General features: G+C 71.5%; 54 protein-coding genes, 2 tRNA genes and 1 pseudogene (1 of these 57 running past the window's edge). 20 read left to right on the top strand and 37 right to left on the bottom strand.

What is annotated here, in order from left to right:
- From narJ to QMC84_RS17395, 4 genes are all read right to left on the bottom strand, one after another.
- Nucleotides 1–165, bottom strand: the beginning of a protein-coding gene (gene narJ / locus QMC84_RS17410; protein WP_300376873.1) for a nitrate reductase molybdenum cofactor assembly chaperone. Its footprint begins 546 nt before the window's first position; only the first 165 of its 711 coding nucleotides appear in the window; it begins with the start codon at nt 163–165; its stop codon lies beyond the left edge, outside the window.
- Nucleotides 162–1,907, bottom strand: a complete 1,746-nt coding sequence (narH, locus tag QMC84_RS17405; protein ID WP_300376871.1) for a nitrate reductase subunit beta — start codon at nt 1,905–1,907, stop codon at nt 162–164. Before narH ends, narJ begins: the two co-directional genes overlap by 4 nt.
- 80 nt (nt 1,908–1,987) lie before the next feature.
- Nucleotides 1,988–5,704: a nitrate reductase subunit alpha gene (locus QMC84_RS17400; RefSeq protein ID WP_300377040.1), complete on the bottom strand. Its 3,717-nt coding sequence runs from the start codon at nt 5,702–5,704 to the stop codon at nt 1,988–1,990.
- A 2-nt stretch (nt 5,705–5,706) separates the two neighbouring features.
- On the bottom strand, nt 5,707–6,951 hold the full coding sequence (locus QMC84_RS17395) for an MFS transporter (protein WP_300376869.1): 1,245 nt from the start codon (nt 6,949–6,951) through the stop codon (nt 5,707–5,709).
- Nucleotides 6,952–7,077: 126 nt separating this feature from the next.
- On the opposite strand from QMC84_RS17395, the gene QMC84_RS17390 reads away from it, so the two are divergent.
- Nucleotides 7,078–7,767: a helix-turn-helix domain-containing protein gene (locus QMC84_RS17390; protein ID WP_300376867.1), complete on the top strand. Its 690-nt coding sequence runs from the start codon at nt 7,078–7,080 to the stop codon at nt 7,765–7,767.
- Between the two features lie 108 nt (nt 7,768–7,875).
- Here the strand turns inward: QMC84_RS17390 and QMC84_RS17385 are convergent, their stop codons facing one another.
- From QMC84_RS17385 to QMC84_RS17375, 3 genes are all read right to left on the bottom strand, one after another.
- Nucleotides 7,876–10,878: a S8 family serine peptidase gene (locus tag QMC84_RS17385; RefSeq protein WP_300376865.1), complete on the bottom strand. Its 3,003-nt coding sequence runs from the start codon at nt 10,876–10,878 to the stop codon at nt 7,876–7,878.
- Nucleotides 10,879–11,086: 208 nt separating this feature from the next.
- Nucleotides 11,087–11,548, bottom strand: coding sequence for a hypothetical protein (locus QMC84_RS17380; protein ID WP_300376863.1), 462 nt, complete (start codon nt 11,546–11,548; stop codon nt 11,087–11,089).
- Nucleotides 11,549–11,713: 165 nt separating this feature from the next.
- Nucleotides 11,714–12,661, bottom strand: a complete 948-nt coding sequence (locus QMC84_RS17375; RefSeq protein ID WP_300376861.1) for a pirin family protein — start codon at nt 12,659–12,661, stop codon at nt 11,714–11,716.
- 300 nt (nt 12,662–12,961) lie between these two features.
- Here QMC84_RS17375 and QMC84_RS17370 point away from each other — a divergent pair, with 300 nt between their 5' ends.
- From QMC84_RS17370 to QMC84_RS17350, 5 genes are all read left to right on the top strand, one after another.
- On the top strand, nt 12,962–14,533 hold the full coding sequence (locus QMC84_RS17370; protein WP_300376859.1) for an NAD(P)/FAD-dependent oxidoreductase: 1,572 nt from the start codon (nt 12,962–12,964) through the stop codon (nt 14,531–14,533).
- A 158-nt stretch (nt 14,534–14,691) separates the two neighbouring features.
- Nucleotides 14,692–14,764: transfer RNA gene (locus tag QMC84_RS17365), tRNA-Lys, on the top strand.
- A complete protein-coding gene (locus tag QMC84_RS17360; protein ID WP_300376857.1) occupies nt 14,757–15,077 on the top strand; it encodes a LuxR C-terminal-related transcriptional regulator in 321 nt (106 codons plus the stop codon). Before QMC84_RS17365 ends, QMC84_RS17360 begins: the two co-directional genes overlap by 8 nt.
- A gap of 29 nt (nt 15,078–15,106) precedes the next feature.
- The gene (locus QMC84_RS17355) at nt 15,107–16,231 is read left to right on the top strand and encodes a YihY/virulence factor BrkB family protein (RefSeq protein ID WP_300376855.1); all 1,125 of its coding nucleotides are present in this window, start codon (nt 15,107–15,109) and stop codon (nt 16,229–16,231) included.
- 1 nt (nt 16,232) lies between these two features.
- Nucleotides 16,233–17,738 (top strand): FAD-dependent oxidoreductase, encoded by a 1,506-nt coding sequence (locus tag QMC84_RS17350; protein ID WP_300376853.1) that lies wholly within the window; start codon nt 16,233–16,235, stop codon nt 17,736–17,738.
- Between the two features lie 684 nt (nt 17,739–18,422).
- Here QMC84_RS17350 and QMC84_RS22440 read toward each other — a convergent pair.
- The 8 genes and pseudogenes from QMC84_RS22440 to QMC84_RS17310 form a co-directional block, all read right to left on the bottom strand.
- A pseudogene (locus QMC84_RS22440) lies at nt 18,423–18,470 on the bottom strand (hypothetical protein); the annotation flags it as partial.
- 654 nt (nt 18,471–19,124) lie between these two features.
- On the bottom strand, nt 19,125–21,524 hold the full coding sequence (locus QMC84_RS17340; RefSeq protein ID WP_300376850.1) for a penicillin acylase family protein: 2,400 nt from the start codon (nt 21,522–21,524) through the stop codon (nt 19,125–19,127).
- A 42-nt stretch (nt 21,525–21,566) separates the two neighbouring features.
- Nucleotides 21,567–21,902 carry a co-chaperone GroES gene (locus QMC84_RS17335; protein WP_300376848.1) on the bottom strand — a complete coding sequence of 112 codons (336 nt, stop codon included), beginning with the start codon at nt 21,900–21,902 and terminating at the stop codon, nt 21,567–21,569.
- A 12-nt stretch (nt 21,903–21,914) separates the two neighbouring features.
- Nucleotides 21,915–22,169, bottom strand: coding sequence for a DUF3618 domain-containing protein (locus tag QMC84_RS17330; RefSeq protein ID WP_300376846.1), 255 nt, complete (start codon nt 22,167–22,169; stop codon nt 21,915–21,917).
- Nucleotides 22,166–22,978, bottom strand: a complete 813-nt coding sequence (locus QMC84_RS17325) for an ABC transporter ATP-binding protein (protein WP_300376844.1) — start codon at nt 22,976–22,978, stop codon at nt 22,166–22,168. The genes QMC84_RS17330 and QMC84_RS17325 overlap by 4 nt, the downstream gene beginning before the upstream one ends.
- Nucleotides 22,975–23,673: a cobalt ECF transporter T component CbiQ gene (gene cbiQ / locus QMC84_RS17320; RefSeq protein WP_300376842.1), complete on the bottom strand. Its 699-nt coding sequence runs from the start codon at nt 23,671–23,673 to the stop codon at nt 22,975–22,977. The genes QMC84_RS17325 and cbiQ overlap by 4 nt, the downstream gene beginning before the upstream one ends.
- Nucleotide 23,674: 1 nt before the next feature.
- A complete protein-coding gene (locus tag QMC84_RS17315; RefSeq protein WP_300376840.1) occupies nt 23,675–23,965 on the bottom strand; it encodes a PDGLE domain-containing protein in 291 nt (96 codons plus the stop codon).
- Nucleotides 23,962–24,651 carry an energy-coupling factor ABC transporter permease gene (locus QMC84_RS17310; RefSeq protein ID WP_300376838.1) on the bottom strand — a complete coding sequence of 230 codons (690 nt, stop codon included), beginning with the start codon at nt 24,649–24,651 and terminating at the stop codon, nt 23,962–23,964. Before QMC84_RS17310 ends, QMC84_RS17315 begins: the two co-directional genes overlap by 4 nt.
- Before the next feature lie 94 nt (nt 24,652–24,745).
- Here QMC84_RS17310 and bcp point away from each other — a divergent pair, with 94 nt between their 5' ends.
- Both bcp and QMC84_RS17300 read left to right on the top strand, forming a co-directional pair.
- Nucleotides 24,746–25,237: a thioredoxin-dependent thiol peroxidase gene (bcp, locus tag QMC84_RS17305; protein WP_300376836.1), complete on the top strand. Its 492-nt coding sequence runs from the start codon at nt 24,746–24,748 to the stop codon at nt 25,235–25,237.
- Between the two features lie 148 nt (nt 25,238–25,385).
- A tRNA-Leu gene (locus tag QMC84_RS17300) sits at nt 25,386–25,459 on the top strand.
- Between the two features lie 29 nt (nt 25,460–25,488).
- On the opposite strand, the gene QMC84_RS17295 is transcribed toward QMC84_RS17300, so the two are convergent.
- From QMC84_RS17295 to QMC84_RS17270, 6 genes are read right to left on the bottom strand one after another with little or no spacing between them, the layout of a single operon-like run.
- Entirely contained in the window at nt 25,489–26,064 is a 576-nt protein-coding gene (locus QMC84_RS17295) for a 1-acyl-sn-glycerol-3-phosphate acyltransferase (RefSeq protein ID WP_300376834.1), read from the bottom strand.
- Nucleotides 26,061–26,675: an RdgB/HAM1 family non-canonical purine NTP pyrophosphatase gene (gene rdgB, locus QMC84_RS17290; protein WP_300376832.1), complete on the bottom strand. Its 615-nt coding sequence runs from the start codon at nt 26,673–26,675 to the stop codon at nt 26,061–26,063. Before rdgB ends, QMC84_RS17295 begins: the two co-directional genes overlap by 4 nt.
- Nucleotides 26,672–27,400: a ribonuclease PH gene (gene rph / locus QMC84_RS17285; protein WP_300376831.1), complete on the bottom strand. Its 729-nt coding sequence runs from the start codon at nt 27,398–27,400 to the stop codon at nt 26,672–26,674. Before rph ends, rdgB begins: the two co-directional genes overlap by 4 nt.
- Before the next feature lie 23 nt (nt 27,401–27,423).
- Nucleotides 27,424–28,209, bottom strand: coding sequence for an ABC transporter permease (locus QMC84_RS17280; protein ID WP_300376829.1), 786 nt, complete (start codon nt 28,207–28,209; stop codon nt 27,424–27,426).
- A 1-nt stretch (nt 28,210) separates the two neighbouring features.
- Nucleotides 28,211–29,023: an ABC transporter permease subunit gene (locus QMC84_RS17275; RefSeq protein WP_300376827.1), complete on the bottom strand. Its 813-nt coding sequence runs from the start codon at nt 29,021–29,023 to the stop codon at nt 28,211–28,213.
- Complete coding sequence (locus tag QMC84_RS17270) at nt 29,020–29,922, bottom strand: ATP-binding cassette domain-containing protein (RefSeq protein ID WP_300376825.1); 903 nt, start codon at nt 29,920–29,922, stop codon at nt 29,020–29,022. Before QMC84_RS17270 ends, QMC84_RS17275 begins: the two co-directional genes overlap by 4 nt.
- A 130-nt stretch (nt 29,923–30,052) precedes the next feature.
- On the opposite strand from QMC84_RS17270, the gene QMC84_RS17265 reads away from it, so the two are divergent.
- Both QMC84_RS17265 and QMC84_RS17260 read left to right on the top strand, forming a co-directional pair.
- A complete protein-coding gene (locus tag QMC84_RS17265; protein WP_300376823.1) occupies nt 30,053–31,207 on the top strand; it encodes a histidine kinase in 1,155 nt (384 codons plus the stop codon).
- Nucleotides 31,204–31,881 (top strand): response regulator transcription factor, encoded by a 678-nt coding sequence (locus QMC84_RS17260; protein ID WP_300376821.1) that lies wholly within the window; start codon nt 31,204–31,206, stop codon nt 31,879–31,881. Before QMC84_RS17265 ends, QMC84_RS17260 begins: the two co-directional genes overlap by 4 nt.
- A 53-nt stretch (nt 31,882–31,934) precedes the next feature.
- On the opposite strand, the gene QMC84_RS17255 is transcribed toward QMC84_RS17260, so the two are convergent.
- Both QMC84_RS17255 and murI read right to left on the bottom strand, forming a co-directional pair.
- A complete protein-coding gene (locus QMC84_RS17255; protein ID WP_300376819.1) occupies nt 31,935–32,693 on the bottom strand; it encodes an MBL fold metallo-hydrolase in 759 nt (252 codons plus the stop codon).
- Nucleotides 32,684–33,544, bottom strand: coding sequence for a glutamate racemase (gene murI / locus QMC84_RS17250; protein ID WP_300376817.1), 861 nt, complete (start codon nt 33,542–33,544; stop codon nt 32,684–32,686). Before murI ends, QMC84_RS17255 begins: the two co-directional genes overlap by 10 nt.
- Nucleotides 33,545–33,637: 93 nt before the next feature.
- Here murI and QMC84_RS17245 point away from each other — a divergent pair, with 93 nt between their 5' ends.
- On the top strand, nt 33,638–34,657 hold the full coding sequence (locus QMC84_RS17245; RefSeq protein WP_300376815.1) for an alkaline phosphatase family protein: 1,020 nt from the start codon (nt 33,638–33,640) through the stop codon (nt 34,655–34,657).
- 59 nt (nt 34,658–34,716) lie between these two features.
- Here the strand turns inward: QMC84_RS17245 and QMC84_RS17240 are convergent, their stop codons facing one another.
- Nucleotides 34,717–35,694, bottom strand: coding sequence for a ribose-phosphate diphosphokinase (locus tag QMC84_RS17240; protein ID WP_300376813.1), 978 nt, complete (start codon nt 35,692–35,694; stop codon nt 34,717–34,719).
- Nucleotides 35,695–35,809: 115 nt separating this feature from the next.
- Between QMC84_RS17240 and QMC84_RS17235 the strand changes: the two genes are divergently transcribed.
- The gene (locus tag QMC84_RS17235; protein WP_300376811.1) at nt 35,810–36,538 is read left to right on the top strand and encodes a PAS domain-containing protein; all 729 of its coding nucleotides are present in this window, start codon (nt 35,810–35,812) and stop codon (nt 36,536–36,538) included.
- A 117-nt stretch (nt 36,539–36,655) separates the two neighbouring features.
- On the opposite strand, the gene QMC84_RS17230 is transcribed toward QMC84_RS17235, so the two are convergent.
- Genes QMC84_RS17230 through clpS form a run of 6 tightly spaced genes read right to left on the bottom strand, consistent with a single transcriptional unit; the run spans nt 36,656 to nt 39,807 of the window.
- Nucleotides 36,656–37,618, bottom strand: a complete 963-nt coding sequence (locus QMC84_RS17230; protein ID WP_300376809.1) for a pyridoxal-phosphate dependent enzyme — start codon at nt 37,616–37,618, stop codon at nt 36,656–36,658.
- Nucleotides 37,619–37,640: 22 nt separating this feature from the next.
- On the bottom strand, nt 37,641–37,913 hold the full coding sequence (locus tag QMC84_RS17225; protein WP_300376807.1) for a MoaD family protein: 273 nt from the start codon (nt 37,911–37,913) through the stop codon (nt 37,641–37,643).
- A gap of 2 nt (nt 37,914–37,915) precedes the next feature.
- Nucleotides 37,916–38,374, bottom strand: a complete 459-nt coding sequence (locus QMC84_RS17220) for a M67 family metallopeptidase (protein ID WP_366145762.1) — start codon at nt 38,372–38,374, stop codon at nt 37,916–37,918.
- 17 nt (nt 38,375–38,391) lie between these two features.
- The gene (locus QMC84_RS17215; RefSeq protein WP_300376803.1) at nt 38,392–38,871 is read right to left on the bottom strand and encodes an NUDIX domain-containing protein; all 480 of its coding nucleotides are present in this window, start codon (nt 38,869–38,871) and stop codon (nt 38,392–38,394) included.
- 9 nt (nt 38,872–38,880) lie between these two features.
- A complete protein-coding gene (locus QMC84_RS17210; RefSeq protein ID WP_300376801.1) occupies nt 38,881–39,465 on the bottom strand; it encodes a DUF2017 domain-containing protein in 585 nt (194 codons plus the stop codon).
- 42 nt (nt 39,466–39,507) lie between these two features.
- Nucleotides 39,508–39,807: an ATP-dependent Clp protease adapter ClpS gene (gene clpS / locus QMC84_RS17205; protein ID WP_300376799.1), complete on the bottom strand. Its 300-nt coding sequence runs from the start codon at nt 39,805–39,807 to the stop codon at nt 39,508–39,510.
- An 18-nt stretch (nt 39,808–39,825) separates the two neighbouring features.
- Here clpS and QMC84_RS17200 point away from each other — a divergent pair, with 18 nt between their 5' ends.
- Nucleotides 39,826–41,133 carry a nicotinate phosphoribosyltransferase gene (locus QMC84_RS17200; protein ID WP_300376797.1) on the top strand — a complete coding sequence of 436 codons (1,308 nt, stop codon included), beginning with the start codon at nt 39,826–39,828 and terminating at the stop codon, nt 41,131–41,133.
- 132 nt (nt 41,134–41,265) lie between these two features.
- On the opposite strand, the gene QMC84_RS17195 is transcribed toward QMC84_RS17200, so the two are convergent.
- The 4 genes from QMC84_RS17195 to QMC84_RS17180 all read right to left on the bottom strand — a co-directional run bounded on the left by QMC84_RS17195 (nt 41,266) and on the right by QMC84_RS17180 (nt 45,663).
- Nucleotides 41,266–42,483: an AGE family epimerase/isomerase gene (locus QMC84_RS17195; protein ID WP_300376796.1), complete on the bottom strand. Its 1,218-nt coding sequence runs from the start codon at nt 42,481–42,483 to the stop codon at nt 41,266–41,268.
- A 10-nt stretch (nt 42,484–42,493) separates the two neighbouring features.
- Nucleotides 42,494–43,381: a carbohydrate ABC transporter permease gene (locus QMC84_RS17190; RefSeq protein ID WP_300376794.1), complete on the bottom strand. Its 888-nt coding sequence runs from the start codon at nt 43,379–43,381 to the stop codon at nt 42,494–42,496.
- Nucleotides 43,378–44,277, bottom strand: coding sequence for a sugar ABC transporter permease (locus tag QMC84_RS17185; protein WP_300376792.1), 900 nt, complete (start codon nt 44,275–44,277; stop codon nt 43,378–43,380). The genes QMC84_RS17190 and QMC84_RS17185 overlap by 4 nt, the downstream gene beginning before the upstream one ends.
- An 87-nt stretch (nt 44,278–44,364) precedes the next feature.
- On the bottom strand, nt 44,365–45,663 hold the full coding sequence (locus tag QMC84_RS17180; protein WP_300376790.1) for an ABC transporter substrate-binding protein: 1,299 nt from the start codon (nt 45,661–45,663) through the stop codon (nt 44,365–44,367).
- 201 nt (nt 45,664–45,864) lie between these two features.
- Between QMC84_RS17180 and QMC84_RS17175 the strand changes: the two genes are divergently transcribed.
- Genes QMC84_RS17175 through QMC84_RS17165 form a run of 3 tightly spaced genes read left to right on the top strand, consistent with a single transcriptional unit; the run spans nt 45,865 to nt 48,428 of the window.
- The gene (locus tag QMC84_RS17175) at nt 45,865–47,067 is read left to right on the top strand and encodes an ROK family transcriptional regulator (RefSeq protein ID WP_300376789.1); all 1,203 of its coding nucleotides are present in this window, start codon (nt 45,865–45,867) and stop codon (nt 47,065–47,067) included.
- Nucleotides 47,068–47,080: 13 nt separating this feature from the next.
- A complete protein-coding gene (locus QMC84_RS17170) occupies nt 47,081–47,665 on the top strand; it encodes a nicotinamidase (RefSeq protein ID WP_300376788.1) in 585 nt (194 codons plus the stop codon).
- Nucleotides 47,658–48,428: an enoyl-CoA hydratase-related protein gene (locus tag QMC84_RS17165; protein WP_300376786.1), complete on the top strand. Its 771-nt coding sequence runs from the start codon at nt 47,658–47,660 to the stop codon at nt 48,426–48,428. Before QMC84_RS17170 ends, QMC84_RS17165 begins: the two co-directional genes overlap by 8 nt.
- A 111-nt stretch (nt 48,429–48,539) precedes the next feature.
- On the opposite strand, the gene QMC84_RS17160 is transcribed toward QMC84_RS17165, so the two are convergent.
- Both QMC84_RS17160 and QMC84_RS17155 read right to left on the bottom strand, forming a co-directional pair.
- Nucleotides 48,540–50,387, bottom strand: coding sequence for a 5'-nucleotidase C-terminal domain-containing protein (locus QMC84_RS17160; RefSeq protein WP_300376784.1), 1,848 nt, complete (start codon nt 50,385–50,387; stop codon nt 48,540–48,542).
- Nucleotides 50,388–50,439: 52 nt separating this feature from the next.
- A complete protein-coding gene (locus QMC84_RS17155; RefSeq protein WP_300376782.1) occupies nt 50,440–50,976 on the bottom strand; it encodes a DUF1697 domain-containing protein in 537 nt (178 codons plus the stop codon).
- Nucleotides 50,977–51,036: 60 nt separating this feature from the next.
- Between QMC84_RS17155 and QMC84_RS17150 the strand changes: the two genes are divergently transcribed.
- Nucleotides 51,037–51,471, top strand: coding sequence for a MarR family winged helix-turn-helix transcriptional regulator (locus tag QMC84_RS17150; protein WP_300376780.1), 435 nt, complete (start codon nt 51,037–51,039; stop codon nt 51,469–51,471).
- Entirely contained in the window at nt 51,468–52,688 is a 1,221-nt protein-coding gene (locus QMC84_RS17145; protein WP_300376778.1) for an MFS transporter, read from the top strand. Before QMC84_RS17150 ends, QMC84_RS17145 begins: the two co-directional genes overlap by 4 nt.
- 171 nt (nt 52,689–52,859) lie before the next feature.
- Here the strand turns inward: QMC84_RS17145 and hppD are convergent, their stop codons facing one another.
- Nucleotides 52,860–54,053, bottom strand: a complete 1,194-nt coding sequence (gene hppD, locus QMC84_RS17140) for a 4-hydroxyphenylpyruvate dioxygenase (RefSeq protein WP_300376776.1) — start codon at nt 54,051–54,053, stop codon at nt 52,860–52,862.
- Between the two features lie 82 nt (nt 54,054–54,135).
- Between hppD and QMC84_RS17135 the strand changes: the two genes are divergently transcribed.
- Nucleotides 54,136–54,603, top strand: a complete 468-nt coding sequence (locus QMC84_RS17135) for an Lrp/AsnC family transcriptional regulator (RefSeq protein WP_300376774.1) — start codon at nt 54,136–54,138, stop codon at nt 54,601–54,603.
- 79 nt (nt 54,604–54,682) lie between these two features.
- On the top strand, nt 54,683–55,841 hold a 1,159-nt coding region (locus tag QMC84_RS17130), incomplete at its 3' end, for a methyl-accepting chemotaxis protein (protein ID WP_300376772.1).

The raw sequence follows: 55,841 nt of genomic DNA, 5'->3' as shown, positions 1-55,841 counted from the left end.
CAACGGCTCCCCCACCGTCCCGGGCAGCTCGTGCGAGGCCCGTCGGACCAGCTCGAGCCGGTCGAGCAGGTCCTGGTCGGGGTAGCCGAGCAACAGCGACGCCGACTGCCAGGCGATCGTGAGCTGCTCGGGTGACAGGGCGGTCCTGGTGGAGCGGCGACTCATCGGAAGTCCGCCCCTCCGGTCAGCCCACCCGTGCCGCCCGGACCGGTCTCCCCGTCATGGCTCGTGTCCGGCGTGCTCCCCTCGGCCACCTCACCGGGGCCGTCGGGGCGCGGCGGGAACAGGCCGCTGGGCTTGCCCCGGCCGTCCCAGTTGAGCAGGTTCACCCGCGAGCCCTTGTCGTCGGGGCTGGCGAGGGTATCCGCGGTCTGCCGGTTCTGCAGCATCTGGAAGTTCTCGACCGCGATCGGCGTCGGCACGCCGGAGCCCTCGCCGAACAGGTCCTGCTGACCGCCGCCGTACTCCGAGACCGCGCACTCGGTCCCCAGCTCCTCGAGGGAGTGCGCCTGCTCGGAGTGGGCCGCCGGGATCACGTAGCGCTCGTCGTACTTGGCGATCGCGAGGAGCCGGTACATGTCGTACATCTCCTCCTCGGTCATGCCGACCGCCGCAGGGATCGCCGGGTTCGGCTCACGGCCCATGTTGATGTCGCGCATGTAGGAGCGCATCGCGGCCAGCTGCTTGAGGACCCGGTCCACCGGGGCGACGTCGCCGGCCGTGAAGAGCTCGGCGAGGTACTCGATGGGGATCCGCAGCGCGTCGATCGCCGCGAACAGGTTGCCGGTGTCCTCGGCGTCCTCGCCGGTGTCACGGACCACGTCGATGACCGGTGAGAGCGGCGGGATGTACCAGACCATCGGCATGGTGCGGTACTCCGGGTGCAGCGGCAGCGCGACCTTGAACTTGTTGATCAGGGCGTGGATCGGCGAGCGCTGCGCGGCGTCGATCCAGTCCGCCGGGATGCCGGCGGCCTCGGCGGCCCGGACCACCTCGGGGTCGTCGGGGTCGAGCAGGATCGAGCGCTGGGCCTCGTAGAGGTCGTGCTCGTCGGGCACCGAGGCGGCCTCCAGCACCCGGTCGGCGTCGTAGAGCACCAGGCCGATGTAGCGCAGCCGGCCGACGCAGGTCTCCGCGCAGACCGTCGGCAGACCGACCTCGATGCGCGGGAAGCAGAACGTGCACTTCTCCGCCTTGCCGGTGCGGTGGTTGAAGTAGACCTTCTTGTACGGGCAGCCCGAGACGCACATCCGCCAGCCGCGGCAGCGGTCCTGGTCGACCAGCACGATGCCGTCCTCGGCGCGCTTGTAGATCGCGCCGCTGGGGCAGGACGCCGCGCACGACGGGTTGAGGCAGTGCTCACAGATCCGCGGCAGGTAGAACATGAACGTCTGCTCGAACTCGAACTTCACCTTGTCGGCGATCTTCTTGAGCATCGGGTCGTACTTCGCGGTGGCCGCGGAGCCGCCGAGGTCGTCGTCCCAGTTCGACGACCACTTGATCTTCATGTTCTTGCCGGTGAGCAGGGACTTCGGCCGCGCGACCGGCGTGTGCTCCTGGGCGGGTGCGTCGGTGAGCGTGGCGTAGTCGTAGGTCCACGGCTCGTAGTAGTCCTGGATCGAGGGCAGCTTCGGGTTGGAGAAGATCGTCGCGAGCTTCTTCAGCCGGCCGCCGGCCTTGAGCTTGAGCCGGCCGCGGCTGTTGAGCTCCCATCCCCCCTTCCACTCCTCCTGGTCCTCGTACGTCCGGGGGTAGCCCTGCCCGGGCCGCGTCTCGACGTTGTTGAACCAGACGTACTCGGTCCCGGTCCGGTTGGTCCACGCCTGCTTGCAGGTCACGGAGCAGGTGTGGCACCCGATGCACTTGTCGAGGTTCATCACCATGGCCATCTGGGCCATCACCTTCATCGGTCACAACCTTCCGAGGCGTCGAGGCCCCCGCGGAGTTTCGGAGCGAGGAACGAGCGGAGCACTTCCTGGGGTGCCATTCAGTACTCCACGTCCTGCGACCGGCGACGGATGACCGTCACCTCGTCGCGCTGATTGCCGGTCGGGCCGATGTAGTTGAACGCCCACGACAGCTGGGCGTAGCCGCCGATCAGGTGCGAGGGCTTGACGAGCAGGCGGGTCAGCGAGTTGTGGATCCCGCCGCGCTTCCCCGACGTCTCCGCGAGGGGGACGTCGATCAACCGGTCCTGGGCGTGGTGCATGTAGACGGTGCCCTCGGGCATCCGGTGCGAGACGATCGCCCGGGCGACGACCACACCGTTGCGGTTGACCGCCTCGATCCAGTCGTTGTCCTCCACGCCGACCTTGGCGGCGTCCTTGTCGGACATCCAGATCGTCTGCCCACCGCGCGAGAGCGACAACATGAACAGGTTGTCCTGGTACTCCGAGTGGATCGACCACTTGTTGTGCGGCGTCAGGTAGCGGACCGTCACCCCCTCGACCGCCCCGGTGCCGGGTCCGGCGACGTCGCCGATCGGGGGCTCCGCGAACAGCGCCCCCATGTTGAGCGGCGGCCGGAAGACCGGGAGGCCCTCGCCGAGCTCGAGCATCCAGTCGTGGTCGAGGTAGAAGTGCTGGCGTCCGGTCAACGTGTGCCACGGCTTGAGCCGCTCGACGTTGATCGTGAACGGCGAGTACCGCCGGCCGCCCGACTCGGAGCCGGACCATTCCGGGGAGGTGATCACCGGGACCGGCGCGGACTGGGTGTCGGCGAAGGTCACCTGCTTGCCCTCGTGCTCGGCCGCGAGGTCGTGGAGCTCGCGACCGGTGCGCTTCTCGAGCTGCTTGAAGCCCTGCACGGCCAGGTGGCCGTTGGTGGTGCCGGACAGCGCGAGGATCGCCTCGCAGACGTGCACGTCGCGTTGCAGCGACGGGCGGCCGTCCGCGACGCCGCCGCGGACGGCGCCGTTCTTGGCCCGCAGGTAGTCGATCTGCTTGCCGAGCTCGAAGGTCACGCCCTTCGTCGTCGCACCGAGCGTGTCGAGCAGCGGGCCCAGCGCGTTCATCTTCGCGCTCACGGCGCCGTAGTCACGCTCGACCTCGACCAGCTTCGGCATCGTGACGCCCGGGACCGGTTCGCACTCCCCGAGCTTCCAGTCGCGGACCACGCCGTGCGGGTTGGCCATCGCATCCGGGGTGTCGTGCATGAGCGGCACGGCCACCACGTCGCGCCGAGTGCCCAGCCGCGGGCCCGCGAGCTCGCTGAACTTGGCGGCGATCGCCCGCCAGGTGTCCCAGTCGGTCCGGGTCTGCCAGGGCGGCGCGATCGCGGGGTTGAACGAGTGCACGAACGGGTGCATGTCGGTGGTGTTCAGGTCGTGCTTCTCGTACCACGTGGCGGCGGGGAAGACGACGTCGGAGAAGATCGTCGTCGACGTCTGCCGGAAGTCCAGGGTCATCAGCAGGTCGAGCTTGCCCTCCGGCGCCTCGTCGTGCCAGGTGAGGTCCCGGGGCCGCAGTGGCTCCGGGGTCTCGGTGGCGCGCACCGAGCTGTCCGTGCCCAGCAGGTGCTTGAGGAAGTACTCGTTGCCCTTCGACGACGAGCCGAGCAGGTTGGCGCGCCAGATCGAGAGGATCCGCGGGAAGTTCTCCGGAGCGTCCGGGTCCTCGCACGCGAAGTTCAGCGACCCGTCCTTGAGCCCCTCGACGACGTGGTCGGCGACGCTGCGGCCGGCCGCGGCCGCCTCCTCGGTGATCGCGAGCGGGTTCTTGTCGAACGTCGGGTACGACGGCGACCAGCCCAGCCGGGCGCTCTTGGCGATCACGTCGGCGGTGCTCAGGCCGGCGAGCTGGCCCTCTCCGGTCCGCGCCGAGAGGGTGTCGGCCCCGAACTGGTCGTAGCGGAACTGGTCGGTGTGGAGGTACCAGTACGCCGTCTGGATCATGTTCCGCGGCGGCCGGTTCCAGTCCAGGGCGTTCGCGACCTGGTTGTAGCCCGTGATCGGGCGGACCTTCTCCTGTCCCACGTAGTGCGCCCAGCCACCGCCGTTGACGCCCTGGCAGCCGGTCAACGTGGTGAGCGCCAGGAACGTCCGGTAGATCGTGTCGGAGTGGAACCAGTGGTTGGTGCCGGCCCCCATCAGGATCATCGACCGGCCCTTGGACTCCTCCGCGTTCTGGGCGAACTCGCGGCCGATCCGCGCAGCCGCCGAGGCGGGCACGCCGGTGAAGCGCTCCTGCCAGGCGGGAGTGCCGGGGGCCTCCGCGTCGTCGTACCCGGTCGGCCACTCGCCCGGCAGTCCGGGGCGGCCCACGCCGTACTGCGCGAGCATCAGGTCCAGCACGGTCGTGACCAGGTGGCCCTCCACCGTGCGCACCGGCACGCCGCGGCGCAGGTTCCCGGCGGCACCGTCGAGGTTGTCGAAGCGGGGCACCTCGAGCTCGACGGACTCCGCGCCGGGGCCGGCCAGGCTCAGTCGGGGGTCGACGTCGCCGAGATCGAGGTTCCACTTGCCCTCGCCGCTCGCGCCGAACCGGTGCCCCAGGGCGCCGTTGGGCACGACGGGAGCGTCGGTCGCGGCATCGATGAGCACCGTCTTGAAGGCGGCGTTCTCCTCGTCGCGGTGGCCGGCGAGGTCCTCGGCGGTGAGGAACTTGCCGGGCCGGTGCACACCGTCCGCGCCCACCTCGACCTTCACCAGGAACGGCAGGTCGGTGTAGCGCTTGACGTAGTCACGGAAGTACGGCGTCTCCCGGTCGACGTAGAACTCCTTGAGGATGACGTGGCCCATCGACATGGCCAGCGCCCCGTCGGTCCCCGGGTTGGCCGGCAGCCACTCGTCGGCGAACTTCACGTTGTCGGCGTAGTCCGGGGCGACCACCACGACCTTCTGACCGCGGTAGCGCGCCTCGGTCATCCAGTGCGCGTCAGGGGTCCGGGTGACCGGCACGTTGGAGCCCCACATGACCAGGTAGCCGGCGTCCCACCAGTCCCCGGACTCGGGGACGTCGGTCTGGTCGCCGAACACCTGCGGCGAGGCGACCGGCAGGTCGGCGTACCAGTCGTAGAAGCTCAGCATCGAGCCGCCGATCAGGTGCATGAACCGCGCGCCGGAGGCGTGCGACACCATCGACATCGCCGGGATCGGGGAGAACCCGGCGACCCGGTCCGGGCCCCACTTGGCGATCGTGTGCACGTGGGCGGCGGCGACCATCTCGACCGCCTCGTCCCAGGTCGCACGCACCAGGCCGCCCTTGCCGCGTGCGGCCTTGTAGGCGCGGGCGCGTTGCGGGTTGTCGACGACGTGGGCCCAGGCCTTGACCGGATCGCCGCCGTGCTGCTGCTTGGCCTCGCGGTACATCTGGAGGAGGACACCGCGCACGTACGGGTAGCGCACCCGGGTCGGCGAGTAGGTGTACCAGGAGAAGGCGGCGCCGCGCGGGCAGCCGCGGGGCTCGTACTCCGGCTTGTCCGGGCCGGTCGACGGGTAGTCGGTCTGCTGGGTCTCCCAGGTGATGATCCCGTCCTTGACGTAGACCTTCCACGAGCAGGATCCGGTGCAGTTGACACCGTGCGTGGAGCGCACGACCTTGTCGTGGCTCCACCGATCCCGGTAGAAGTCGTCGGCCTCTCGGCCGCCCGTCCTCGTCAGGGTGCGCAGATCGTCCGAGACGGTCCCCCGGGTGAAGTAACGCCGACTTCGCACCAGTGCATCGCTGAGTGGTCCGTCGAGCCCAGGCTTGGAGGTGCCCTCGATCGTCACGCAGGAATCCTCTCGGTTCGGTGGTCGGCTGCAGTCCGTCGTACCACGGTCAGGGTGAGCAGGAGGGTCAGGGCGGCAGTCACCGACAGCATCCACAGCCCGATGCCGTAGGAGTCGGTGCGTCCGTAGACGTAGCCCATCACGAGCGGGGGCACGAAGCCGCCGAGACCGCCGGCCGCGCCGACCAGGCCGGTGACGCCACCGACTCGCGAGGGCTCGGTGACCTTCGCGATCAGGGCGAAGGTCGCGCCGCTGCCGGAGCCGAGCGCCGCCGCCATCGCGAGGAACACGACGGTGCCGACGCCGTCGAGCGGCGGGTCGCCCGCGGAGATGCCGGCACAGACGGCGACGACGGCGTACCCGCCGGCGAGCACGGGGACCGCGCCGAACCGATCGGAGAGCCAGCCGCCCACCGGGCGCATGATCACGGCGACGACGACGAAGCCCGCCATCCGGTTGGAGGCGTCCGCGGGGGTCAGGCCGTGGGCGGTCTTGAGGTACGCCGGCAGGTAGACCGAGAACGCGACGTACCCGCCGAAGGCGACGGCATAGAGGATGCAGGCCTGCCAGGTGATCGACAGCCTGGAGTTGGCGGCCAGGCGCGAGGCCAGCGACGTGGTCGGGGCGGTGCGGCCCGGGGCGTCGCGCAGGATCAGCCAGGCCGCGGCGGCGTAGACCGCGAGCACGGCGGCCGTGATCAGGAACGGCGCCTGGTCGTCGATGTTCTTGTACAGCTTGACCGTGGTCAGCGCGCTGATCGCCGTGCCGCCCATGCCGGCACCGAAGACGCCGACCGCGAGCCCGCGCTTGGCCGGCGGGAACCATGCGTTGACGAACGGCACGCCGACCGCGAAGGCGGTGCCGGCGACGCCGAGGAAGAAGCCGCCGACCAGCATCAGGGTGTAGGAGTCGAGGGCGACGAACGCCAGGAACAGGATCGGGACGATGGTGATCGCCGAGATCACCGGGAACATCACCCGGCCGCCGTACTTGTCGGTCAGGGCACCGACCAGGATCCGGCCGAGTGAGCCGACCACGACCGGGACCGCGACCATCAGCGCGACGTCGGACTCGCTCAGCGTGCCCACCCGGCCGTTGTCCCGGAACAGCGGGCCGAGCGGGCTGATCAGCGCCCACGCCCAGAAGTTCACGGCGAAGCCGATGGTCGCCATCACCAGCATCGTCCACGGCCCACTCAGGCGGCGCTGGCTGCCCACGATGCCCTTCTCCGTCACGGTCATGCCCCACCCCTCGAGATCGCGTCCACGACCACCTTGTCCGAAATACCTGACGTTGCCAACCGGGACACCCCCAACTAGTCGACCACCCTCGGCGGCCCTCCCGAGGGTTTTACTACACTGGACTCCGTGGAAAACAGGGGCAGTTGGTCCTCACCTGACGGTCCCCGAGCCGGCGCCCGGCTCCGCGGCGGCCGGGACCCGCTCTCCCCGTCCCGTCGGGCGATCCTCGAGCACCTGCGCGACCAGCCGCAGCCGCTCACCCTGGCTGCCCTGGTGCGGATCACCGGGCTGCACCCCAACACCGTGCGCGAGCACCTGGACGCGCTGGTGCGCCGCGGCCTGGTGCGCCGGATCGACGGCCGGCCCCAGGGTCGCGGCCGGCCGGCCCACCTGTTCGAGCACGTCGACCACGGGCACGGCGAGTACGCCCGGCTGGCCGTCGCGCTCGCCGACGCCCTGGCCCTGAGCAGCAGCGACCCGACGGGACACGCGGCCGCCGTCGGGGAGGAGTGGGGGCGCGAGCTCGCGCGCAAGCGCCGCGCCCGGACCGGGGCCGCCGGGGGCGCCCGGGTCGAGGTCGTCGGGGAGCTCGACGACCTGGGCTTCGCGCCGCGCCAGGGAGCGGACGACAGCGAGGTCCTGCTCACCCGCTGCCCGCTGCTCGAGGCCGCCCACCGCGCCCCCGGGGTGGTGTGCGGCATCCATCTCGGCATCATCCGCGGCATGCTCGACGAGCTCGGCGGGGACCCGGCCGGCAGCGAGCTGGAGCCGTTCGCCGCACCCGGCTACTGCCGGCTCGTGGTGCCGCCGGTCTGATCGCGGGGCGCCCCTCCAGCATTCCGCCTCGGCACCCGACGCACTGCGCCCGGGACCGTGTGGTCCCGGGCGCAGTGTGTGGAGCGGGCGGACGCCCGGCCGGCTACCTCAGCTGGTGATCTCCACCATCGTCGGAGCCAGGGCGCCGTCGTACTCGAGCATGCCGAGGTACGACGAGTCCGGGTCCAGTCCCGACCAGCTGACGTCGAACGACGTCTCCTGCTGATCCACGACCGGGACCGGGTTGGGCGTCACCGTGAGGTTGCCCAGGGTCGCCGCCGGGCCCAGGTCGTAGGACCGGAGCTGGTAGTCCATCGGCGAGCCCGTGCCGCCGGCTGCGAAGCCGTCGACCTCGATCACGTAGAAGCCCTCGTCCGGTGCGGTGATCGTCACCGACTCGTCCGCCGAGCCCGTCGCCGACTGCCCGACCTGTGCCACCAGGGTGTCGGGGTCACAGGAGGTCGGCGAGTAGTAGACGAACATGTCGAGGTCGGCGGCGTCGTCGGCCGCGTCGAGGTCGAAGCGGGCGAGCCGGCTGTCCGCCCCGATCTCCACGCACTCGAGGTTGAAGTCGTCGACCGCGACCGAGTTGTCCACGGTCTGCGCCTTGGCGAGTCCGCTCGGGTTCACGACCAGGTCACCGGTATAGCCGGCCGTCACCGGCACGGTCACCGAGCCCTCGGTGCCGGTGCCCTGGATCGAGGCCGGTGCCTTGACCGACACCGGGCGGAGGGCGACCGGGAGCCGGACCGTCGTCGGACCGGTGAGGGTCACCCACCCCATCGAGAACTCGCCGAGCGGTGCGGTCGTCCGCGTGAAGTCGAACGTCAGCGTCTCGATGTCACCGGGGCGCTTCGCGACCAGCTTGGTGGCGCTCGGAGTCGCCGCGAAGCCGGGGACCGACACCGAGACCGTCCAGGTGCCGACCCGGTCGGAGGTGAAGGTGCGGTCGAACGACGTCGAGGACGTCACCTGGCCCTGGGCGAGCGAGGGGCCGTTGAGGTCCTTGGCGGCGAGCGCCGGGACCCCCGTGTCGAAGCCCTGGCCGGTGATGAAGCCGAGCCACTCGCGCGGGGTGGACGTGACGAACAGGCCGGGGCTGAAGAACCGCCGGGGCTTGACCTGGCCGGCGCCTTGGGCGAACAGGTCGTTGGACGTCTTGCCGTCTGCGTCCTTGACCCGGCCGGCGGTGGTCATCATCGCGGACTTGATCTTCATCGGCTGCCACGTCGGGTGGACGCTCAGCATGAACGCCGCCAGGCCGGTGATGTGCGGCGCGGCCATCGACGTGCCCGAGTAGAGGTCGTAGTGGCGTCCCGAGTTCGACGGCGGCGCCACGGCCGCGAGCACGCTCACGCCCGGAGCGGCGATGTCCGGCTTGAGCAGGTCGGCGTCGTTCGCGATCGCCGGGCCGCGCGAGGAGAAGCCGGCGATCTGCGGGAGCGGCGTCGTCTTGTTCGTGAGGTTGCCGGGCTCGATCCGGGCGGTGGCGGCGCTGCCCTTCGCGTCCAGGTAGGCGAAGACCCTGGCCGCGTCGGTGTTGGTGATGTGCACCGTCGGCACCGAGTGGAAGTCGGCGTCCAGGCTGTTCTCCGACGGGTTGGCGAGCACCATCCCGACCCCGCCGGCGCGCGCGACCTCGGCACTCTTGGCCACCCGGTCGTAGACGCCTCGGGTGCAGACCACGATCTTGCCGGTGACCTTGGCGGGGTCGAGCGTGTCGGGGCCGCAGAGCCGGGCGTCGGCGGCGTCGCCACCGGCGACGACCGAGGCCTCGGAGTCGACGAGCTTCTTCGACGAGACGGCCTTGTCGTTGATCGAGGCACCCACGATCTTGGCGCCGTTGCCGAGCACCAGGGTGTTCTCGAAGTTGTGGTGGGTCGAGGCCGCCACCGTGGTCAGCCAGGGGCTGTTGTGCGCCACGGTGGAGGCGTCCGGGCCGGAGTTGCCGGCCGAGGCGGCCACGAAGACGCCGGCCTCGGCCGCACCCTCGAAGGCGAACTCGGTCAGCTCGATGACGGTGTCGGTCTCGCCCGAGATCGAGAAGTTGAGGACGTCGGCGCCGTCGGCGACGGCGTCGTCGATCGCGGCGACGATGTCGCTGGTGACGCCGGACGCGCCGCCGTCGTCCTGGGCCCAGAGCACCTTGTACGTCGCGATCCTGGCGGCGGGCGCCATGCCGGAGATGGTCCCGAACCGGACCCCCTCGGTCCTGACCCCGTCGACGATGTTGCCCGCGGCGGTGCTGGCGGTGTGGGTGCCGTGCCCGTTGCCGTCACGCGTGGAGGCGTAGTCCTCGTCGAGGATCGTGTTGCCGCCGGCGAGGTAGCCGTCGCTGTAGGAGCGGGCCCCGATCAGCTTGGTGTTGCAGTCGTCGGCGGTCCAGTCCTCGCCGAGCTGGCACTCGCCTGTGAACACACCGCCGTCCGCCTTCTCCATCCGGGTCGCGGTCCCGGTGCGCGAGATGTCCCACTTGGTCTGGGGCGTCTCGGTCAGCGGCGAGCCGGCGAAGGACCGCGCCTCCGGCCAGATGCCGGAGTCGAGGTCGGCGACCACGATACCGGCGCCGGCCTTCTTCTGGCCGCCGTGCGTGGCCCACGAACCCCTCTTGCCGGTGAGGCCGAGGAAGCTCGGCGTGTTCCAGGTGTCGGCGTGGACCAACTGGTCCTTCTGCATGATCAGCACACGCCGGTCCGACGAGAGCTCGAAGGCCTGCTGCTGGGTGAGCTCGGCCGAGAAGCCGTTGGCAGCGATCGTGTAGCTCTGGTCGACGTCGGCGCCGACGGAGCCGGCGATCGAGCGCTGCGCCGAGCGCAGGTGGGCGGTGTAGGTGCGGACCCGCTGCGAGCGCGCGTCGAACTGGCGGCCGCCCGCGGCGCGGGTGGCTGCGAACCGCGGGTTGCTCCCGTCGTACCGGGTGGCGCTGGGCTCACGCAGGAGGACGACGTAGCGTCCTGCGGCGATGCTGGTCGAGCCGGTGGCCGCGGGCTTGGCCTCCGCGGCTCCGACCGAGGCCGGTGTTCCGACCAGGAGGCCGGCCACGACCGCCCCCACCGAGAGAAGGCCGGCACCGCGCCGCAGCGCGCCCGACCTGGAGAAGTGAACTGACACTTAGGTCTCCCCTACCGAGTGTCCGCCGAGACGGACTGCTGCCGAATGGAGGTGCAGAGCTCCGGTGGTCTCCCACGTTCACCGACAGGACTGCACCCGCGATCACCCAACGGCCAAACACCCTCCGCGTCAAGAGGCCACGCGCGCGAGCCCGTCCCGTGGCCGGATCGTGATGCAGCGGCGTCCGGCTGCGGGGCGACCGGCCGGGTCAGTCGTTGTAGATCTCGCAGTTGCGAGCGAGGCGGTTGGCGGCCGTGTCGAACGGCGCGACCGCCGGCCCGTCGGAGCCGGACTCACCCGCCACCCGCTGTGCGTCGACCGCCTCGCGGACCACCGCGATGTCCTCGGCGAGCGGGCCGAGCGCGTGGCCCTGGGCGTCGGCGAGCGCGGTCACCAGCTCCTCCGCCTCCGACGAGTCCTCCGCCGACGGGGAGCCGTGCACGAACTCGATGGCGCGGGGCATCAGCTGGGCCGGCGGGTGGTAGAGCTCGGCGCAGGTCTTGCGCGCGCTCACGGGCTCCTCGGACGGTGGGTCCGCGGGCTGGCTCGATGCCGACGTCGTACTCGTGGGACCGGGGTCGGTCGCGGTCGTGCCGCCGTCGTCCCCGCACCCGGCCAGGACGCTCGCGACCAGGACTGCTCCGGCAAGGGCGGCGAGAGGTCGGCGCATGACCTCACTGTCTCGCGTTTGCGCCGCGAGGTCGACCCAGCGGGGCCTCGGAACGCCTGCGGGTGGCGGGATGTCATACGGACGGTGGCGACAGCGGCACCGCCCGTACGAGGTCCCGGGAACGCCGCCGGCGGTGCGGACCCGCGGCCGCCGCGGGAGAGCCCGTCAGCCGGGGATGTGGCCGAAGCGGCCGTGCTGGAAGTCCTCGTAGGCCTGCATCACCTCGGACTTGGTGTTCATCACGAACGGCCCGGCCCAGGCGAGCGGCTCGCGGATCGGTCGGCCGCCGACCACGATGACGTCGAGCTTCGGCGAGCGGCTCTCCTGGCGCGGGCCCGCGGCCACGGTCAGGTAGTCCCCGGCCCCGAGCACGGCGGCCTGGCCGGTGTGGATCGGACGGGCGTCGGTGCCGACGGTCCCGGCCCCGTTGAGGACGTAGACGAGGGCGTTGAAGTCGACGTTCCAGGGCAGGTCGAGGCGAGCACCGGGCTCCACCGTCGCGTGCACCAGCGACATCGGCGTGTACGTCGAGCCCGGGCCGGCGTGTCCGTCGACGGTGCCCGCGATGACCCGGACGAGCGCACCGGCATCGCTGCTGGTGAGCAGCTGGACCGAGCCGGACCGGATGTCCTGGTAGCGCGGGTCGTTCATCTTGGCGTCACGCGGGAGGTTCACCCAGAGCTGGATGCCGTGGAACAGGCCGCCCTGCTGGACCAGCCACTCCGGCGGGGACTCGATGTGCAGGAGGCCGGAGCCGGCGGTCATCCACTGGGTGTCGCCGTTGGTGATGGTGCCGCCCCCGCCGTGGCTGTCCTGGTGGTCGAAGACGCCGTCGATGATGTAGGTGACGGTCTCGAAGCCGCGGTGCGGGTGCCAGGGGGTGCCCTTGGGCTCGCCCGGCGCGTACTCCACCTCGCCCATCTGGTCCATCATGACGAACGGGTCGAGGTGCTGGAGGTCGATGCCCGCGAAGGCGCGGCGCACCGGGAACCCCTCGCCCTCGTAGCCCTGCGGCGCGGTGCTGACCTGCCACACGGGGCGGGGCTGGTCGCCCAGCCCGGGCTCGCGGAGTCGAGGGAGGACCGTCAGGTCGGCCACGGTCACAGCGGGCATGCGGCCCACCTCCTGCTGTCGGTGTCGGGGTACCAGACCCAACGGTGGTTGAAAGTTGGATATTCCGACGCGGGGCGTCGGGCTCCGCGATGCCGGTGTCGCTCACCTCGATCACCGTGTCCTTCGGACCCGCCAGCAGCCGGACCGCGATCCGACCGCCCTCGCGGGTGCACCTCGCCGCGTTGCCGGCCAGGCTGATCACCACCCGCTCGAGCATGCCGCGGTCGCCGAGGAACGGGACCGGCCCGTCCGGCAGCGCCGCGGTCAGCTCGAGCGAGCGACGAGCACTACGTTGGTCCGATGACTTCGTCGAAGAGCAGCTATGACGTGGTGGTCGTCGGAGGCGGGCACAACGGCCTGGTCGCCGCCGCCTATCTCGCCCGCGCCGGACTCTCCGTGCTCGTGCTCGAGCGGCTGGCCCACACCGGAGGGGCCGCGGTCTCGGCCCAGCCGTTCCCCGGTCGGCCGGCCCGGCTCTCCCGCTACTCCTACCTCGTCTCGCTGATGCCCGAGCAGCTGGTCGCCGACCTCGGTCTCGACCTCCGGCTCGCGTCGCGGTCGGTGGCGTCGTACACCCCGACGATCCGCGACGGCCAGGCCGACGGGCTGCTCGTCGAGCGGACGGCCGGTCCGGGGACCGCGCAGTCCTTCCGCCGACTGACCGGCGGCGACGAGGAGTACGCCGCCTGGCGGCGGTTCTACGCCGAGATCGGCGAGCTCGCCGCGGTCGTCGCGCCCACCCTGCTCCAGCCCCTGCCGCTCGAGCGTGACGTCCGCGACCGGGTCCCGGACCAGGTCTGGCACGACTTCGTGACCACCCCGATCGGGCAGACGATCGAGGCCCGGTTCACCGACGACACCGTGCGCGGCGTCGCCGCGACGGACGCGCTGATCGGCACCTTCGCCTCGTTGCACGACCGGTCGCTGGTCCAGAACCGGTGCTTCCTCTACCACCTCCTCGGCAACGGCACCGGCGAGTGGCGGGTGCCCGTCGGCGGGATGGGCGCGGTCACCGACGCGCTCGGTGCCGCCGCCGTCTCCGCCGGCGCCGAGATCCTCACCTCGGCCGGGGTGAGCGGCATCCGGGCCGGCGAGGACGCCGCCGAGGTGAGCTGGCACGACGGGATCGGCACCCACACGGTGGCCGCGCGCCACGTGCTGTCGAACGTCGCGCCCTGGGTGCTGCGGATCCTCCTCGGGGAGGGCGAGGACCCGGACGCCAAGCCGCAGGGGGCGCAGCTCAAGATCAACCTGCTCCTCGACCGGCTCCCCCGGCTGCGGTCCGGGGTGGACCCCGAGGTCGCGTTCGCCGGCACCCTGCACCTGGCCGAGGGCTACCACCAGCTCGAGGCGGCGTACGCCGACGCGGCCGCCGGCCGGGTGCCGTCGGTGCTGCCGGGCGAGATCTACTGCCACTCCCTGACCGACGCCTCGATCCTGGGCGACTCACCGGCCGGCACCCACACGCTCACCTACTTCGGAGTGCACACGCCCGCCGCCCTGTTCGACGCCGACCCCACCGGCGCGAAGGAGGTCGCGGTGGCTCGGGCCCTCGCAGCCCTCAACGAGCACCTGGCCGAGCCGATCGAGTCGTGCCTGGCCGTCGACGCCGACGGCAACCCATGCATCGAGGCCAAGACTCCGCAGGACGTCGAGCAGGACCTCGCCATGCCCGGCGGGCACATCTTCCACGGCGACCTCGAGTGGCCGTGGGCACCGAACCGGGCCCGCCTCGAGACGCCCGCGCAGCAGTGGGGAGTGCAGACCGACGTCGGGTCCGTGCTCATGTGCGGCTCCGGGTCGCGTCGTGGCGGCGCCGTCTCCGGCCTCGGCGGGCACAGCGCGGCCCAGGCCGTGCTGGCGATGCGCTGACCGCCGGTCGACTTCTCGCCGGCCGCGAGTCGCGGGGACGTCATACCGACCGAGCCACGGGTAGCCCCCCGTCTGACGTCCCGAGGACGGTTGGAGCAGGAGCGCCCGATTTCTCGCGGCCCGGACCCGCTGGTAGAGTTGACGTCGCTTCACAGCGAGCGCCATTAGCTCAATTGGCAGAGCAGCTGACTCTTAATCAGCGGGTTCGGGGTTCGAGTCCCTGATGGCGTACCGACGAGGGGCCGCGGCTGGACACCAGCCGCGGCCCCTTCGCTCTGCCCGGCGGGAGCTGCCGGGATCCGGGGACCCGTCGGGCGGGAGCGTCGCACTCACCGCCCGGGAGGTCGAGGTCCTCGCCCTGATCACCCAGGGCATGAGCAACCTGGAGATCACCGAGCACCTGTACCTCTCCGATCGGCTCGGTCAAGACCTACCTCCGCTCGGCCGACGCGAAGATCGGCGCGTCGTCGCGCGCCCGGGCGGTGGCCTGGTACCTGCTGTCCGGCTTCGCGCCGCCGGACCCGGGCGGCCGCCTCTTGCATGAGGCCGCGCTCCTCGGGGCACCCAGGGAGCATGAGCAGCGACACACGCGCCAGGCAGGCGCGGCGCGACGACGCCGGCGACACCTCCCCCGACTCCGCCGACGGCTCCTCGAGTGACCACGCGGGCGACCCGGACAGCGGGAAGATCGGGTCCCCGACCGACCTGACCCGGCGCTCCTGGTTCTTCGTCGCACGCAAGACGGTCCGCGAGTTCTCCGACGACCAGTGCACCGACCTGGCCGCCGCGCTCACCTACTACGCCGTCCTCGCCGTCTTCCCGGCCGCGATCGCGCTGACCTCGCTGCTCGGCCTGGTCGGCCAGGGCACCAACAGCGTCGAGACCCTGCTCGGCATCGTCGAGGACCTGGGCGGCGCCTCGATGGTCAACAGCATCCGGGACCCGCTGATCGAGATCAGCCGCTCGCAGGCCGCCGGGCTGGCGTTCGTGCTCGGTCTTGCTGGTGCCCTCTGGTCGGCGAGCGGGTACGTCGGCGGGTTCAGCCGGGCGATGAACCGGATCTACGAGATCCGCGAGGGACGGCCGGTGTGGAAGCTGCGACCGCTGATGCTCCTGCTCACCCTGGTGCTGGTCGTGCTCGCCGCCGTCGTGCTGCTCGCGCTGGTCGTGACCGGCCCGGTCGCCGACTCCGTGGGCTCCGCCCTCGGCGTGGGCAGCACGCTGCTCCTCGTCTGGAACATCGCGAAGTGGCCGGTGATCGCGGTCGCCGTCGTCGTGATGGTCGCGCTGCTGTACTACGCCACGCCCAACGTGCGGCAGCCGAAGTTCCGGTGGGTCAGCGTCGGCGCGGTGCTCGCGATCCTCACCTGGGCCCTGGTGTCGGCGGCGTTCGGCTACTACGTCGCGAACGTCTCCTCCTACGACAAGACCTACGGCGCCCTGGGCGGCGTGATCGCCTTCCTGCTGTGGGTGTGGCTGACCAACCTGGCGCTGCTCTTCGGCGCCGAGCTGGATGCCGAGCTCGAGCGCGGCCGCGAGCTCCAGTCCGGCATCCCGGCCGAGCGCTTCATCCAGCTGCCGCCCCGGGACACGCGCAACATCGACAAGGCCCGGGCCAAGGACGAGGCCGACGAGCGTCGCGGCCGGGCGATCCGGCTGCGGGCCCGCCGTACCCACGCCCGACGCAGGAGGGACTGACATGGCCCTGACCTCGGTCTGGCGCGACCGGCACCCGGTCCCACCCCCGGCCCCGGCGGACGTCTCCGGCGAGTGGGATGTCGTGGTGGTCGGCGCCGGCATCACCGGCCTGACGACGGCTGCCCTGCTCGCCCGGGCCGGGCGATCGGTGCTCGTCCTCGAGGCCCGCCATGTCGGCGCCGGCACCACCGGCGGCAGCACCGCCAAGGTCAGCGTGCAGCAGGGCACCCAGTTCTCGAAGATCGCCCGGCGGCATCCCATCTCGGTGCTGCGCAAGTACGCCGACGCGAACGTCGAGGCGCTCGCGTGGGTGGAGCGGTTCTGCGCCGACCATGACGTGGCCGTCCAGCACCGGTCGGCCTACACCTACGCCACCACGACGTCGGGAGTGCGCTCGGTGCGCTCGGAGCTGGAGGCCCTGCACCGGGCCGGCGTCGAGAAGGCCACCTGGGTCGACGACCTGCCGCTGCCGTTCCGCGTCCGCGGTGCCGTGATGGTGCCCGACCAGCTCCAGCTGGACCCGCTCGACCTGCTGGATGCGCTCGCGGCGGACGCCCGCGCCCACGGGGCGACGATCGTGGCGGGCGCCCGGGTGCACCGGGTCCACGGGGGCCACGGGCAGGCGCCGTACGACGTCGTCACCGACGTCGGCAGCGTCGGCGCCGGCACGGTGGTGCTGGCGACGAACATGCCGATCCTGGACCGGGGCGCGTTCTTCGCCCGCGCGAAGCCCTCGCGCTCCTACGGGCTGGCGTTCCGGACCACCGAGCAGGCGGTCGACGGCATGTACCTCTCCGCCGACGCGCCCACCCGCTCGCTGCGCGACACCCCGGCCCCCGACGGCGAGGGGAGCCTGCTGCTGGTCGGGGGCGACGGTCACAAGACCGGAGCGGCCACATCGGAGCGCAGCCACCTCGACGGGCTGAGGGAGTGGACGCTGGGCCACTACCCCGGTGTCGTGGAGACCCACGCCTGGTCGGCGCAGGACTACGTCCCGCACCACGCGCTGCCGTGGGTCGGCCCGATCCTTCCCGGCGCCGACCGGCTGCTGGTCGCGGGCGGCTACTCCAAGTGGGGCATGACGAACGGCGTCGCGGCCGCGCTGGCGCTCGCCGGACGGAGCCTGGGCGGACACCAGGAGTGGGCGGCCGCGTTCGACCCGTGGAGCAGCCGCGAGCTGGCGGGGCTCCCGGAGAGCGCACGGCTCAACGCCTCCGTCGCGGTGGAGCTGACGACCGGTTGGCTGCGCCCGCTGCTGGCCCTCGGCTCCGGCACGGTCGACGAGGGCGCCGGCGAGGTCCGGCTCGACCGGGTCGGGACGCCGACCGCGGTGTGCCGGGTCGACGGGGTCGAGCACGCGGTCTCCGCGGTGTGCAGCCACCTCGGCGGGATCGTGCGGTGGAACGACGCCGAGCGCAGCTGGGACTGCCCGTTGCACGGGTCCCGCTTCGCCCCGGAGGGGCAGGTGCTCGAGGGGCCCGCGACCTGCGGGCTGCGCCGCCGCTGACGGGCCGCCGGCCCCGGCGAACCCGGACCGACCCGCAAGTTCCTCAAGGAAGCCACAAGGTTCGTCCACCGCTCGGGAACGGTTCGTGCACGAGCCCGTTCCGGGCCGATCCGGGATGTCACGCTCCACTCCTCACCCCGATGATCCCGAGGAGTCCCACCGTGCGAGCACGACTCGTCTGCGCCGCTGCTGCCGCAACCCTGCCCGCCGTCCTGGCACTGGGTGGCACTCCGGCCGTGGCCGAGGCGGACCCGAGCGGCAACAACGGCACGATCAAGGTCGCCGAGGTCGACCAGGTCGGGACCGAGAGCAACGACCCGCACGTCGGCTGCACGTTCGCGCTCGAGTGGTACGGCTTCGACGCCGGTTCCGCCTCGGTGGTGACCTTCGAGAGCCAGGACCAGGACGTCACGATCACCGGGGTCCACGGCGACGCCACGGTCGAGCTCGAGGACGACGCGGCCAACGGCGGCACCGACCTCGACCACCGCGAGATCTACACGCTCGACTTCGCCGGCGAGCCGCACCCGGAGCAGGGCTACCACGTCAAGGTCACCACCGACACCCAGGGCTCCCGCGGCGCGGACTCGAAGTCCAAGACGTTCTGGGTCGGCCCGTGCGAGACCGAGGAGCCGGGCGAGGACGACGGCCCCACGGAGACCGGGCCGGGCAGCAGCGTCCCGTTCAGCTGGGACTGGCGGTACGCCGACCCCACGTGCAGCGGTGTGACCGTGGCCTACCCGGCCGACATCCCGAGCGGGCAGGCCAACGACGTCAACGTCCGGCTGGAGACCGACCACGGCCAGGTGACGCTGAACTTCCACAACAACACCGGCACCTGGGGCGGGACCACGGTCTTCGACTTCGCCAGCCACCCGGGCTGGCCGGCCGGGCTCGCGTCGTACGACGTCGCCTGGGTCCAGGTCGGCGGCACCAACTACCACTGGCAGGGCGACGTGTCCTGCACGACCGACGGCGACCCGGTGACCCCGGACGTCCCGCAGGAGGTCGTCGGGCTCGACGGGTTCAACACCGGCAGCCTCAGCCTGCGGCGCGGCGCGACGGCCCCGGCCGACGGCGTCGCGGTCGACAACGCGGAGGCCGCGGTCGTGACCCTGGAGCGCTACGTCGGTGGCAGCTGGCAGGCCGCCCGCAGCTTCGCGACCACCAGCCGCGGCACCGCCCGCGTCATCTTCCCCCGCTTCACCCAGCGGGGCACCTACACCTACCGCCTGACCGTGTCGCAGACGCTCGACACGACGGGTGACACGACGGGGACGCTCATCGTCCGGGTCCGCTGACCCGCGAGCGTGCCGACGGCCGGCGCCCGGTGCCTGAGGGGGGACACCGGTCGCCGGCCGTGTCCTGTCGGCCGGCGCCTCAGCCTCAGCCGCGCACCACGAAGCGGCGCAGCAGGTCCTGGCGGATCTGCGCGTCGGTCCAGGCGAAGTGCACCCACTGCTTGCGGGCGAACATCCGGGTCTGGTCGCTGGAGTACGGCGAGCGCGGGTCCTCGGACTGGCCGTAGGTCAGGATCGTGCGGGCGTCGACCCGGCCGCCGGGCAGGAACGAGATCGCCTGGATGTGCGACGAGCCATAGGTGATCGGCCGGTAGTGGTCCCTGTTGTCCCGCGCCCAGCGAGACGCCAGCGCGTTGGCGTTGCCGACCGAGTCGCCGGTGCCACCGCCGAGCGGGATGGGCGGCGCGCCGCGGTCCCCGGCCACCTGGAGCGAGCCCCAGGTCGCGTCGAACGGGATCCCACGGTCGCGCAGGGACGCGATCGCGTCCGCCATCGCCTGCACCACCTGCGGGTTGGCGACGTTGAGGTCGCGCGGCGTGTCGAGCGGGTCGGCGGGGTCGAACGGCGTGAGCCAGACCGGGTCGACCGCGTCCACGGGCGGGCTCGGCAGCCGCGCGACGAACTCCTCGAAGATGTGGGTGCCGACCGAGTCGGTGTTCGACCGGCCGTCCCAGTCGTGCAGCACCTGGCAGGCCTCGGTCTCACCGGTGGCCGCGCACACCGTGTCGAGGTCGCCGTTCGCGCGCATCACCTCGGCGGTCATCAGCCGGTTCTCGTGCTCGTGCCCGCGCAGGCTGCGGGGTGACTCCTTCTTCCCCGAGGCGAGCCGGTCGATGACGTAGTGGGAGACCATCCGGGTGCGCATCGTGCGCACGCAGCGCTCGCAGCCGATGATCCCGGCGTAGCCCTCGAGCGGCTCGGCCGGGTTCGGCAGCCAGTAGGAGTCGTTGGCGTTCATCACCCAGTCGCGGCGCACCTCCATCGGCAGGTTCGCCGGTCCGAAGATGCCTGGGCGCTCGGCGTCCTCGTCGGTGCCCCACGCGCAGCGCGAGTCCGCGAACGTGCCGTCGAGGCCAGGCAGCCCCGCCACCTCGTCGAGCACCAGGCCGGTCGGCGTCATGCACTGCTGGGCCAGGGCGTCGGGGACGTTCGGCACCACGGAGTGGTCGGCGTACAGGACGTCGCCGTGCCGGTCCGCGGCGGTGGTGTTGACCCACGGCATCCCGGCGGCGGCGTCCTGGCGCCGGAGCAGGTCCCGCACGCTGGTGGCCTTGCCCATCTGGAGGAAGGTGTCGATGGTGCGCAGGTGCTCGGCGTTGGCGTCGCGGATCGCCCAGACGCTGGTCGGGCTCCACGGCATCAGCAGCGCCGGGGCGTCGATCACGAAGCCCTGCGGGGTGCGGTAGAGGTCCTCGGTCACCGTGCCGAGCGTCCCGTCGTCCTTCCGGACGCGCACCTTCACGGTGTCGTGGAGGAGCTCCTGCGGCCCGGCGTCGGTGAGGTACGTCGTGCCCGGGCCGACCGTCTTGTACTCGTAGGGGGTGAAGCGATAGGCGGTGGACACCGTGTGGCTCCACGCGACGTCCTTGTTCCACCCGATGTTGACCACCGGCGAGCCGATCAGGGACGCCCCGGCGACGTCGTACCGGCCCGGGATCGTCAGGTGCTGCTGGGTGAAGTGGTAGCGGCCGCGCCACGGGAAGTGCGGGTTGCCGAGCAGCATCCCCTTGCCGGTCGTGGTCGCGGCGCCGCCTACTGCGGTCGCGTTGGACCCGAACGGCGCCTCCGGGTCCCGGCCGAGGCCGCGCAGCAGCGCGTCGCGGTCGACCTGGGCGGCCTTCACGGGCAGCTCGGGCAGTCCTGGGTCGTCGGCGCTCGGCGGGTCGGCGTCCACGATCTCCTTGACGAAGACGCCGGCGGAGGCGAGCAGGTTGGCGAGGTAGACGCCGTACCAGAGATCGAGGGCGGTCACGTCCGGCTTCAGGTAGCCCGCGCCGCGGCAGGCCGGGTCCGTGACCTGCTGGGACCGGAGGAACTCGTTCGCCCCGGCGACGTAGCCGCGCACCATCCGGCGGGCCTGTGCGCCGGGCCCGGCCACCGGGTCGCGCAGCAGCTTCTCCACGACGTGCCGCTGGCGGAGGTCGGTGACGAACGCGTCGACCTGGAGGTTGGACGCCTGCAGCGTCACCTGGTCGTTGTAGCGCGCGTCCGGCCCGAACCAGCGGGACCGCTCGCCGCGTCCGGTGACCAGGGTGTCGGCGAGCGTGCAGGCGGAGTCCTGCGCGGCGGCGTACCCGCTGCCGAAGCCGAGCGACCCGAAGTCGGAGGCGGTGATGTGCGGGATCCCGTGCTCGGTGATCTCGACGGTCGCGCGGTAGCGGTCGGGGTGGGGTGGCGCGGCGTCCGCGCCTCCGGACGGCAGCGTGGACCCGGTGAGGGGCACGAGGGCGGCGGCGGCGGTGGCGGCGAGCAGGCGGCGGAGCATGCCCGCTCAACGGGCGGGGTTACTGGCGGGTTACGACCCTGGTCAGAGATAGAGGCCGGTGGCGCTGTCGCCGACCCGCTCGGCCGCCACGGCGTGGATGTCGCGCTCGCGCATGACCACGTAGAGCTCCCCGGCGACCTCGACCTCGGCCTTGTCCTCGGGCTCGAAGAGCACCCGGTCGCCCACCTCGACCGCCCGGGCGTGCGGCCCGACCGCGACGACCCTGGACCAGGCCAGGCGGCGGGCGCCCATCGCGGCGGTGGCCGGGATGACGATGCCGCCGGAGGAGCGGCGCTCGCCGGACTCGCGATCGACCTCGACGAGGAGGCGGTCGTGCAGCATCTTGATGGGCGTCTTGTCGGAGCCCGGGGTGGTCATGCCGGCCACGTGCTAGCGCACGACCTTGCGGACGACCACGAAGAAGGCGACGACGCCGACGACGGCGCCCGCGGTCTTGAGGATGTTGTCGGTCCGCGGCCGGCCGGTCTGCACGTCGACGAAGTGCGCCTTGATGCTGCTCACCTCGCGGCTGGCGATGGTCTTGGGGTGCACCCGGTGGAGGAGCTGGTCGATGGTCGTCGCCAGGTGCTCCCTGGTCTCCTCGATGTCACGCTCGAGGGAGGACAGCTGGTTGTCCTGGCTCACGGGTACTCCTCCGACGTCGGTGTCGGTTGGAGGCTATCAACCGCTGCGCCCCCGCCGCAGGGTCGGGGCACGGCCGTCCGCGGGTCGAACCCGAAGGGCAGCTCGAGCCGGTGCGCGCGCATCAGCGCGTCGTCGGTGAGGACGTCGTACGTCGACCCGTCGGCGACGACCGTGCCGCCGCTGAGCACCACCGAGCGCGGGCACAGCTCGAGCGCGTACGGCAGGTCGTGGGTGACCATCAGGACCGTCACGTCGAGCGACCGCAGGATGTCGGCGAGCTCGCGCCGGCTCGCCGGGTCGAGGTTGGAGGACGGCTCGTCGAGCACCAGGATCTCGGGCTCCATCGCGAGCACGGTGGCGACCGCGACCCGGCGGCGCTGGCCGAACGAGAGGTGGTGGGGCGGGCGGTCGACGTACTCCTCCATGCCGACCTGCTCGAGCGCGTGCAGCACCCGGCGGTCGAGGTCGGCGCCCCGCAGGCCCAGGTTGGCCGGCCCGAACGCGACGTCGGCCCGGACCGTGCCCAGGAACAGCTGGTCGTCGGGGTCCTGGAAGACCACGCCGACCCGGCGGCGGATCTCGGCGAGGTGGGCCTTCTCGACGCTCAGCCCGCTGACGGCGACGGTGCCGGCGCCTGCCGCCAGGATCCCGTTGAGGTGCAGCACCAGCGTGGTCTTGCCGGCGCCGTTGGGGCCCAGCAGCGCGACCCGCTCGCCGCGGTGGACGTGCAGGTCGACGCCGAAGAGGGCCTGGTGGCCGTCGGGGTAGGCGTAGGCCAGGCCGCGCACGTCGAGGACGGGGGTGCTCATGGTCCGCTCACGCCCGGGCGGGAGTCCTCGGCGGGCATCCGCCCGGTGTAGCCGCGGGAGAGCATCGCCAGGTGCACCCGCTCGCCGCGCTCGTAGGAGCGGATGAACAGCGCGCCCGCGGACCTGGCGAGGACCGGCCAGTGCCTCGGGTCGCGTGCGGAGAAGCCGCGGGACTCGCGGGCGACCCTCATCCGCTGCATCTCGCCGCCGACGACGTCGAGGTAGCGGACCATGAACGCCATGATCTGCACGAGCTGCTGCGGCACCCGCAGCCGCTCCAACCCGACGAGGAGGTCCTGCGGCTCGGTGGTCGCCGCGAGCGTGAGGCTCGCGAGCACGCCGAGCGTGCCCTTGACCAGCAGGGCGATGCCGGCCTCGAGGCCGTGCTGGCTGACACCGATGCCGAGCACCTCGGTCTGCGGGCCGGTCGCGACGAACGGCAGCAGCACGGCGAACACGACGAACGGGAGCTCGACGACCGTGCGCTTGAGGAGGTACGTCGGGGGCACCCGGCTCACGCCGATCACGACGCCGAGGAGCACGGCGTACGCCGCGAAGAGCGCGTAGGCGTCGCGCGGCGTCGCGACCACGACGACCGCGAAGGCCAGCAGCGCCAGGACCTTCAGGTGCGCCGGTGCCCGATGGACGGGCGAATGCCCGTGGAAGTGCAGCTTGTGGCCGTGGCCGGCGCCCACGTCAGGACTGCTCGTCCTGCGGGTGCCGGCGCCGGACGGCGTAGGTCACCCCGCCGGCGAGGCCGAGCACGATCAGGACCCCGAGGACGCCGGTGCGGCTGCCGTAGTCGCCGAGCAGGCCGTCGCGGCCCTTCTCGGTGTGCGCGAAGCCGTGGTCCTGGGAGACCCGGGTGAGGCCGTCCGGGTCGCTGTCGGCGAACCGGCTCACGACGCCGGCGAGCAGCAGCACGACGACGGCGACGCCGAGGACGACCCACCTGAGGGAGACGCCCTTCCTGGCGACCCTGCTCATCCGACCACCGACTTCTTGATCACGAGCTCGCGCTGCACGAGCACCGGGCGGGCGCCGTAGACGAGGTCGGGGCGTACGGCGATGATCGCGCCGACCGCGAGGCCGGTGATCACGCCCTCGCCGATGCCGATCAGGGTGTGCACGCCGAACATGGCCGTCAGGAGCGTGTCGAACGGGATGTCCGCCGTACCGCCCAGCGCGTAGAGGACGACGAAGACCGACGCGGCCAGGGGCACCGACACGAACGCGCCGACCCCGGCCTGGGCCGGCGTCAGCGAGAGCCGCTTGGGGAGCACGAGCTGGAGCAGCCGGAAGACGACCCAGCCGACCAGGACGGTCGTGATCGCCATCAGCACGATGTTGGTGCCGAGCGCGGTGATGCCGCCGTCGGCGAAGAGCAGCGCCTGGACCAGCAGCACGACGCTGACGCAGAGGACGCCGGTCCACGGCCCCACCAGCACCGCCGCGAGCGCACCGCCGATCAGGTGGCCGCTGGTGCCGGCACCGACCGGGAAGTTCAGCATCTGCACGGCGAAGATGAACGCCGCGACCAGCCCGGCCATCGGCGCGGTCCTGTCGTCGAGCTCCCGGCGGGCCTTGACCAGCGCCACGCCGACCACGGCGACGGCGACCGCACCCGTGGCTGCCGAGGTCGGGGCGTCGAGGAAGCCGTCGGGGACGTGCATGCGCTCTCCTGCTCAGCCAGTAGGTTCGTCCGTAGACCCGAGAACGTGCCCACCCTACGCTATTGCACATCACTTGCAACAAGGAGCCCGACCCGTGACCGAGCGCCTCTCCCCGGGCGACACCGCCCCCGAGTTCACCCTCACCGACGACACCGGCGCGGAGGTCGGCCTCAGCGACTTCCTCGGCCGCAAGGTGATCGTGTACTTCTACCCGGCCGCGATGACGCCCGGGTGCACCAAGCAGGCCTGCGACTTCACCGACTCCCTCGCCTCGCTGCAGGCGGCCGGCTACGAGGTCGTCGGCATCTCCCCCGACAAGCCGGAGAAGCTCGCGAGGTTCCGCGCCCGCGACGGGCTCACGATCACCCTGCTCTCCGACCCGGACAGGTCGGTGCTGAGGCAGTACGGCGCGTACGGGGAGAAGAAGCTGTACGGCAAGACGGTCGAGGGCGTGATCCGCTCCACGGTCGTCGTCGACGAGGACGGCAAGGTCTTCCTCGCGCAGTACCACGTCAAGGCCACCGGCCACGTCGCCAAGCTCCGCAGGGACCTCGAGCTCAACCTCGCCGACGAGGAGCCCCGCTGAGTCGAGTCGGCGCGTCTTGCCCACCCAGGAGGGCCGAGTCGGCGCGTCTTGCCCGGGTGCTGTGGAGAGCGCGGGCAAGATGCGCCGAGTCGCAGCCACACGGCGGGCAAGATGCGCCGACTCGACACCGTGCGACACTTCACCCCGCGCGCCCGTAGCCCAATGGGTAGAGGCATCAGGTTTAGGTCCTGACCAGTGAGAGTTCGAGTCTCTCCGGGCGCACCGCCGAGCGTCGCGGGACGCGCGGGCGCTCAGCCCTCCTCGCGCAGCCGCGGCTCGGTGCCCCCCTCGGGCTTGATGCCGGTCTTGTCGGCGTAGAACGCCCGGATCCGGTCCATGTCGGCGCCCACGTCGCCGCTCAGCTCGAACGTCGGGCCCCAGCCGACGGTGCGGGACGGCGCGTCGAGGAAGGCCAGGGTGACCGGCAGCCCGGTCTGCTGGGAGATCCGGTAGAAGCCGGACTTCCAGTACTCCCCCTTGCCCCGGGTGCCCTCCGCGGCAATGCCGAGCAGGAACGTGTCGTCGGTCGCCGCGTCGGCGATCAGCGCCCGGATCGTCGCCCCGGGGTTCGCCCGGTCTAGCTCGACGGCCCCGCTCGCCCGCATGATCGGCGCCAGCGGGCCCTTGAAGAACGCGTCCTTCACCAGCAGCCGAACCTGCACGTTGCTGTCCCAGGCCAGCAGCATGGTCAGCACCCAGTCCCAGTTGGAGGTGTGCGGGGCACCGACCAGGATGCCCTTGCGGGGCACGACACCGACGGTGTGCCAGCGCGAGAGCCGCAGCAGCAGCCGGGCGAGGTTGCGGCGGACGAAGAAGTGCCGCGTCATCCGAGGATCCTCGCGACGATCGGCGCCATCCTGCGCAGCGCCCATCCGCGGTGCGAGATCGCGTCCTTGTCCTCGACGCTGAGCTCCGCGGTGGTCAGTCCGTGCCGGTCGTCGGCCTCGAAGAGGACGTCGTAGCCGAAGCCCCCGGTTCCTCGGGTCTCGTGGATGACCCGGCCCGGCATCACGCCGCTGGTCAGCTCCTCGCCCCCGTCGTGGCAGAACGCGACCGCGCACTGGAAGTGGGCGGTACGGCGGTCGTCGGGCACCTCGGCCAGCTGGGCGAGCAGCAGCTCGTTGTTGCGGGCGTCGCTCTTCGGAGGTCCGGCCCAGCGCGCCGACAGCACCCCGGGCATCCCGTTGAGAGCGTCCACGCACAGCCCGCTGTCGTCGGCCAGCGCCGGGAGGCCGGTGGCGGCCCGACCCGCGCGCGCCTTGAGCAGCGCGTTGCCCTCGAAGGTGGGCTGGTCCTCGACGGGCTCGGCGTACCCCTCGACGTCGTCGATGCCGACCACCACGATGCCGGGCACGTGCTCGCGGAGGATCCGCTCCATCTCCGCGATCTTCTTGCGGTTGCGCGAGGCGAGGAACACCTGCCGGACGGAGTCGGTCACCGGCTCAGCGCCTCCTGCTGCAGACGGGTGAGGTCGGCGCAGCCCTTCTCCGCCAGGGCCAGCAGCGCGTCGAGCTCGGCGCGGTCGAACGCGGCTCCCTCGGCGGTGCCCTGCACCTCGACGAACTTCGCGCCGCCGGTCATCACGACGTTCATGTCGGTCTCGGCCCGCACGTCCTCGACGTAGGGCAGGTCGAGTCGGGGTACGCCGTCGATGATCCCGACACTCACCGCGGCCACGGAGCCGGTGAGCGGCTCGCCGGTCAGCGCCCCGGTCGAGCGCAGGTGCGCGACCGCGTCGGCGAGCGCGACGTAGGCGCCGGTGATCGCCGCCGTCCGGGTACCGCCGTCGGCCTGGAGCACGTCACAGTCGAGCTGGATGGTGTTCTCGCCGAGAGCCTTGTAGTCGATGACCGCCCGCAGCGACCGGCCGATCAGCCGGCTGATCTCGTGGGTGCGGCCGCCGATCCGGCCCTTCACCGACTCCCGGTCCGAGCGGGTGTTGGTGGAGGCGGGGAGCATGGCGTACTCGGCGGTGACCCAGCCCAGGCCCGACCCCTTGCGCCACCGCGGCACGCCCTCGCTGGCCGAGGCGGCGCAGAGCACCTTGGTCCTGCCGAACTCCACGAGCACCGAGCCCGCTGCGTGGTCGAGCCAGTGCCGGGTGATCGTGATCGGGCGGAGCTCGTCGTCGGCACGGCCGTCCGCGCGTGGTGCTGCAGTCATGCCCAGGACCCTAGCCGGGCGGGCTACTTCACCTCCGCGCGGAGCACCCGCCAGGTGCCGAACCCGAGCGGCAGACCGAGCCAGATGATGCCGGAGACGACGAGCTGGGCCCACTCCGTCCCGGTGCCCGACATGTTCCAGATCACCTCCTGCGCGCTCTGGAAGTCGATCCACGGCCGCAGCGCCTCGAACCAGCCCATCAGCGCCGCGCCGAGCGCGAAGAGGCCCGGCAGCACCCACTTGTAGACGAAGAACACGACGATGGCCGCCGGCGTGTTGAGGAACAGTGCCGCGAGCGCGAAGCCGCCGAGCATCGCGAGCACCTGGGTGATGAGGAACGCGGCGAAGTCCGACCAGCCGAACGTCCAGTCGACGTGCCCCTCGATCAGGCCGTAGAGCAGGTTGCACACCAGCCCGATCACGATCGAGACCGCGACCGTGGCGAGCGTGAGGAGTACGCCGACCAGCGCCTTCGCACCGATCACCAGGGGGCGGCGCGGCTCGAGGGCGAAGGTCACCATCGCGGTCCGCTGGCTCCACTCGCTGGTGAGCACCATGATGCCGAGGACCGGCAGCAGGAACGACGTGAGGAACGCCGCGGTGCCGATGAAGTCGCCGAACGCGATCGCCTCGTCCTGCGTCGTCACCACCGCGAGCACGATGACCTCGGCGGCCAGCACCAGCAGCCCGATCACTGCGAGCAGCCAGAAGCCGGCGCGGGTGTCGTAGGACTTGCGCAGCTCCACCCGCACCAGCCGGTGGAACGGGGTCGCCGGGGTTCCCGAGAGGTCGAGTGTCGCGGCCGTCACCTCACTTCACCTCGGCACGGAGCACCCGCCAGAGGCCGACGGCGAGCGGCACCGCCAGCCAGATGAAGCCCGAGACCACGAAGTAGGACCAGTCCTTGCCGGTCATCGTCGCGTCGACCAGGGGGCTCTGGGCGGAGTTGAAGTCGATCCAGGGGCGGATCGAGTCGAACCAGTCCATCAGCTGGGCGCCCAGCTCGAACAGCCCGGGGAGCACGAAGGAGTAGACCATGTAGATCACGATCGCGGCCGGGGTGTTGAGGAGCAGCGCGGCGAACGCGAAGCCCGTGAGCATGCCGACGACCTGGAGCAGCACGAACGCTGCCGTGTGCGCGACGCTCGCGTTCCACACGGTCGGGTCGTCCGAGAGCACGCCGTACAGCGCGTTGCAGACCGTGGCGAGGCCGAGGGCGATCACCACGGCGGCCACCGCGAGCAGGAGGCCGACGACGAGCTTCGCGGCGATGACGTTCGGACGGCGCGGCTCCAGCGAGAACGTCACCATCGCGGTCCGTTGGCTCCACTCGCTGGTGAGCAGCATGATGCCGATGATCGGGAGCAGCACCGCGATCGAGAAGCTCGTCGAGGTCAGGAAGCTGTTGTAGGACAGGGAGACGTCGTCCTGGGTGATGCCGACGGCGAGCTGGATCACCATGACCAGCGCGGTGAGGATCGCGGTCGAGAGCAGCAGCCAGAAGCCGGCGAGCGTGTCCCGTGTCTTGCGCAGCTCCACCCGCACCAGCCGTCCGAACGGCGTCGGGGTGGTCGAGGAGAGATCGAGGGAGTGTCCGAGGCCGGAGGCGGGGATCGTGGTCATGCGAGCACCTCCCGCTGCGTCTCGGAGGTGAGCTCGAGGAACAGGTCCTCCAGCGCGCCCTCGGCAGCCCGCAGGTCGGTGAGCACGATGGCGTTCTCGGCCGCGGTACGCCCGATCTCCACCGGCTCGGCCTCGACCCGCAGCCCGTCGCCCGCGCTGGCCACCGTGAGGCCCCGGGTCCTGAGTGCGGTGGCGAGGGCCTCGTTGTCGAGGGCGGTGACGAACGTCGATGCCGTCCCGTGAGCGCCGGCGAGCAGCGACTTCTTGTCGCCCTGCGCCACGATCCGGCCGTGGCCGATGAGGATCATCTCGTCGGCGATCAGCTCCACCTCGTTGAGCAGGTGGCTGGACAGCAGGACCGTGCCGCCGCGCTCGGCGTACCCCTTGAGGAGGCCCCGCATCCAGCGGATGCCGGCGGGGTCGAGGCCGTTGGCGGGCTCGTCGAGGATCAGCACCGACGGGTCGCCGAGCAGCGCATGCGCGATGCCGAGGCGCTGCTTCATGCCCAGGGAGTAGTTGCGCAGCCGGCGCTTCGCCTCGGCGGGCGTGAGCGAGACCAGCTCGAGCATCTCGTCGATGCGCTCGGCCGGCAGCCCCATCGTGCGCGCGCCGAGCTCGAGGATCTCGCGACCGGTGCGGCCGGCGTGCTGGGCCGAGGCGTCGAGGAGGACGCCGACGTGCCGGCCCGGGTTGGGGATGTCGTTGTACAGGTGCCCACCGATCGTCACCCGGCCCGCGGTCGGCGGGGTCAGGCCCACCATCACCCGCATGGTGGTCGTCTTGCCGGCGCCGTTGGGACCGAGGAAGCCGGTCACCCTCCCGGGCTGGCAGACGAAGCTCACGTCGTCCACCGCGGTGAACGAGCCGTACTTCCTGGTGAGGCCTTCGACCGTGATCATGGGCTCTACCCTGCCGGATCGGCGGGGGGCGGGCATCGGCCGGGCGGATCGCTCTGCGGAGACCAAAGTAGGGGGCGCCCCGCGCCCTGAGCAGCCTCCGGCCGGACCGCCGCCGTCCTAGCCTGGCGGCGTGGACCGGCCGACACCCGAGGACTACCAGCCCCACCTGCGGGCCTGGAGCCACGTGTGGCGCGTCGCGCTGATGCTCGCGATCAGCGCCCTTGCCTGGCTGACGGTCGTCGAGAACCAGGCGGACACGAGCGAGCTGTGGTCGGTCGCCGACGTGGGCCTGGGCCTGGGGGCCTACGTGCTGGTCTTCTTCCGGCGCCGCTGGCCGCTGCCGGTCGCCGTGGCCACCGCGCTCGTCGGCGCGGTCTCGGGCGTCGCGGCGGGACCGGCCGTGCTCGCGGCCGTGTCGCTGGCCACCCACCGTCGGTGGCGTCAGCTCGCGGTGGTCGGCTCGCTCAACTTCGCGGGCGCCCAGCTGTTCAGCACGCTCACCGCCTCCGACGACGACCCCGCGTGGGTCATCCTGATCGCGAACGCCGTTGCCACTGTGGGCATCCTTGGCTGGGGCATGTACATCGGGTCGCGGCGCGAGCTGATCTGGACGCTGCGCAGCCGGGCCGAGCGGGCGGAGGCCGAGCAGGGGCTGCGGGTCGCCCAGGCGCGGAGCAACGAACAGGCCCGGATCGCGCGCGAGATGCACGACGTCCTCGCGCACCGGATCTCGCAGATCTCCATGCACGCGGGTGCCCTCGCGTTCCGCGACGACCTCACCGCCGAGCAGATGCGCTCCAGCGCGGCGGTCATCCAGGAGAAGGCCCACGAGGCGCTCACCGACCTGCGCGGGGTGCTCGGCGTGCTCCGCGACGACGCGACCGGGGAGCGGCTCCGCGCCCCGCAACCGACGTACGCCGACCTCCACGACCTGGTCGAGGACGCGCGCGGTTCCGGGCTGCGCGTCGAGCTGGACGACCTGGTGCGCGACGAGCCGCCCGAGGCGGTCGGCCGCACGGTCTACCGCATCGTCCAGGAGGGCCTCACCAACGCCCACAAGCACGCTCCGGGTGCCCTGGTGACCGTACGGATCAGCGGCTCGGCCGAGGACGGCGTGGACGTCCTGCTGCGCAACCCGCTCGGGTTCGGGACCTCCAGCACCCCCGGCGCCGGGCTCGGGCTGGTGGGCCTCACCGAGCGTGCCGAGCTCCGCGGCGGGCGGCTCGAGGCCGGCCCGGACGGCTCGACGTTCGTCCTGCACGGCTGGATACCGTGGGCGGCATGAACGCGGCCACGACGGTGCTGCTCGTCGACGACGACCCGCTGGTGCGCTCCGCGCTGTCCCTGATGCTCGGCGGCCAGAGCGACATCGAGGTGGTCGGCGAGGCCGCCGACGGCCACGAAGGCGTCCGCCTCGCAGCAGAGCTGCGGCCCGACGTCGTGCTGATGGACATCCGGATGCCCCGCCTGGACGGCCTCGGCGCGACCCGGCAGCTGCACGCCCGTCCGGCACCCCCGCGGGTCATCGTGCTGACGACCTTCGACGCCGACGAGCACGTGGTCGAGGCCCTCGCGGCGGGCGCGGACGGCTTCCTGCTCAAGGACACCGCGCCGCCGCAGATCATCGACGCGATCCGCAAGGTCGTCGACGACGAGCCGATGCTCTCACCCTCGGTCACCCGCACCCTGATCCGCAGGCTGCGCGACCAGCCCGACACGGCCGCCGACGTCGCTGCGGCGCGGACGGCCGAGGCCCAGTCCCGCCTGGGGCTGCTCACCGATCGGGAGCGCGACGTGGCGCTCGCGGTCGGCCGCGGCCTCAGCAACGCCGAGATCGCCGGCGACCTCTATCTCTCGGTGCCCACGGTGAAGGCCCACGTCTCCCGGCTCTTCGACAAGCTCCAGGTGACGAACCGGGTCCAGATCGCGATCTGTGTCCACGACGCTGGACTGAGCTAGGGATCACGGCCCCGGGGGCTGAGCTTGCGAAGCCCCCGGATCCGGCGCGATCCCTACAGCTCGTAGACCGCACCCGGACGGGCCAGCTCGACCGTCCCGTCGTACGCCGCGACCGCCTCGGCCAGCGCGTCCGCGGGCTCGTGCCAGGGCGGGACGTGGGTGAGCACCAGCCGGCGGACGCCGGCCCGGGCCGCCACCTGCCCGCCGTCGGCGCCGGTGAGGTGCAGGTCGGGTGGGTTGTCGTCGACGGAGCGGAACGAGGCCTCGGCGAGGAACAGGTCCGCGTCGCGCGCGAGGTCGTCGAGGGCCGCGCAGGGCCCGGTGTCGCCGGTGTAGGCGAGCGTGATGCCGTCGGCGGTGACCCGCAGTCCGTACGCGGGCACCGGGTGGTTGACGGCGACCGGCTCGACCAGGAACGGGCCGATCTGCTCGGGGCCGTGCCACTCGCGGAAGTCGAACTCGTGGTGCATGCCCGGGTCGCTCGGCAGGTCGTAGGCGCGCGCCATCCGATCGGCGGTTCCGGCCGGGCCCCACACCGGGATCCGCGGCTGCGGGCCGAGCGGGTGGTACTTGCGCAGCACGTAGTAGCCGGTGAGGTCCAGGCAGTGGTCGGCGTGCAGGTGGCTGAGCAGCACCGCGTCCACGGCCAGCGGGTCGGCGAAGCGGTGCAGCGCACCCAGCGCCCCGTTGCCGAGGTCGAGGAGCACCCGCCAGGTGCGCCCGGCGGCGTCCTCGGCCTCGAGGAGGTAGCAGCTGGCCGGGGACTCCGGGCCCGGGTAGGAGCCCGAGCAGCCGACGATCGTCAGTCGCATCGCTCCACCGCCAGCCCGCCCACGAACTGCGACGCGCCCACCATCTCGGGCCCGAGGAACCGGCGCCCGATCGTCTCGAACTCACCGGGGGCGCCGGTCGTGAGGAAGGAGTACGCCGGCTCGCCGGTCGGCCGGATCAGGTCGGTCTGCACCAGCATCTTGTAGACGTCCTTCGCGCACTCCTCGGCGCTGCTGACCAGAGTCACGTTGTCGCCCATGACCAGGGAGATCACGCCGGTCAGGAGTGGGTAGTGGGTGCAGCCGAGGATCAGGGTGTCGACGCCCTCGGAGATCAGCGGGTCCAGGTACTCGTGTGCGACCGAGATCAGCTCGTCGCCCGAGGTGACGCCGGCCTCCACGAAGTCGACGAACCGCGGGCAGGGCTGGGTGACCAGGCGCACGTGGGGCGCCGCCGCGAAGGCATCGTCGTACGCCATGGACTCGGCGGTGGCGCGGGTGCAGATCACGCCGATCCGCCCGGTGCGGCTCGCGGCAACCGCGCGACGGGTCGCGGGGTAGATCACCTCGACGACGGGCACGTCGTAGCGCTCGCGGGCGTCGCGCAGCATCGCGGCGCTCGCGGAGTTGCAGGCGATGACCAGCGCCTTGACGCCGCGCTCCACGAGGTGGTCGAGGCACTCCAGCGCGTACTCCCGCACCTCGCCGATCGGCTTGGGGCCGTACGGCTGGCGCGCGGTGTCGCCGACGTAGACGATCGACTCGTGCGGCAGCTGGTCGATCACCGACCGGGCGACGGTCAGTCCGCCGAAGCCGGAGTCGAAGATGCCGATCGGGGCGTCGGTGGTGACTGCCGACGACGGGTCGATCGTTGCTGGGCGCACAGCAGCCAAGGCTAGAACCTCACGCCCTCCTCCGCATGGCCACGCGACCGAGGTCACGGGAGATCACGGTCACGGTCCGCCTCGGTGGGTACCGTCGGCCCCATGCGTCTCCCCCGTGTCCTCGTCGCGGTCGCCCTGTCCGTGACGACCTCCGCCGCCCTCGCCGGGTGCTCGGCCGCCGACCGACCGGCCGCCGACGCGCGGCTCTCCGCCGCACCGACCGCCCCGCCCGCGGCGACCCAGGTGCTCGCGATCTCGGTCGACGGGCTCAACACCGACGCGATCGACCGGCTCGGGAGCGACGGCGCTCCCACCCTCCACCGGCTGCTCGCCGAGGGCGCCGGCACCCTCAACGCGCGCACCGAGTACGAGCAGACCGTCACCCTGCCCAACCACGCGAGCATGATGACCGGACGCCGGATCACCGCCGCCAAGGGCGGACACGGCGTCACGTGGGACGACGACCGGCCGGGCTCGACCGTGCAGCAGGCCGCCGGTCACGGCGTGGCGTCGATCTTCAGCAGCGTGCACGCCACCGACGGGAGCACCGCGCTCTACACGACGAAGTCCAAGTTCGGGCTCTACGACCGATCCTGGCCCCGCGGCATCGACACCTTCCGGGTCCGGGAGAACCAGCGGCGGCTGGTCCGCCTGGCCCGCGCCGACCTGGCCGACGGGGCGCCGACGTTCACGTTCCTGCACCTCTCCCTGCCCGACCGGTTCGGGCACCGGTACGGCGGCATGTCGGAGCAGTACCTCGCCGCGGTGCAGCGCACCGACGCCCAGCTCGGGTCCGTGCTGCGCACACTCGCCGGCACCGACGTGGTCGTGCTCCTGACCGCCGACCATGGCTTCGCCGCCGGCAGGACCGACCACTCCGGCCGCCGGAACGTCGAGAACTACCGGATCCCGTTCCTCGCGTGGGGCCCCGGCGTCGACCACGGCGACCTCTACGCGATGAACCCCGACTTCGCCGACCCCGGCACGAGCAGGCCGTCGTACGCCGGGAGGCAGCCGGTGCGCAACGGCGACCTGGCCAACCTGGCGGCCGGCCTGCTCGGGCTCGACGCCGTGCCGGGGAGCGCGATCGATGCCGACCAGGCGCTGACCGTCAGCGACTGAGCCAACCGAACGACACGCTGAACGACTCGGACGGCCTCGACACGCCGGTCGCGGCCTCGCTAGTCGAACAGTCGCGGCTGCGGCGGCCCGAGCGAGGGGTCGACGCCGTCGAAGAGGCTGCTGACCGACTCGCCGGCGTGGATCCGCTCGATGGCCTGGGCGAACAGGTCGGCGATGGTGCGCACCTCGAGCTCGGGCCAGTCGGCAGGAGGCGGCACCGTGTCGGTGGTCACCACCTCGGTGATCATCGGGTGTCCGCGCAGCCGCTCGATCGCCTTGCCGACGAAGAGCCCGTGCGTGCACGCGATCGCGGCCTCGGTGCAGCCCTGCTCGGCGAGTCGGTCGAGCAGCTCGACGATGGAGCCACCGGTCGCGATCTCGTCGTCGAGCACGATGGCCCGGCGCCCGGCGACGTCGCCGACGATGGCGTCGATCACGACCTGGTCGTCGGCGAGCCGCTTCTTGCTGCCGGCCGCCACCGGCAGCCCGAGCAGCCGGGCGAACTGGCTCGCGGTCTTCGCGTTGCCGAAGTCCGGCGAGACCACGACGGTCTCGTCCGGGTCGGCGCCCTGGAAGTGGTCGGCGAGCACGCCGAGCGCGGTGAGGTGGTCGACGGGCACCGAGAAGAACGCGTGCACCTGCGGCGCGTGCAGGGTCATCGTGATCACCCGGTCGACGCCCGCGGCGTCGAGCAGGTCCGCGACGAGCCGACCGCCGATCGAGAGCCGGGAGGCGTCCTTCTTGTCCGACCGCGCGTAGGCGTAGTACGGGATCACCGCGGTGATCTGGGCCGCCGAGGCGCCGCGGGCGGCATCGACCATCAGCAGCAGCTCCATCAGGTGCTCCTGGGTCGGCGGCGACAGCGGCTGCACGATGTAGACGTCGCGCTGGCGGCAGTTCTCCTGGAGCTGGGCCTGCAGGCAGTCGTTGCTGAACCGGGTCAGCTCGACCGACGACAGCGGCACCCCGAGGCCCGCGCAGATCGCCGAGGCGAGAGACCGGTGGGCACTGCCGCTGAAGACGACGATCTCGCGCAACTGTGCTCCTGACGACCGGACCGGTGCAGGGTCACCGTAACCCCTCCGGCGACACCCCGGAACCGCAACCGGCGATTCGCTGGCCCGCACGCAGCCCCGGGGCCACAATCGGCCCATGGACGCAGACTCAGCGGACCCGGGCTCGGTCGACGCCGCACTCGCCGCCGAGGCCGCCCGCCGCGCCGCGGAGGAGGAGCTCGAGCTGCTCCGCCAGCGCATGGAGAACGCCCAGGCGCTCGCGAACATGGGCGACTACGACTGGCACATCCCCACCGACACCAACCGGTGGAGCGACCAGCTGTTCCGGATCTACGGGCACGAGCCGCAGTCGTTCAACGCGACCTACGAGCGCTTCCTGTCGCTGATCCACCCCGAGGACCGCGAACGGGTCCAGGCGATCCACCAGCACGCCTACGCCACCGGCGAGCCGTACGAGATGATCGAGCGGGTGGTCCGGCCCGACGGCGAGGTGCGCTACCTGCACTCCAACGGCCAGGTGATCATGGGCCCGGACGGCAGCCCCGAGCGGATGCGCGGCACCTGCGTCGACGTCACCGACCAGGTGCTGGCCGAGCGCGAGCGGGAGGCCGCGGCCACCCGCCTGGGCGAGGTGCGGCTGCGCCGGCGGCAGGCGGCCGAGATCAACGACAACGTCGTGCAGGGCCTCACCGCGGCGATGTACGCCCTCGAGCTGGGCGACGCCGCGGGATGCCAGGCCTACCTGGACCGGACCCTGGGCTCGGCGCGCACGATGATGCACGACCTGGTCGAGCCGCTCACCGAGGGCGAGCTGGACGCCGGCGACCTGGTGCGGATGGAGCCGGCCACGCTGCGAGACGGATAGAGACGTCCCGCTGGGCTACTGGGTCTCGACACTCGATGTGACTCTGGTGGTCGCGACCTCGTTCCTCGGCCGCGCGGCTCGCTCGACCACCATCAGCAGGTCCGCTTCGCGCCCCTGCTAGGCCCAGAGCTGGCCTTCGAGGCGGTCCTCCGCCTCGTCGACGGTGCCCTCGTAGGCGCCCGTCGAGAGGTACTTCCAGCCACCGTCGGCGACGACGAAGGCGATGTCGGCGCTCTCCCCGGCCTTGACCGCCTTCGCGGCCTGGCCCAGGGCGGCGTGCAGGATCGCGCCGGTGGAGATGCCGGCGAAGATGCCCTCGAGCTCGAGCAGCTCGCGTACCCGGCGGACGGCGTCGCGGGGCCCGACCGAGAAGCGCGAGTCGATCAGGGCGGCGTCGTACAGCTCCGGGACGAAGCCCTCGTCGAGGTTGCGCAGGCCGTAGACGAGCTCGCCGTAGCGTGGCTCCGCAGCGACGATCCGCACCTCGGCCTTGTGGGCCCGGAAGAACCGGCTGACGCCCATCAGCGTGCCGGTGGTGCCGAGGCCGGCGACGAAGTGCGTGATCGACGGCAGGTCGGCGAGCAGCTCGGGGCCGGTGCCCTCCTCGTGGGCGAGCGCGTTCGCGGCGTTGCCGTACTGGTAGAGCATCACCCAGTCCGGGTGCTCGGCGGCGACCCGCTTGGCGACGCGGACCGCCTCGTTGGACCCGCCGGCAGCCGGCGACGACACGATCTCGGCACCCCACATCCGCAGCAGCTGGCGGCGCTCCTCGGAGGTGTTCTCGGGCATCACGCAGACGATCCGGTAGCCCTTGAGCTTCGCCGCCATCGCCAGCGAGATGCCGGTGTTGCCGGACGTCGGCTCCAGGATCGTGCACCCTGGGCGCAGGGTGCCGTCCTTCTCGGCCTCCTCGATCATCTTCAGGGCCGGGCGGTCCTTGATCGAGCCCGTGGGGTTGCGGTCCTCGAGCTTGGCCCAGAGGCGTACGTCGGCGCTGGGGCCACAGAGTTGGGCGGAGAGCCGCGGCAGCCCGACGAGCGGGGTGTTCCCGACGGAGGCGAGGAGGTTGTCGTACCTCATCCGGCGATCGAGCCCGTCGAGATCATCCCCCGGCCACCGCCGGCAGCACGACGATCTGGTCGCCGTCGCTGAGCTCGGCGTCCAGCCCGCCGATGAACCGGACGTCCTCGTCGTTGACGTACACGTTGACGAACCGGCGCAGGTCGCCGTCCTCGATCAGCCGATCCTTGAGCCCGGGGTGGCTGGACTCCAGGTCGTCGATCAGCGCGCTCAGGCTGGCCCCCTCACCCGTGACGGCCTTCTCGCCGCCGGTGTAGGTGCGCAGGATGGTCGGGATCCGGACCTCGATGGCCATGGTCACTCCTCGTTGCTCGGCGTCAGCTCGTCCACGACGGCGACCTCTTCCTCGGTCACCTCGCCGTCGACGATCCTGTAGGACCTGAACTCCACAGGCCCCTCGTTATTCCCTTCCGAGGGATCGGTGCAGTGCTGTGTGCTGACCAGCACGTAGTGCGCCCCGGGCTCGCTCGCGAGCCCGATGTCGGTGCGACTGGGGTAGGCCTCGGTCGCCGTGTGCGAGTGGTAGACCACCACCGGCTCCTCGTCGCGGGCCCACATCTCCTTGTAGAGCTGGAGCAGCTCGGTGGAGTCGAACTCGTAGAACGTCGGCGAGCCGGCGGCGTTGACCATCTCGACCAGGCGCTCGGGACGGTCGCTGCCCTCGGGGCCCGCGACGATGCCGCAGGCCTCGTCGGGGTGGTCGCGGCGGGCGTGCGCGACGATGGCGTCGTAGGTCGCTCGGGCGATGGTCAGCACCATTCCAGGGTAGGCGGTCAGCGACGGAACCTCGTCGCGGTCTCACCCGCGAGGACGTCGTCGATCCGTTCGCGGAGCCAGCCGCTCATGGGCGGCAGCGCGTCGATGGGCCACCAGCGCACGTCGGTGTTCTCGTCGTCGGCCACCCGCGCCTCCCCCGACACCCAGGTGCAGGTGAACGTGAGGTCGAGGTACACGCCGAGGTCGCCGTTGCCGTGCACCACCTGGGGGCTGGCACCGACGGAGGCGAGCCGGTCGACGCTGACCTGGACGCCGGTCTCCTCCAGCGCCTCGCGGGCCGCCCCGACGGCCGGCTCCTCGCCCGGGTCGAGGATGCCGGTGATCGGCGCCCACTCGCCGTTGTCGACCCGTCGGGTCAGCAGCACCTCGGCGCCGGCCGGACGGTCGCGCAGGACGACGGCGGTGACGGCGGGCAGCCAGAGCTCGATGGTGCCGACCAGCTGGCGGAGCTCGGCGACGAACGGTGGGATCGGCATCGGCGTGCGCTATCCCGAGAGGGCCTGGACGAGGGTCTCCTGCAGGTAGCCGACCCACTCGTAGATGTCGTGCGCCTGCGCCCGGGGATCGTCGTCGGGCAGCGAGTGCCAGTACGCCTCGTCGCCCTCCTCGACCTCGAGCCGGGTCGCGAGCGCGAGCCGCAGATCGGTGAACGAGCGCATCCAGGTCTCGGCGGTCGCCTCGTCCAGCTCGAGGTCGATCATCAGTCCGTCCTCGGTCAGCTCCGGCGGCAGCCCGGCCTCCTCGAGGCCGTCGATGATCGAGACCGCCGCGGCCGCCTTTCCGTCGCGCAGGGTGCCCTCGGTGAACCGTCGGAACTCCGAGGCCGCCTCGGCGTCGCTCGGGTAGGCGGTCGGGAACAGCCGGGCCAGCACCGGGTCCTCGGGCGCCTGGGTGGGCCCGGAGAAGTCCATCATCGCCTCGAACGGGTCAACGGTGTCGCGCGGCACCGCGGCCTCGTTGCGGAGCAGCTCGACCAGCTGGCCGGCCAACGAGCGCAGCAGGTCCGCCTCGAAGCCGGTGAAGTTCGCGATGATCAGCTTGCTGCGGCGGTGCCGCTGGAAGCCACTCACGCCCTCGTCACTCCGTGCTCTCGGGGGGTGCTCACGGATCGATCACTCCTGCTTGTCCATCGTTGCCCACAGGCCGTACTCGTGCATGGCCTGCACGTCCCGCTCCATCTCCTCCCGGGTCCCCGAGCTGACCACCGACCTGCCCTCCTCGTGGACCTCCATCATCAGCTTCTCCGCCTTCTTCTTGGAGTAGCCGAAGTACTTCTGGAACACGTAGGTGACGTACGACATCAGGTTGACCGGGTCGTTCCACACGATCGTCACCCAGGGCTTCGAGGTCTGGGTGATCTCGTCGGGAGTGAGGGTCGGCTCGACCTCGACGGGGGCAGACACGGTGCCCATGTTGGCACACTGGGCCACGTGTCCCTCACCCCCGCACCGAGCCCCGGCCCGAGCACCGCGCTCCTCACCGACCACTACGAGCTGACGATGCTCCAAGCCGCCTTGACGGCCGGGACGGCGGACCGCCGCGCGGTCTTCGAGCTGTTCCCACGACGACTGCCGGCGGGCCGCCGGTACGGCGTGGTGGCCGGCGTCGGCCGGGCCCTGGACGCGATCGAGCGGTTCCGGTTCGACGAGCAGGCGCTCGCCGCCCTGACCGAGGTGGTGGACGCGCCGACACTGGAGTGGCTGGCGTCGTACCGCTTCTCCGGCGACGTGTGGGGCTACGCGGAGGGCGAGGCCTACTTCCCCTACTCGCCGCTCGCGATCGTGGAGTCGACGTTCGCCGAGGCGGTCCTGCTGGAGACCCTGCTGCTGTCGATCTACAACCACGACTCGGCCATCGCCTCGGCCGCCTCCCGAATGACCCTGGTCGCCGGCGACCGACCCTGCATCGAGATGGGATCGCGACGCACGCACGAGGAGGCCGCAGTGGCCGCCGCGCGCGCGGCGTACGTCGCCGGCTTCGCGACGAGCTCGAACCTGGCCGCGCGGCAGCGGTACGGCGTGCCGTCCGCCGGCACCAGCGCCCACAGCTTCACGCTCCTGCACGACACCGAGGCCGACGCGTTCCGGGCCCAGGTGGACTCCCTCGGCGTCGGTACGACGCTGCTCGTGGACACCTACGACGTGGCGGAGGCGGTGCGGCTGGCGGTGGACATCGCCGGGCCCGAGCTGGGGGCGGTGCGCCTGGACTCCGGCGACCTCGGTGCCCTGGCGCACGAGGTCCGGGCGCAGCTCGACGGCCTCGGGGCGACCGGGACCCGGATCATCGTCACCAGCGACCTCGACGAGTACGCGATCGCCGCGCTGGCCGCGGCGCCGGTCGACGGGTACGGCGTCGGCACCCAGCTCGTCACCGGCAGCGGGCACCCCACGTGTGGATTCGTCTACAAGCTGGTGGCGCGCGCCGACGACGCCGGCCGGCTCCTGCCGGTCGCCAAGAAGAGCGTCGACAAGACCTCGATCGGCGGTCGCAAGTACGCGTTGCGGCGCCGCGACGCCTCGGGCACCGCCGAGGTCGAGGTGGTCGGCATCGGCACGCCTCCGGTGGACGACGGCGACGACCGTCCCCTGCTCGTCCCGCTCGTGCGCAACGGGGAGGTGGTCGGCCGCGAGTCGCTCGACGACGCCCGGGCCCGCCACCTCACCGCACGCGCCGAGCTGCCCGTCGCCGTCCAGCAGATGTCGCGCGGGGAGCCGGTGATCCCGACCCTGCATCTCTGAGTGACTGCACGCCGGCCGGCGGGTTCTGCGGGACGGCATACGGACGGAGCAGGCAGTAACACCGCCCGTATGACCTCTCGGAGACCTCCGTGTCGACCGCGGGCCAGCCTCCCTCGAGCGACCTGAGGGCGGTCAGCCGGGAGGCGTCTCGGGCCCCGCCCGGAGGCCGGCGAGCTGGGTGGCCAGCGAGGGTGCGATCGGCAGCCGGGTCAGCAGCGTGGCCTGGTAGGCGTGGTACACGTCGGGCTTGCCGGACCACACCCCGGCGACCGGCCGGTTGTCGGGGTCGAGCTCGTGGAACCAGCTGCCCGCGCCCGGGAGGCGGTCCACGAAGTGCCGGTCCGCGAACTCCCACCAGTCCCGTTCGAGATCGGCGTAGCGCCGCTCCCCCGTACGCCGGGCCAGCGCGGCGGCCGCCCCGATCGCCTCGGCCTGCACCCAGTGCATCCGGTCGCGCACCACGGGGCGGTCCGCCCAGTCGGTGGTGTAGACGAACCCGGGGGCCCCGTCGACGCCCCAGCCGATCTCCACGGCGCGGGCGAAGAGGGCGCGAGCGTCCTCGAGCAGCCACGAGGGCGCGTCCGGGTGCGCGGACTCGAGCTGGAGGAGCAGCCGCGCCCACTCGAGCAGGTGCCCGGGGGTGACGCCGTACGGACGGAACTGGTCGGCGGGGTGGTCGACGTTGTACTCCGGGAGCGGGGTCCAGCGCTCGTCGAAGTGCTCGGGCAGCCGGTGGCCCCGGCCGGCGGCGACCTGGTGGATCAGGTGCTCGGCGATGCCGAGTGCGATCCGGTGCCACCGGGGCTCTCCGAGCACGTCGCCGAGAGCCAGCGTGGCCTCGACCGTGTGCATGCTGCCGTTCGCGCCCCGGTAGCCCTCGGGCTCGGCGAGGTCGCGGGCGTAGCCGTCGACGACCCGTCCGGCGGCGTCGAGGAAGTGCCGGTCCAGGACGGTGACCGCGTCGCCGAGCAGCGCCCGAGCCTCCGGCACGTCCGCCGCGGTCGCGCTCGAGGCGGCCAGCGCGACGAAGGCGTGGTCGTAGGCCAGCTTGCGCTCCGCGGCCGGCGCGCCGGAGCGCATCACCGCACCCAGCCACCCGGGGTGCTCGGTGTCGCGCAACGGGCCGTCGGTCAGCGCCCGGACCCCGAGGCGGGCCAGCTCGGCGGCCTCCGGTTCACCGCGCAGGGCGGCGAGGGCGAAGACGTGCGTCATCCGCGCCGTGATCCAGGTCTGTACCGGTTCGGACGGGTCGACGTCCCCGCGGTCGTCGAGCCAGCCGAACCCGAGCCCGGGCAGGGCGCTGCGACGGGCGAAGGCCAGCAGCCTCCGGCCCTCGGCCTCGGTGTCCATCAGGAGTCCATCAGCCCTTGACCGAGCCCGCCATCAGACCGCCGACGAACCAACGTCCGAGGATGATGTAGACGAGCAGCGTCGGCAGCGAGGCGATCAGCGCACCGGCCATGCTGGCGGAGTAGTTCTGCAGCTGGCCGCTGGCGAGGAAGTTCAGCGAGATGGTGACCGGGCCGTTGCGCGAGTTCGAGAAGAACAGCGCGAACAGGTAGTCGTTCCAGGCCGAGGTGAACTGCCAGATCAGCACGACCACGAACGCCGGCGCGGAGATCGGCAGCACGATCGAGGAGTAGGTGCGCAGCATCCCGGCACCGTCCACGCGCGCCGCCTCGATCAGGTCGGTCGGGACGGAGGCGTAGTAGTTGCGGAAGATCAGCGTGGTGATCGGGATGCCGTAGACGACGTGCAGCACGATCAGGCTGGGGACGCCGTTGGGCACGCCGAGGTTCTGCATCAGCTGGACCAGCGGGATCATCACGGCCTGGTAGGGGATGAACATCCCGAACAGCAGCAGCGTGAAGACCACGTCGGCCCCGGGGAAGCGCCACTTCGCGAGCACGAAGCCGTTCATCGACCCGAGCATCGCCGAGATGATCGAGGCCGGGATGACCATCGAGAACGTGCGCAGGAGGGCCGGCGAGAGGACCTCCCAGGCCCGGCCCCACCCGGCGGTCTCCCATGACTCCGGCAGTGACCAGGCCCGGCTCGGGGTCGCGTCGCCGAGGCCCTTGAACGAGGTGACGAACAGGACGTACGCCGGCAGCAGCACGACGAGCAGGAAGAAGATCAGCAGGACGTAGCGGAGCGTGCGCATCGCCGTCGAGCCGCCGTTGCGGTCGGACCGCCGGCCGGCGGGCTGGAGGACGGCGTCGGCCGTGGGAAGAGCCGTGGTGCTCATCGGGTCAGCCGCTCCTGCCGGTAGGTGTAGACGAGGTAGGGGATGATCAGGAACGCCACGATCACGAGCAGGATGGTGCCGATCGCCGCGGAGCGGGCGTAGTCGCCACGCGTGAACTCGACCCACATCTGGATCGCCGGCACCTGGGTCGTGTAGTTCGTCTGTCCCGCGATCGCCATGATCAGGTCGAAGACCTTCAGCGACATGTGGCCGACGATCACGATGGCCGAGAGAGCGACCGGGCTGAGCTGCGGGAAGATCACGTGGCGGTAGAGCTGCCACTCCGAGGCGCCGTCGACGCGGGCCGCCTCGCGCAGCTCGTCGGGGATCCCCCGGAAGCCCGCGAGGAAGAGCGCCATCACGTAGCCGGACAGCTGCCAGACCGCGGGGAGCGCGATGGCGACGACGCCCCAGTTGGGGTCGGTCCACCACTGGTTCTGCAGGAAGCCGAGACCCACCTGGTCGAAGAGCCGGTTGAGGCCTCCGGCCCGGTCGCCCTCGGCGTTGTTGAGCAGCCAGCGCCACACGACACCGGAGGCGATGAACGAGACCGCCATCGGGAACAGGTAGACGGCCCGGAAGAAGCCCTCGCCCTTGACCCCCTTCTCCAGGAGCCAGGCCCACAGGAAGCCCATCACCAGGGTGCCGACCAGGAAGGCGCCGGTGTACTTGAGCAGGTTCTTGAGCGAGTAGACGAACGTGTCGTCCTGGAACAGCGTCCGGTAGTTGTCGAAGCCGACGTAGGCGACGTCACCGCCGATGCGGTGGTGCTGGTCGGTCAGCGAGGTGTTGAAGTTGACGCCGATCAGGCCGTAGACGAAGACCCCGATCAGGATCAACGACGGGAGGATCAGCAGGACCGGGGGGCCCCATGATCGCCAGCCTCGGTTCACCATGCACTCCTTCTCACCGTTGCCTGCCCGGCACGCCTGGTCGGATACCGGTCGGCCCGACCCCGAGGGGCCGGGCCGACCGAGCCGGGATCAGCCGGCGTTCCTCTCAGCTGCGGCTGCCAGGTCATCCTGGAAGCCACCGAGGTCACCGGTCGAACCGTACTTCGCGACGGCCGAGGTGATGTCGGTCAGCCAGCTGATCGGGGCCGCTGCGCCGTGGGCCAGCGACGAGACGATGTCGTCGTTGGCGTACGAGTCGATCGCGGTCTGCTGGTAGTCGCCGAACCCGGAGGTGTCGGCCTCGATGTTCGCCGGGATCGAGCCCTTCTTCATGTTGAAGGCGGTCTGACCCTCGGGGCTGGCCACGGTGGAGAGCCAGGCCTCGGTGGTGGCCGGGTCGGGAGCGCCGACCGGCAGGGTGAAGGAGTCCGCGAGGAAGTCGAAGACACCGTCGGTGCCGGGCACCGGGTAGGCCAGGTAGTCCGTACCCAGCTTCTTGCCCTGCTCCTCGAAGGCGGCGACGGCCCAGTCGCCCATCACGTTGAACGCCGCGTCGCCGTCGATGACGAGCTGGGTGGCGTCCGGCCAGTCGAGCGACTGCCGGTCCTGGTTCGTGAGCTCGAACAGGGTCTGGTAGTCCTCGAGCGCGGCGCCCACCTCGGCACCGGCCCAGTCGGTCGTGCCGTCCCAGAGGCCGTTGTAGCCGTCGGCGCCCAGGTCGGCGAGCAGCACGGTCTCGAACAGGTGGACCTGGGTCCAGTCAGTCGCGATCGAGAGCGGGATCGAGCCGGCAGCCTTGATCTTCTGCAGGTCAGCGATCCACTCGTCGAGGCTCGCGTACGTCGCCTTGGGGTCGACGCCCGCGTCCTCGAGCACGGCCGGGTTGGCCCAGACCACGTTGGCGCGGTGGATGTTGGACGGGACGGAGTAGATCTTGCCGTCCTGCTCCAGCCGGTCGAGCAGCGTCTGCGGGAAGTACTCGTTCCAGCCGTTGTCCTCGTACATCTGGGTCAGGTCCTCGATCTGCCCGTTGTTGATGTAGTCGGTCAGCTCGGCGCCCGCGTGCGCCTGGAAGGTTCCGGGCGGGTCGTTGGTCTGCAGCCGGGAGGCCAGCACGTTCTTCGCATCGCTGCCGGCGCCACCGGCGACCGCACCGTTGACGAACTTGATGTCCGGGTACTGGTCGTTGAAGACACCCACCAGCGCGTCGAGGCCGGCCTTCTCGCTGCCCTCGGCCCACCAGGTGAAGACCTCGACCTCGCCGCTCGCGGCCGCGCCGTCGGACGAGCCGTCGTTGTTGCCGTCGCTGTCGCTTCCTCCGCAAGCAGCCAGGAGCACGAGGGCACCAGCCGCAACCATCGCGCTCATCGCGCGTCGCGTGCGATTCATCTTTCCTCCATATGTCGGTCATTTGGTGTTGTGGCGCCTTCGCGATCCCGCGGCTGCCCGCCGCGCGAAAGGACCTTTGGAGTCGACCGAGTGCTCCTGCCGTTCACGCTAGGAGCCCTATTAGTTCGGGTCAAGGATCAAAGATGGGAAATTATCAAAACGTTATGTCCTGAACCCGGATGAATCCGGTATTCTCGCCGCATGGCTCACGGCGGATCCCTGGGCGAGCTGCGCGCCGCCAACCTCGCCTTGGTGATCGCGATCATCGAGCAGGCCGGATCGCTGTCCCGCGCCGACCTGATGCGGCGCACCGGCCTGTCCCGCTCGACGGTCTCCAGCCTCGTCGTCCAGCTGATCGAGCAGGGCGTGCTGGTCGAGCGCCTCGACCGCGGCACGCCGTACAAGGGCCGCAGCGGCCGACCGCCGATCCTGCTCGAGCTCGCGACGCTGACCGGGGTCGTGGCCGGCATCGACGTCGGGCACCGCCACGTGCGGGTCGCCCTGGCCCGGCCCGACTCCACGATCGTCCTCGAGCGCTCCGTCATCCTGGACGTCGACGACTCACCGCGCGAGTCGATGGACCGGGTGGCGACGCTGCTCGACGAGCTGCTCGCCGAGTCCGGCCACCAGCGCGAGGACGTGCGGGGGTCCGGCCTGGGCATCCCGGGCCCCGTGGACAGCGACGGCCGGATGACCTCGGGGATCCTCCCCACCTGGCGCGGGCTCCGCCCGGCCGACGAGCTGGCGGAGCGGACCGGGCTCGTCGCCCGGGTGCACAACGACGCGCACCTCGGTGCCCGCGGCGAGCTGGCGTACGGCGCGGCGCGCGGCCACCGCGACGTCATCTACGTCAAGGCTTCCACGGGTGTCGGCGCCGGGCTGATCGTCGACGGCCACCTGGTCACAGGCACCACCGGGATCGCCGGCGAGCTCGGCCACGTCCAGGTCGACGTGAACGGCGTGATGTGCCGCTGCGGGAGCCGCGGTTGCCTCGAGACCGAGGTGTCGGGGCCCAAGCTCGTGGCGCTGCTCCAGCCGGCGTACGACGAGCGGCTCACCGTCCCCCGCGTCCTCGAGCTCGCGCAGGCGGGCGACGCGGGCGCCACCCGGGCACTCAACGACTTCGGCCGCCGGATCGGCCGGGTGCTCGCCAACATCGCCAACATGCTCAACCCCGAGCAGGTGGTCGTCGGCGGCGGGTTCGGCTCGGCCCCGGCCCTGCAGGCCGGGGTCCGGGACGCGCTGGACCGCTACGCGCAGCCGGCCACCGCCGCCGCGATCACGGTGCTCGGGGGTGCGCTCGGGGAGCGCGCGGAGGTCATGGGCGCGATCGCCGTGGCCCTGGACCCGCCCGATGCACCTCGATCCGGCCGGCAGGTCTCCCGGTCACCCGTCGCCGGGTGACAGACTCCGGGGCATGAGCGAGTCGAAGCGTGCCCTCGTCGTGACCGACGTGCAGAACGACTTCTGCGAAGGCGGCTCGCTGCCGGTCGAGGGCGGCGCCCGGGTGGCCGCGGACATCGCCGAGGTGCTGCACCTGTGGAGCACGCAGGGGCCCGGGGCACCCGAGTACACGCACGTGGTCGCCACCAAGGACCATCACGTCGACCCGGGCGACCACTGGTCCCGCGAGCCCGACTACCGCGACTCCTGGCCGGTGCACTGCCGGGTCGGGACCGACGGCGCCTCCTTCCACCCCAACCTCGACCCCCAGCCGTTCGACGCGATCTTCTTCAAGGGCGAGCACCAGGCGGCGTACTCCGGGTTCGAGGGCCGCACCGTCGACGGGGTGGGGCTGGCCGACTGGCTGCGCTCTCAGGGCGTGACGGAGGTGGACGTATGCGGCATCGCGACCGACTACTGCGTGCGCAAGACCGCCCTGGACGCGGTCCGGGCCGGCTTCACCACGCGGCTGCTCGCGGACCTGTGCGCGGGCGTCGCCCCGGACACCTCGGCTGCGGCGCTCGAGGAGATGCGGGCCGCCGGGGTGACCGTTGCCTGACCTCGGGGTCGCCACCGCTGACGGTGTGCTGCGCCTGACGTTCAACCGCCCGGAGCTGCTCAACGCGCTCACCGGCGAGATGGCCGACGAGCTCGCCGGCACGATCGAGGCGGCGACCGGCCGGGACGAGGTACGGGTCGTGGTGATCACCGGGACGGGCTCGGCGTTCTGCGCCGGCGCGGACATCTCCGGCGCCGACGCCCACGAGCACCTCGACGTCTCCGCCCTCGACCGGGCGAACCGGATCATCCGCGCGATCACGTCCTGCCCCAAGCCGGTCGTCGCCGCCGTCAACGGGGTGGCGGCCGGCGTGGGGTGCTCGACCGCCCTCGCCGCTGACCTGGTCGTCGCCGGCTCCTCGGCGTCCTTCCTCCTCGCGTTCTCGCGGATCGGCCTGATGCTCGACGGCGGGGCCTCGCTGACGGTGGCGGCCGCGGTCGGCCGGGCCCGGGCGATGCGGATGGCGCTGCTCGCCGAGCCGCTGGGGGCCGCCGAGGCCCACAAGGTCGGCCTGGTCAGTCACCTGGTCCCGGACCACGAGCTCGCGTCGTACGTCGACACCCTCGCCGGGCGCCTCGCCGCCGGACCGCCGCTGGCCCTGGCCGCGAGCAAGAAGGCGGTCAACGCCGCCACCCTCGCCGGCCTGGACGCCGCCCTCGAGCGGGAGCGCACCGGCCAGAGCGTCCTGCTCCGCACCGCGGACGCCGCCGAGGGGATGCGGGCCTTCTCCGAGCGCCGCCGACCGGTGTTCCGCGGCGAGTAGCCGGTCCGCCCGCCGCCGCATGTAACGCGGGGTTCTGGGATCTGGTGGCCCTGTTGGAAGGGGGTCACCAGACCCAGCAACCCCGCGCTACAGCGGTTCGGTGGTCGGGCCTCAGCTCACCGTGATCGGCTGGTCGCCGGAGACCAGGCGCCAGTCGACGGAGGCGAACTGGGTCGGGTCGATGGTGCCGTGGGCGGTGACCCAGTCGATGAGCAGCTGGCGGATCTCGTTCTGCCGGTTGTAGACGACCGGGGCGGTGGAGACCGCCGGGAAGCCGCCACCACCGGACTGGCGGTAGTTGTTGACGGCCAGCACGAACTGGTCGGCGTCGACGACCGCCTTCCCGTCGTAGGACAGCCCGACGATCCGCGACCCGACCTCCTGGGAGATGTCGATGTCGTAGGTCAGGGGCGCGTCGAGACCGGCGATGGCGTCGTAGTTGTAGTCGGGCGTGCCGTTGGGCGCGGTGGTGGTCACCGCGTTGGTGACCTGGTCCATCGTGAACGGCCCGGTGCCGCTGACCAACTTGTAGTAGCGGGCCGTGTACTCCAGGTAGGCCTTCAGGTCCGCGCCGCTGACCTGCACGGCCAGCAGCGTGTTGTCGTAGATGTAGAGGCCCGCGACGTCCCGCACGGTCACCTGTCCGGACGGGAACGACGCGCCGCGGTTGAACGGCGCCGCGATCGACAGCACTGGGAGCGCCGCGGCGTCGCCGCTGAGCCCGGCCTTGACCGCGTCCGCCTGCACGAAGTTCACGAAGTCGATGATCGGGACGTCCTCGACCACGGCCCGGGCCGCCGACATGGCCTCGACCGACGTGCCGATCGGGCTGTTCACGTACGACACGACGGTGTCGTGCTGCTCCTGGACCGCCGCAGCGACCGCGGCGTCCGCCTCGACCGTGTTGGAGTTGAGCAGCTGGGCGCCGCTCCCGGTGACGATCCACTTGAGCCGGCCGCGCTTGGTGTAGGACTCGTGCACCACGAGGTCCATGACCGCCAGGCGCATGCCCCAGTAGTACGGCTCGCACAGCAGCACCTGCTGGCCGGTGGCCTTGTTGCGCACGAACCGCTGTGGGATCTCCTTGTGCGCGTGGCCGACCAGGATGGCGTCCACGTGCGGGACCTGCTCGGCGACCAGCGACGCGGCGTTTTCGGGGAACGGCAGGGCGTCGCCGTACGACGAGGAGGTGTCCGCGCCGGAGTGGGCCGAGACGATCACGACGTCGCAGCCCTTGGCTTTCATCTTCGGCACGAACTTCTTGGCCTGCTCGACCAGCCCCGGGAACTCCATCCGCCCCTCGACGTTGGCCTTGTCCCAGATCGCGATGCCCGGGTTCGTGAGACCGAGGACGCCGACGCGGAGCCTGCGGCCGCGGCCGACGCGGAACGTCTTGATCACGTACGGCGCGAACGCGGGCAGCCCGGTCGCGGGGTCGACCGCATTCGCCCCGAGCAGCGGGAAGTTCAGCTGGTCCTCGAAGGTCCGCAGCGTGTCGAGGCCGTAGTTGAACTCGTGGTTGCCGAGCGCGGCCGCGTCGTAGCCGACCAGGTTCATCGCCTTGGCCATCGGGTGCACGCCGCCCTGGGTGATCGGGGCGATCCGGGCGTAGTAGTAGGCCAGCGGCGTGCCCTGGATGGTGTCACCAGCGTCCAGGGTCAGGATCGGATCGCCGCGGCGCTCCTCGCGCATCGCCTTGATCAGGGTCGCGACCTTGGCGACGCCGATGTCGTCGTGGGCGGAGTTGTCGAACTCCTTGTTCTTGAAGTAGTCCCAGTTGTACACGTTGCCGTGCAGGTCGGTGGTGCCGAGGACGGTCAGCCGGACGCCTCTTCTGCCGATGCGGGAGTCCACCTCCGAGGCGTACGACGGCGTGACATACCCGGACGCGGCGAGCGCCGCGCCCCCGGTGACGCCACCCGCGAGGACGGCGCGGCGCGACGGCATGGCTTGGGACACAATCTCCTCCTGAAATAGATAGGGACGAGAAATGTCCTACCATCCCGGCCGCCTAGCCGCCCCATCTATCGACTAACGCCTCGATCACAGTCAGATTTCGGTTGGTCGCGACCCCGAGGTGACGCTCGATCACGGCGTTGGTGAGCCGTGCCTCGTGGTAGCTCTCGCCGAGCAGGAGGTGCACGGCGCGACCGGAGACCCTCGCCACCTCCTCGGCCGTGGCCAGCGCCTCGACCGCCGCGACGGCGGCCGGCGACGGCTCCTCCTTCAGCAGCGAGACGTAGTGCCGGCCCCGGTGCCCGAAGCTCGCGGCCCGCTCGGCGATCTCGCGCAGCTGCACCGGCGTGAACACGATCGTCGGCACGTCGAACCCGCGGTCGGCCTCGAAGACCTCCTCCAGGGTCCGCTCGATCCTGGCGCGCGAGCGCAGCCGGGTGTCGAAGCGGACGTTGCCGGTGTTGATGTAGGTCTCGACGTCGGTGCCGCCGGCCGCCTCGACGGCCGCCCGGATCGCGTCCTTCGGGAACTTCCGGGTCGCCCCGAGGTTGATCGCGCGCAGGAAGCCGATGTAGGTCGCCACCCGCCGCATGATGCCGCGTGGGCCACCTCACGTGGAACTACATAGGTTTGCTATGTATCGTCGACGGACGTGCCCCCGCCCGACCCCACTGACGCCGACCTCGCGAGCGACCTGGTGGTGCACGCCGCCCGCCTGGTCCGCGCCGTACGCCGGGAGCTGGAGCTGCCCGCCGGCATCCGCGTGATCTCGCTGCTCGACGAGCACGGGGCACTCGGCGTCACCCAGCTGGCGGCGGCCGACCGCTGCTCGCAGCCGACCATGTCGGCCCTGGTGAGCCAGCTCGTCGAGCGCGGCTGGGTCACCAAGGCACCGAACCCCGACGACGCTCGCGGCAGCGTCGTGGCACTGACCGACGCGGGTGGCGCCGAGCTCGCGGTCGTACGCCGTCGCCACGGCGAGCGCATCGCCGCGCTCGTCGCCGACCATCCCGCACTGACGACAGAGGACCTCGCCACGGCGGTCGCCGTGCTGCGGGGCGTCCTCGAGAAGGGCAACCCCTCGTGACTTCGTTCCTCAAGCAGCCTCGGGCCGTGTGGGCCGTCGCCTTCGCGTGCGTGATCGCCTTCATGGGCATCGGTCTGGTCGACCCGATCCTCAAGGAGATCGCGGCCGACCTCGGCGCGACCGGCAGCCAGGTCTCGCTCCTGTTCAGCAGCTACATGGCGGTGATGGGCGTCGCCATGCTCGTGACGGGCGTCGTCTCGAGCCGGATCGGCGCGAAGCGCACGCTGCTCTCGGGGCTGCTGCTCATCATCGTCTTCGCCGCCCTCGCCGGCTCGTCGGGTTCCGTCGGAGCCGTGATCGGCTTCCGGGCCGGGTGGGGCCTGGGCAACGCGCTGTTCGTCGCGACCGCGCTGGCGACGATCGTGCAGTCGTCGAAGGGCTCCGTCGCGCAGGCCGTCATCCTCTTCGAGGCCGCCCTCGGCCTGGGCATCGCGACCGGCCCGCTGGTCGGCGGCCTGCTCGGCGAGCAGTCCTGGCGCGCGCCGTTCTACGGCGTGTCCACGCTGATGACGATCGCGGCGGTCGCGACCGCGCTGTTCCTCCCGGCAACGCCACCGCAAGGTCGGCGTACGTCGCTCGCCGACCCGTTCCGCGCCCTGCGCCACCCGGCGCTGCTGCTGCTCGCGCTGGTCGCGGTCTTCTACAACCTGGGGTTCTTCACGCTGATGGCGGCCGGGCCGTTCGCGCTGCCCAGCTACGGGATCATGGAGATCGGCTGGACCTTCTTCGGCTGGGGCGTGCTGCTGGCGTTCACCTCGGTGGTCGTCGCGCCCCGGCTGCAGCGGCGCTTCGGCACCCTGCCCACGCTGACCGCCGTGCTCGCGCTGTTCGCGGCGGTGCTGGCCGTGATGGCGACGAACGCCGGGAACGAGACCGCGATCGCCGTCGGCATCGTCGTCATCGGCGGGCTCCTCGGCATCAACAACACGCTGGTGACCGAAGCGGTCATGGGCGCGGCTCCGGTGGAGCGGCCGGTCGCGTCCGCGGCCTACTCCTTCGTCCGGTTCACCGGCGGTGCCGTCGGCCCGTACGTCGCGATGAAGCTCTTCGAGCGCCACGGAGCGGCCGCGCCGTTCTGGTTCGGCGCCGCCGCGGTCACCGTCGGGGTCGTGATCGTCGCCGCCGGCAGTACGACGATCCGGCGAGCCCTCGTCGACACGCCCTCGCCAGATCCGGAGGCCGAGGCCGAGGCGGAGCTGCTCGGCGACCTGGCCTGACTGACGATCAACGCCCCGGCTGCCGTGGCGGCCGGGGCGTTGCTCCCTCCCAGAAGGGAGACCGTGGGCGCCTCCCTCCCGGGGAACGCTCGTCGACCAGCCTAGGCGCACTCGTGGGTCGTATGCCTCAGAACGCGCGATGACCCGTTCCGGGGCACAGGACCGATCGCGTCACAGGTTCCCGCGGAGCTCCTGCTCGCGCTCGATCGCCTCGAACAGCGCCTTGAAGTTCCCCTTGCCGAAGCCCAGGGAGCCGTGCCGCTCGATGAACTCGTAGAAGACCGTCGGTCGGTCCCCCATCGGCTTGGTGAAGATCTGCAGCAGGTAGCCGTCCTCGTCGCGGTCGACCAGGATCCTGCGCTTCTTCAGCTCCTCGATCGGCACCCGCACCTCGCCGATCCGGGCGCGCAGCTCGGGGTCGTCGTAGTAGGAGTCCGGGGTGTCGAGGAACTGGAGGCCGTTCGCGCGCAGGATGTCGACGCTACGCAGGATGTCGTTGGTCGCCAGCGCGATGTGCTGGCAGCCGGCGCCGTCGTAGAACTCGAGGTACTCGTCGATCTGCGACTTCTTCTTGGCGATCGCCGGCTCGTTGAGCGGGAACTTCACCCGGTGGTTGCCGCTCGCGACCACCTTGGACATCAGCGCGGAGTAGTCCGTGGCGATGTCGTCGCCGATGAACTCGGCCATGTTCGTGAAGCCGAGCACCGAGTTGTAGAAGGTCACCCACTCGTCCATCCGACCGAGCTCGACGTTGCCCACGCAGTGGTCGATCGCCTGGAACAGGCGCTTCGGCTGCCCCTCACGCCGGGTGACCGTGGTCGACGCCGCCGCGTAGCCGGGCAGGTACGGGCCCGAGTAGCGCGAGCGGTCGACCAGGGTGTGGCGGGTCTCGCCGTACGTCGCGATCGCGGCGAGCCGGACCGTGCCGTGCTCGTCGGACTCGTCGTGCGGCTCGACCAGGATCGTGGCGCCCATCGCGCGGGCGTGGTCGATGCACCTGTCGACGTCGGGCACCTCCATCGGCAGGTCGACGACCCCGTCGCCGTGCTTGCGGTGGTGGTCGAGCACCGGGCTGTCCGGCGTGACTCCGCCGGTGAACACGAAGCGGGCGCTGCCGGAGCGCAGCACGTAGGACTTGGAGTCGCGGCACCCGTTCTCCGGGCCGCGATAGGCCTCGAGCTCCATCCCGAGCGCGAGCTGGTAGTACGCCGCGGTCTGGGTCGCGTTGCCGACCACGAAGCACACCGCGTCCTGGGCGGTCACCGGGAACGGGTCGTTGGCGGCGTCGTACTCCACGAGTCCGACCAGCTCCTTGAGCTGGTCGAGGGTCAGGTCAGCCTTGAGCTCGTCCCGCGTCAGTGTCATGGCCGCAGCGTGGTCAGGATCACACAGGATGTGCAACACTAACCCGACACACTGGACAATCTGCACAGTCGAAGGGATCGGGATGGACGACCTCGACAGCAGGTTGATCGAGTTGTTCGCCCAGGAACCGCGCCTCGGCGTGCTCGAGGCCTCCCGGCGCCTCGATGTCGCCCGCGGCACCGTCCAGGCACGTCTGGACAAGCTCACCGCCGTCGGGGTGATCACCGGCTGGGGCCCGGACCTCTCGCCCGCCGCGCTGGGCTACCCGGTGACGGCGTTCCTCACCCTCGAGATCCGCCAGAGCGCGCGCCAGGGCGGCCACGACACCGTCGGCGCCCACCTCGCCTCGATCCCCGAGGTGCTCGAGGTGCACACCATCACCGGCGCCGGCGACCTGTGGGCACGCGTGGTGGCCCGGTCGAACTCCGACCTCCAGCGCGTCATCGACCGGGTGCTCGAGGCGCCGACGATCGTCCGGTCCTCGACGGTCATCGCCCTGGCCACCCAGGTCCCCTACCGGGTGCTTCCGCTGGCGCGAACCCTCAACTGAGCGACGGTCCCGCCGATCTGGGGGACAACGGCGGTGGGCGATCCCCTGCTGCCTCCCCGCGTGAGGACGAGGAGCATTCGTGTCGAAGTTCATGGTCAGGGTCGGCGACCTGCGGATCGGGGCGCGCCTGGGCGCCGTGTTCGCACTGTGCGGACTGGTGTGGCTGGGCGCGTTCGGCCTGGATCTGAAGACCCAGCACGACGCCGCGGCGGTCGAGGACCAGGTCACGGCGGCCGAGGAGGGTCTGCAGATCAGCGACGAGCTGCTGATCGCGATCAACGAGATCAGCGGCTGGCAGGCGCTCTACATCGATGACGCCGCGGCGTTCGGCACCGAGAAGGGCCTGGCCGACGACGCCTACAACGTGCAGGGCTTCACCGAGTCGAAGCAGGGGATCGAGAACCTCTTCGCCACCATGGACACCTCGATGCTGACGCCCGAGGAGAGCGCGATCATCACCGAGGCGAAGGCGAACTTCGACCAGTTCTTCGCCGAGGACGTCAAGCTGCGCGCCCAGCTCAAGAGCCAGGGCCTCGACGCGCTGCCCGCGGTCATGAACAGCATCAACGGCGGACCCGCCGGCGAGTCGTGGTCGGCGACGTACGACGCGTACGACCGCTTCCACAAGCTCATCGACACCCGGGTGGAGAAGCTCCGGCACCAGCAGGACGCGGACCTCGCGGCCGGCAAGCGGCTGGTCCTGATCGCCCTCGGTTTCGCCGTCGCCGTGGCCGTCGCGATGCTGCTCCTGGTCACCCGTTCGGTCGTGCGGCCGATGCGGCACCTGGTCGACCAGCTGCGTCGGGTGGCCGACGGGCACCTGGACGTGCGCTCCGGCCTGCGCCGGGGTGACGAGGTGGGGCAGATGTCCACCGCCCTCGACGAGGCGCTCGAATCGATCTCCGGCTCGCTGCGCCACATGAGCACGAACGCAGACGACCTCACCGCTGCCTCCGAGCGGCTGAGTGCCGTGTCGACGCAGATGTCCGGCACCGCCGCCGACGCCGCCTCCCAGACCGACCTGGTGGCCGCGGCCGCGGACCAGGTCTCCCACAACGTGCAGACGGTCGCCGCCGGCACCGAGCAGATGTCGGCGTCCATCCGCGAGATCGCCCACAGCGCCACGGACGCCGCCGCGGTCGCCGGCCGCGCCGTCGAGGCGGCCGAGGCCACCACGGCGACGGTCGCGAAGCTCGGCGAGTCCTCCTCCGAGGTGGGCAACGTGATCAAGGTGATCA

The sequence above is a fragment of the Nocardioides sp. genome, assembly GCF_030019515.1.
GTDB lineage: Bacteria > Actinomycetota > Actinomycetes > Propionibacteriales > Nocardioidaceae > Nocardioides.
Note: the sequence above shows the minus strand (reverse complement) of the source record. Positions and strands in the feature narration are given on the sequence as shown.

What these genes read in the sequence shown, in the direction of transcription:
- narH (WP_300376871.1), bottom strand. Translation starts at nt 1,907, where the DNA reads ATGAAGGTGATGGCCCAGATGGCCATGGTGATGAACCTCGACAAGTGC.
- QMC84_RS17395 (WP_300376869.1), bottom strand. Translation starts at nt 6,951, where the DNA reads ATGACCGTGACGGAGAAGGGCATCGTGGGCAGCCAGCGCCGCCTGAGT.
- QMC84_RS17380 (WP_300376863.1), bottom strand. Translation starts at nt 11,548, where the DNA reads ATGCGCCGACCTCTCGCCGCCCTTGCCGGAGCAGTCCTGGTCGCGAGC.
- QMC84_RS17375 (WP_300376861.1), bottom strand. Translation starts at nt 12,661, where the DNA reads ATGCCCGCTGTGACCGTGGCCGACCTGACGGTCCTCCCTCGACTCCGC.
- QMC84_RS17370 (WP_300376859.1), top strand. Translation starts at nt 12,962, where the DNA reads ATGACTTCGTCGAAGAGCAGCTATGACGTGGTGGTCGTCGGAGGCGGG.
- QMC84_RS17360 (WP_300376857.1), top strand. Translation starts at nt 14,757, where the DNA reads ATGGCGTACCGACGAGGGGCCGCGGCTGGACACCAGCCGCGGCCCCTT.
- QMC84_RS17355 (WP_300376855.1), top strand. Translation starts at nt 15,107, where the DNA reads ATGAGCAGCGACACACGCGCCAGGCAGGCGCGGCGCGACGACGCCGGC.
- QMC84_RS17350 (WP_300376853.1), top strand. Translation starts at nt 16,233, where the DNA reads ATGGCCCTGACCTCGGTCTGGCGCGACCGGCACCCGGTCCCACCCCCG.
- QMC84_RS17340 (WP_300376850.1), bottom strand. Translation starts at nt 21,524, where the DNA reads ATGCTCCGCCGCCTGCTCGCCGCCACCGCCGCCGCCGCCCTCGTGCCC.
- QMC84_RS17335 (WP_300376848.1), bottom strand. Translation starts at nt 21,902, where the DNA reads ATGACCACCCCGGGCTCCGACAAGACGCCCATCAAGATGCTGCACGAC.
- QMC84_RS17325 (WP_300376844.1), bottom strand. Translation starts at nt 22,978, where the DNA reads ATGAGCACCCCCGTCCTCGACGTGCGCGGCCTGGCCTACGCCTACCCC.
- QMC84_RS17315 (WP_300376840.1), bottom strand. Translation starts at nt 23,965, where the DNA reads ATGAGCAGGGTCGCCAGGAAGGGCGTCTCCCTCAGGTGGGTCGTCCTC.
- QMC84_RS17310 (WP_300376838.1), bottom strand. Translation starts at nt 24,651, where the DNA reads ATGCACGTCCCCGACGGCTTCCTCGACGCCCCGACCTCGGCAGCCACG.
- QMC84_RS17295 (WP_300376834.1), bottom strand. Translation starts at nt 26,064, where the DNA reads ATGACGCGGCACTTCTTCGTCCGCCGCAACCTCGCCCGGCTGCTGCTG.
- rph (WP_300376831.1), bottom strand. Translation starts at nt 27,400, where the DNA reads ATGACTGCAGCACCACGCGCGGACGGCCGTGCCGACGACGAGCTCCGC.
- QMC84_RS17275 (WP_300376827.1), bottom strand. Translation starts at nt 29,023, where the DNA reads ATGACCACGATCCCCGCCTCCGGCCTCGGACACTCCCTCGATCTCTCC.
- QMC84_RS17270 (WP_300376825.1), bottom strand. Translation starts at nt 29,922, where the DNA reads ATGATCACGGTCGAAGGCCTCACCAGGAAGTACGGCTCGTTCACCGCG.
- QMC84_RS17260 (WP_300376821.1), top strand. Translation starts at nt 31,204, where the DNA reads ATGAACGCGGCCACGACGGTGCTGCTCGTCGACGACGACCCGCTGGTG.
- QMC84_RS17255 (WP_300376819.1), bottom strand. Translation starts at nt 32,693, where the DNA reads ATGCGACTGACGATCGTCGGCTGCTCGGGCTCCTACCCGGGCCCGGAG.
- QMC84_RS17245 (WP_300376815.1), top strand. Translation starts at nt 33,638, where the DNA reads ATGCGTCTCCCCCGTGTCCTCGTCGCGGTCGCCCTGTCCGTGACGACC.
- QMC84_RS17235 (WP_300376811.1), top strand. Translation starts at nt 35,810, where the DNA reads ATGGACGCAGACTCAGCGGACCCGGGCTCGGTCGACGCCGCACTCGCC.
- QMC84_RS17230 (WP_300376809.1), bottom strand. Translation starts at nt 37,618, where the DNA reads ATGAGGTACGACAACCTCCTCGCCTCCGTCGGGAACACCCCGCTCGTC.
- QMC84_RS17225 (WP_300376807.1), bottom strand. Translation starts at nt 37,913, where the DNA reads ATGGCCATCGAGGTCCGGATCCCGACCATCCTGCGCACCTACACCGGC.
- QMC84_RS17215 (WP_300376803.1), bottom strand. Translation starts at nt 38,871, where the DNA reads ATGCCGATCCCACCGTTCGTCGCCGAGCTCCGCCAGCTGGTCGGCACC.
- clpS (WP_300376799.1), bottom strand. Translation starts at nt 39,807, where the DNA reads ATGGGCACCGTGTCTGCCCCCGTCGAGGTCGAGCCGACCCTCACTCCC.
- QMC84_RS17195 (WP_300376796.1), bottom strand. Translation starts at nt 42,483, where the DNA reads ATGGACACCGAGGCCGAGGGCCGGAGGCTGCTGGCCTTCGCCCGTCGC.
- QMC84_RS17190 (WP_300376794.1), bottom strand. Translation starts at nt 43,381, where the DNA reads ATGAGCACCACGGCTCTTCCCACGGCCGACGCCGTCCTCCAGCCCGCC.
- QMC84_RS17185 (WP_300376792.1), bottom strand. Translation starts at nt 44,277, where the DNA reads ATGGTGAACCGAGGCTGGCGATCATGGGGCCCCCCGGTCCTGCTGATC.
- QMC84_RS17180 (WP_300376790.1), bottom strand. Translation starts at nt 45,663, where the DNA reads ATGAATCGCACGCGACGCGCGATGAGCGCGATGGTTGCGGCTGGTGCC.
- QMC84_RS17175 (WP_300376789.1), top strand. Translation starts at nt 45,865, where the DNA reads ATGGCTCACGGCGGATCCCTGGGCGAGCTGCGCGCCGCCAACCTCGCC.
- QMC84_RS17170 (WP_300376788.1), top strand. Translation starts at nt 47,081, where the DNA reads ATGAGCGAGTCGAAGCGTGCCCTCGTCGTGACCGACGTGCAGAACGAC.
- QMC84_RS17155 (WP_300376782.1), bottom strand. Translation starts at nt 50,976, where the DNA reads ATGCGGCGGGTGGCGACCTACATCGGCTTCCTGCGCGCGATCAACCTC.
- hppD (WP_300376776.1), bottom strand. Translation starts at nt 54,053, where the DNA reads ATGACACTGACGCGGGACGAGCTCAAGGCTGACCTGACCCTCGACCAG.
- QMC84_RS17135 (WP_300376774.1), top strand. Translation starts at nt 54,136, where the DNA reads ATGGACGACCTCGACAGCAGGTTGATCGAGTTGTTCGCCCAGGAACCG.